The 57,671-nt window shown below is 52.9% G+C and carries 51 protein-coding genes and 2 riboswitches (1 of these 53 cut by a window edge); of the genes, 31 read left to right on the top strand and 20 right to left on the bottom strand.

Translation table 11 applies throughout. The features are described 5' to 3' along the window. The 14 genes from MKZ24_RS02690 to MKZ24_RS02625 form a co-directional block, all read left to right on the top strand. Positions 1-206 carry the end of a tellurite resistance TerB family protein gene (locus MKZ24_RS02690; RefSeq protein WP_042132981.1) on the top strand. It extends 241 nt beyond the left edge of the window, so only the last 206 of its 447 coding nucleotides appear in the window; the start codon falls outside the window, past its left edge; its stop codon occupies positions 204-206. Positions 207-329: 123 nt separating this feature from the next. Continuing rightward, a complete protein-coding gene (locus MKZ24_RS02685; RefSeq protein WP_042132983.1) occupies positions 330-926 on the top strand; it encodes a TerD family protein in 597 nt (198 codons plus the stop codon). A 29-nt stretch (positions 927-955) separates the two neighbouring features. Beyond that, on the top strand, positions 956-1,531 hold the full coding sequence (locus tag MKZ24_RS02680) for a TerD family protein (protein WP_042231962.1): 576 nt from the start codon (positions 956-958) through the stop codon (positions 1,529-1,531). 50 nt (positions 1,532-1,581) lie between these two features. After that, positions 1,582-2,163, top strand: a complete 582-nt coding sequence (locus MKZ24_RS02675; protein WP_042132987.1) for a TerD family protein — start codon at positions 1,582-1,584, stop codon at positions 2,161-2,163. A gap of 93 nt (positions 2,164-2,256) precedes the next feature. Further along, positions 2,257-3,579 carry a TerD family protein gene (locus MKZ24_RS02670; RefSeq protein ID WP_042231965.1) on the top strand — a complete coding sequence of 441 codons (1,323 nt, stop codon included), beginning with the start codon at positions 2,257-2,259 and terminating at the stop codon, positions 3,577-3,579. 27 nt (positions 3,580-3,606) lie between these two features. Then, positions 3,607-4,350, top strand: a complete 744-nt coding sequence (locus tag MKZ24_RS02665) for a TerC family protein (RefSeq protein WP_340781227.1) — start codon at positions 3,607-3,609, stop codon at positions 4,348-4,350. Positions 4,351-4,589: 239 nt separating this feature from the next. Continuing rightward, entirely contained in the window at positions 4,590-5,798 is a 1,209-nt protein-coding gene (locus tag MKZ24_RS02660) for an HpcH/HpaI aldolase/citrate lyase family protein (RefSeq protein ID WP_042231968.1), read from the top strand. Between the two features lie 76 nt (positions 5,799-5,874). After that, the gene (locus MKZ24_RS02655) at positions 5,875-7,167 is read left to right on the top strand and encodes a phosphoribosyltransferase family protein (RefSeq protein ID WP_340790032.1); all 1,293 of its coding nucleotides are present in this window, start codon (positions 5,875-5,877) and stop codon (positions 7,165-7,167) included. Beyond that, positions 7,164-8,318 (top strand): cysteine protease StiP family protein, encoded by a 1,155-nt coding sequence (locus MKZ24_RS02650; RefSeq protein ID WP_042231973.1) that lies wholly within the window; start codon positions 7,164-7,166, stop codon positions 8,316-8,318. Before MKZ24_RS02655 ends, MKZ24_RS02650 begins: the two co-directional genes overlap by 4 nt. Beyond that, a complete protein-coding gene (locus MKZ24_RS02645) occupies positions 8,315-9,148 on the top strand; it encodes an HAD family hydrolase (RefSeq protein ID WP_340781223.1) in 834 nt (277 codons plus the stop codon). Before MKZ24_RS02650 ends, MKZ24_RS02645 begins: the two co-directional genes overlap by 4 nt. After that, the gene (locus MKZ24_RS02640; RefSeq protein ID WP_042231976.1) at positions 9,145-10,200 is read left to right on the top strand and encodes an ATP-grasp domain-containing protein; all 1,056 of its coding nucleotides are present in this window, start codon (positions 9,145-9,147) and stop codon (positions 10,198-10,200) included. The genes MKZ24_RS02645 and MKZ24_RS02640 overlap by 4 nt, the downstream gene beginning before the upstream one ends. Positions 10,201-10,236: 36 nt before the next feature. Beyond that, complete coding sequence (locus tag MKZ24_RS02635; protein ID WP_340781221.1) at positions 10,237-10,959, top strand: hypothetical protein; 723 nt, start codon at positions 10,237-10,239, stop codon at positions 10,957-10,959. A gap of 13 nt (positions 10,960-10,972) precedes the next feature. Then, a complete protein-coding gene (locus MKZ24_RS02630; protein WP_039299403.1) occupies positions 10,973-12,067 on the top strand; it encodes a toxic anion resistance protein in 1,095 nt (364 codons plus the stop codon). A gap of 332 nt (positions 12,068-12,399) precedes the next feature. Next, positions 12,400-13,188 carry a formate/nitrite transporter family protein gene (locus MKZ24_RS02625; protein WP_039299406.1) on the top strand — a complete coding sequence of 263 codons (789 nt, stop codon included), beginning with the start codon at positions 12,400-12,402 and terminating at the stop codon, positions 13,186-13,188. A gap of 98 nt (positions 13,189-13,286) precedes the next feature. On the opposite strand, the gene MKZ24_RS02620 is transcribed toward MKZ24_RS02625, so the two are convergent. Then, complete coding sequence (locus tag MKZ24_RS02620; RefSeq protein WP_340781218.1) at positions 13,287-13,757, bottom strand: rhodanese-like domain-containing protein; 471 nt, start codon at positions 13,755-13,757, stop codon at positions 13,287-13,289. 118 nt (positions 13,758-13,875) lie between these two features. Between MKZ24_RS02620 and MKZ24_RS02615 the strand changes: the two genes are divergently transcribed. Then, complete coding sequence (locus tag MKZ24_RS02615) at positions 13,876-14,757, top strand: LysR family transcriptional regulator (RefSeq protein WP_340781217.1); 882 nt, start codon at positions 13,876-13,878, stop codon at positions 14,755-14,757. A gap of 128 nt (positions 14,758-14,885) precedes the next feature. Here the strand turns inward: MKZ24_RS02615 and MKZ24_RS02610 are convergent, their stop codons facing one another. Together MKZ24_RS02610 and MKZ24_RS02605 are read right to left on the bottom strand one after the other, a co-directional pair. Next, the gene (locus MKZ24_RS02610; RefSeq protein ID WP_340781215.1) at positions 14,886-17,210 is read right to left on the bottom strand and encodes a TPM domain-containing protein; all 2,325 of its coding nucleotides are present in this window, start codon (positions 17,208-17,210) and stop codon (positions 14,886-14,888) included. Between the two features lie 184 nt (positions 17,211-17,394). Next, positions 17,395-17,538, bottom strand: a complete 144-nt coding sequence (locus tag MKZ24_RS02605; protein ID WP_171720322.1) for a hypothetical protein — start codon at positions 17,536-17,538, stop codon at positions 17,395-17,397. 347 nt (positions 17,539-17,885) lie between these two features. On the opposite strand from MKZ24_RS02605, the gene MKZ24_RS02600 reads away from it, so the two are divergent. Continuing rightward, positions 17,886-21,026, top strand: coding sequence for an EAL domain-containing protein (locus MKZ24_RS02600; protein WP_340781214.1), 3,141 nt, complete (start codon positions 17,886-17,888; stop codon positions 21,024-21,026). A gap of 90 nt (positions 21,027-21,116) precedes the next feature. Here the strand turns inward: MKZ24_RS02600 and MKZ24_RS02595 are convergent, their stop codons facing one another. Further along, positions 21,117-22,211: a GGDEF domain-containing protein gene (locus MKZ24_RS02595; protein ID WP_340781213.1), complete on the bottom strand. Its 1,095-nt coding sequence runs from the start codon at positions 22,209-22,211 to the stop codon at positions 21,117-21,119. Positions 22,212-22,426: 215 nt separating this feature from the next. Then, positions 22,427-22,526: riboswitch (purine riboswitch) on the top strand. 122 nt (positions 22,527-22,648) lie between these two features. Here MKZ24_RS02595 and MKZ24_RS02590 point away from each other — a divergent pair. The 3 genes from MKZ24_RS02590 (at position 22,649) to MKZ24_RS02580 (ending at position 27,846) form a co-directional block, all read left to right on the top strand. Continuing rightward, entirely contained in the window at positions 22,649-24,112 is a 1,464-nt protein-coding gene (locus MKZ24_RS02590; RefSeq protein WP_042231994.1) for an NAD(P)/FAD-dependent oxidoreductase, read from the top strand. Positions 24,113-24,545: 433 nt separating this feature from the next. Further along, positions 24,546-25,661: an IS110 family transposase gene (locus MKZ24_RS02585; RefSeq protein ID WP_340781212.1), complete on the top strand. Its 1,116-nt coding sequence runs from the start codon at positions 24,546-24,548 to the stop codon at positions 25,659-25,661. 664 nt (positions 25,662-26,325) lie between these two features. Beyond that, positions 26,326-27,846, top strand: a complete 1,521-nt coding sequence (locus MKZ24_RS02580) for a methyl-accepting chemotaxis protein (protein ID WP_340781211.1) — start codon at positions 26,326-26,328, stop codon at positions 27,844-27,846. Positions 27,847-27,986: 140 nt separating this feature from the next. On the opposite strand, the gene MKZ24_RS02575 is transcribed toward MKZ24_RS02580, so the two are convergent. Beyond that, positions 27,987-28,565: a nucleotidyltransferase family protein gene (locus MKZ24_RS02575; protein ID WP_340781210.1), complete on the bottom strand. Its 579-nt coding sequence runs from the start codon at positions 28,563-28,565 to the stop codon at positions 27,987-27,989. A 320-nt stretch (positions 28,566-28,885) separates the two neighbouring features. On the opposite strand from MKZ24_RS02575, the gene MKZ24_RS02570 reads away from it, so the two are divergent. Then, positions 28,886-29,143 (top strand): RNA polymerase sigma factor, encoded by a 258-nt coding sequence (locus MKZ24_RS02570; RefSeq protein ID WP_042232002.1) that lies wholly within the window; start codon positions 28,886-28,888, stop codon positions 29,141-29,143. Positions 29,144-29,279: 136 nt separating this feature from the next. On the opposite strand, the gene odhB is transcribed toward MKZ24_RS02570, so the two are convergent. Together odhB and MKZ24_RS02560 are read right to left on the bottom strand one after the other, a co-directional pair. Beyond that, positions 29,280-30,602: a 2-oxoglutarate dehydrogenase complex dihydrolipoyllysine-residue succinyltransferase gene (gene odhB, locus MKZ24_RS02565; protein WP_340781207.1), complete on the bottom strand. Its 1,323-nt coding sequence runs from the start codon at positions 30,600-30,602 to the stop codon at positions 29,280-29,282. Between the two features lie 58 nt (positions 30,603-30,660). Beyond that, positions 30,661-33,528 (bottom strand): 2-oxoglutarate dehydrogenase E1 component, encoded by a 2,868-nt coding sequence (locus tag MKZ24_RS02560; RefSeq protein WP_042232007.1) that lies wholly within the window; start codon positions 33,526-33,528, stop codon positions 30,661-30,663. Positions 33,529-34,043: 515 nt separating this feature from the next. After that, positions 34,044-34,128: riboswitch (cyclic di-GMP riboswitch) on the top strand. A 28-nt stretch (positions 34,129-34,156) separates the two neighbouring features. Here MKZ24_RS02560 and MKZ24_RS02555 point away from each other — a divergent pair. After that, positions 34,157-34,306 carry an anti-repressor SinI family protein gene (locus MKZ24_RS02555; RefSeq protein ID WP_081956347.1) on the top strand — a complete coding sequence of 50 codons (150 nt, stop codon included), beginning with the start codon at positions 34,157-34,159 and terminating at the stop codon, positions 34,304-34,306. A gap of 149 nt (positions 34,307-34,455) precedes the next feature. Here the strand turns inward: MKZ24_RS02555 and MKZ24_RS02550 are convergent, their stop codons facing one another. The 9 genes from MKZ24_RS02550 to MKZ24_RS02510 form a co-directional block, all read right to left on the bottom strand. Further along, positions 34,456-34,788: a helix-turn-helix domain-containing protein gene (locus MKZ24_RS02550; RefSeq protein ID WP_042241375.1), complete on the bottom strand. Its 333-nt coding sequence runs from the start codon at positions 34,786-34,788 to the stop codon at positions 34,456-34,458. A 176-nt stretch (positions 34,789-34,964) separates the two neighbouring features. Further along, positions 34,965-35,555, bottom strand: coding sequence for a TasA family protein (locus MKZ24_RS02545; protein ID WP_042232010.1), 591 nt, complete (start codon positions 35,553-35,555; stop codon positions 34,965-34,967). A gap of 69 nt (positions 35,556-35,624) precedes the next feature. Further along, entirely contained in the window at positions 35,625-36,221 is a 597-nt protein-coding gene (locus tag MKZ24_RS02540) for a TasA family protein (RefSeq protein WP_042232011.1), read from the bottom strand. A 100-nt stretch (positions 36,222-36,321) separates the two neighbouring features. Continuing rightward, a complete protein-coding gene (sipW, locus tag MKZ24_RS02535; RefSeq protein ID WP_042232014.1) occupies positions 36,322-36,918 on the bottom strand; it encodes a signal peptidase I SipW in 597 nt (198 codons plus the stop codon). A 1-nt stretch (position 36,919) separates the two neighbouring features. Beyond that, entirely contained in the window at positions 36,920-38,206 is a 1,287-nt protein-coding gene (locus MKZ24_RS02530; protein ID WP_340781205.1) for a hypothetical protein, read from the bottom strand. 335 nt (positions 38,207-38,541) lie between these two features. Further along, complete coding sequence (locus MKZ24_RS02525) at positions 38,542-38,760, bottom strand: hypothetical protein (protein ID WP_039299476.1); 219 nt, start codon at positions 38,758-38,760, stop codon at positions 38,542-38,544. Positions 38,761-38,996: 236 nt separating this feature from the next. Continuing rightward, positions 38,997-39,557, bottom strand: coding sequence for a PadR family transcriptional regulator (locus MKZ24_RS02520; protein WP_042232020.1), 561 nt, complete (start codon positions 39,555-39,557; stop codon positions 38,997-38,999). A 5-nt stretch (positions 39,558-39,562) separates the two neighbouring features. Then, positions 39,563-41,089, bottom strand: coding sequence for an MDR family MFS transporter (locus MKZ24_RS02515; RefSeq protein WP_042232022.1), 1,527 nt, complete (start codon positions 41,087-41,089; stop codon positions 39,563-39,565). A 198-nt stretch (positions 41,090-41,287) separates the two neighbouring features. Further along, a complete protein-coding gene (locus tag MKZ24_RS02510) occupies positions 41,288-43,105 on the bottom strand; it encodes a bifunctional diguanylate cyclase/phosphohydrolase (RefSeq protein ID WP_340790030.1) in 1,818 nt (605 codons plus the stop codon). A 166-nt stretch (positions 43,106-43,271) separates the two neighbouring features. Between MKZ24_RS02510 and MKZ24_RS02505 the strand changes: the two genes are divergently transcribed. From MKZ24_RS02505 to MKZ24_RS02490, 4 genes are all read left to right on the top strand, one after another. Continuing rightward, on the top strand, positions 43,272-43,661 hold the full coding sequence (locus MKZ24_RS02505; RefSeq protein ID WP_445323640.1) for a metal-sensitive transcriptional regulator: 390 nt from the start codon (positions 43,272-43,274) through the stop codon (positions 43,659-43,661). A 355-nt stretch (positions 43,662-44,016) separates the two neighbouring features. Next, entirely contained in the window at positions 44,017-44,217 is a 201-nt protein-coding gene (locus MKZ24_RS02500; protein WP_039299488.1) for a copper ion binding protein, read from the top strand. A 120-nt stretch (positions 44,218-44,337) separates the two neighbouring features. Continuing rightward, entirely contained in the window at positions 44,338-46,791 is a 2,454-nt protein-coding gene (locus tag MKZ24_RS02495) for a heavy metal translocating P-type ATPase (protein ID WP_042232024.1), read from the top strand. Between the two features lie 138 nt (positions 46,792-46,929). Further along, positions 46,930-47,217, top strand: coding sequence for a hypothetical protein (locus MKZ24_RS02490; protein ID WP_340781202.1), 288 nt, complete (start codon positions 46,930-46,932; stop codon positions 47,215-47,217). Positions 47,218-47,363: 146 nt separating this feature from the next. On the opposite strand, the gene MKZ24_RS02485 is transcribed toward MKZ24_RS02490, so the two are convergent. The 3 genes from MKZ24_RS02485 to MKZ24_RS02475 form a co-directional block, all read right to left on the bottom strand. Then, the gene (locus tag MKZ24_RS02485) at positions 47,364-48,296 is read right to left on the bottom strand and encodes an IS3 family transposase (protein WP_081956614.1); all 933 of its coding nucleotides are present in this window, start codon (positions 48,294-48,296) and stop codon (positions 47,364-47,366) included. Between the two features lie 5 nt (positions 48,297-48,301). Continuing rightward, positions 48,302-48,616, bottom strand: a complete 315-nt coding sequence (locus MKZ24_RS02480) for a helix-turn-helix domain-containing protein (RefSeq protein ID WP_052415919.1) — start codon at positions 48,614-48,616, stop codon at positions 48,302-48,304. Between the two features lie 365 nt (positions 48,617-48,981). Next, the gene (locus tag MKZ24_RS02475; RefSeq protein ID WP_340781200.1) at positions 48,982-49,926 is read right to left on the bottom strand and encodes a DMT family transporter; all 945 of its coding nucleotides are present in this window, start codon (positions 49,924-49,926) and stop codon (positions 48,982-48,984) included. Between the two features lie 207 nt (positions 49,927-50,133). On the opposite strand from MKZ24_RS02475, the gene MKZ24_RS02470 reads away from it, so the two are divergent. After that, positions 50,134-51,477 (top strand): aminotransferase-like domain-containing protein, encoded by a 1,344-nt coding sequence (locus MKZ24_RS02470; protein WP_340781199.1) that lies wholly within the window; start codon positions 50,134-50,136, stop codon positions 51,475-51,477. Between the two features lie 88 nt (positions 51,478-51,565). After that, positions 51,566-52,309, top strand: a complete 744-nt coding sequence (gene nfsA, locus MKZ24_RS02465) for an oxygen-insensitive NADPH nitroreductase (protein ID WP_042241382.1) — start codon at positions 51,566-51,568, stop codon at positions 52,307-52,309. 102 nt (positions 52,310-52,411) lie between these two features. On the opposite strand, the gene MKZ24_RS02460 is transcribed toward nfsA, so the two are convergent. Further along, entirely contained in the window at positions 52,412-53,911 is a 1,500-nt protein-coding gene (locus tag MKZ24_RS02460; RefSeq protein WP_340781198.1) for a glycoside hydrolase family 30 protein, read from the bottom strand. 222 nt (positions 53,912-54,133) lie between these two features. Here MKZ24_RS02460 and MKZ24_RS02455 point away from each other — a divergent pair, with 222 nt between their 5' ends. Genes MKZ24_RS02455 through MKZ24_RS02440 form a run of 4 tightly spaced genes read left to right on the top strand, consistent with a single transcriptional unit; the run spans position 54,134 to position 57,566 of the window. Beyond that, complete coding sequence (locus MKZ24_RS02455; RefSeq protein WP_340781197.1) at positions 54,134-55,045, top strand: ABC transporter ATP-binding protein; 912 nt, start codon at positions 54,134-54,136, stop codon at positions 55,043-55,045. Further along, positions 55,045-55,782 (top strand): ABC transporter permease, encoded by a 738-nt coding sequence (locus MKZ24_RS02450; RefSeq protein ID WP_340790029.1) that lies wholly within the window; start codon positions 55,045-55,047, stop codon positions 55,780-55,782. The genes MKZ24_RS02455 and MKZ24_RS02450 overlap by 1 nt, the downstream gene beginning before the upstream one ends. A 6-nt stretch (positions 55,783-55,788) precedes the next feature. Beyond that, positions 55,789-56,967: a sensor histidine kinase gene (locus MKZ24_RS02445; RefSeq protein WP_340781196.1), complete on the top strand. Its 1,179-nt coding sequence runs from the start codon at positions 55,789-55,791 to the stop codon at positions 56,965-56,967. Continuing rightward, positions 56,964-57,566: a response regulator transcription factor gene (locus MKZ24_RS02440; RefSeq protein ID WP_042232040.1), complete on the top strand. Its 603-nt coding sequence runs from the start codon at positions 56,964-56,966 to the stop codon at positions 57,564-57,566. Before MKZ24_RS02445 ends, MKZ24_RS02440 begins: the two co-directional genes overlap by 4 nt. Positions 57,567-57,671 lie beyond the last annotated feature (105 nt).

Genomic DNA, 57,671 nt, shown 5'->3' with positions numbered 1-57,671 from the left:
ACTTCGAGTTCTCGCCGGAAATCGGCAAGCAGGAAGCGCTCAAGTCGATCGCGAAATTCAGCGGCAAACCGGAGATCGGACGTGTAATTGTGGGCGTATGCTCCGCGATTGGTGCGGCTGACGGCGACTTCGATGAGCATGAGAAAGCGGTTGTCCGGAATATCTGCAGTGTGCTGGGACTGAGCCCAAGCGAATTCAGCCTGTAATACAGGCCGGAGGGCATCCGCAATTGGATGAAACTTAGGCGTTACTCCATCGTATCACTGATATAACACCCGCAAGAAGGACTTACAGGCAGTGATTACTACTGGAAACGGAGGTACGTAAAGTTGGCTGGAATCAATCTGGTAAAAGGTCAGAAGATCGATTTAACTAAAGGGAATGCCGGACTGTCTAACGTTATCGTAGGATTGGGCTGGGACCCTGCCGAACCGGCAAGAGGCTTCTTTGGTGTCAAGAAACAGGCGAATGTGGACTGCGATGCTTCCGCTCTGCTGCTGAATGAGAATGGCAAGCTGACCAATAAGCTGAACCTCGTCTGCTTTCACAACAAACAGAATACGAACAACTCTGTAGTTCACTCGGGAGATAACCTGACGGGTGAAGGAGACGGGGACGACGAACAGATCATGGTGAATCTGAAGTCGATTCCTGCCGATGTCCATAAGGTTCTGGTTGTGGTCAACATCTACGATGCGGTGAACCGCAAACAGGATTTCGGGATGATCAAATCGGCGTATATCCGGATTATCAACGCGGCCGGGAACGGTGAACTGATCAAGTTTAATCTGACGGACAATTACACAGGCTTCACGGCACTGATCTGCGGCGAGCTATACCGCCATGGCGAAGAGTGGAAATTCGCAGCCATCGGTGAAGGCGCGCACGCAGCACATATTAATCAACTGGCTGAACGTTATATCTAATTCCAATTTGAGAAAAGAGGGTTCTATTCATGGCTATTAACTTATCCAAGGGACAAAAAATCGATTTGACCAAAACTAATCCGGGCTTGTCCAAAATTACAGTCGGCCTCGGATGGGATACGAATAAATACGATGGCGGGAAGGACTTCGACCTTGACGTGTCTGTATTCCTGACGAATGCTAACGGCAAAGTGGATAAAGAAACGAACTTTATCTTCTTCAACAACAAGCAGAACGAGAACGCTTCCGTTGTTCACACCGGCGACAACCGCACAGGTGAAGGCGACGGAGACGATGAGCAGATTCAAGTTGATTTGCTCAATGTTCCTGCGGATGTTGATAAAATTGCTTTCACCATTACCATCTATGAAGCAGAATCCAGAAGCCAGAACTTCGGACAAGTCTCCCGTTCCTATGTGCGTATCGTCAATGATGCGAACAGCGAAGAGCTGATCCGCTTTGACCTGGGTGAAGATTTCTCCGTTGAAACCGGCGTTGTAGTCGGCGAATTGTACCGAAATGGCGCAGAGTGGAAGTTCAATGCCATCGGCAGCGGCTACAAAGACGGCCTCTCCGGACTGACCCGTGATTACGGTCTGCAATAAGACCCGTGCGACTTCGGAATTAAATCTTTGAGGAAAGAAGGTTTTTGCCAGTGACGATCAGTCTTTCCAAAGGACAGCGGATTGATCTTACCAAGACCAATCCGGGCCTGACGAAGGTAGTTGTAGGACTTGGCTGGGATACAAACAAGTATAGCGGCGGCAAGGATTTCGACCTGGATGCTTCAGCATTTCTGCTGCATGAGGACGGCAAAGCCAAAGGCGAAGACGACTTTGTATTCTATAACAACCCAAGCGGCGGGACAGGCTCTGTAACCCATACAGGCGATAACCGTACAGGTGAAGGCGACGGGGACGATGAGCAGATTCTTGTGGATTTCAGCCTGGTGCCCGCGAATATTCAGCGCATTGGGATTACAGTGACGATCTATGATTATGAGACACGGGTGCAGAACTTCGGACAGGTATCGAACGCATTTGTTCGTGTTGTAGATGCTTCCAGCGACCGCGAGATTCTGCGGTTTGACCTGGGTGAGGATTTCTCCACCGAGACAGCTGTTGTCTTCTGTGAATTTTACCGCCATGGGGCGGATTGGAAGTTCCAGGCGATCGGCAGCGGGTTTGCCGGCGGGCTCAGCGCTCTATGCAAGAATTATGGACTGGATGCACAATAAAGCTTCAAAGGCGGGATCATCATCGATCCTGCCCTTTTTATAGACAAAAGTGTATAAGTTGCACTCTTATCCATTTATAAAGGTGGCGTAAGAATGAGTACTGAAGTAGTTAAAGGGCAGAAAGCAGACCTGACCAAAGGAAACCCGGGTACCCGCAATATCATTGTAGAGATCGGATGGAAAGCTCCATCTTCAATGGATATTGACGCCTCTGCATTCCTGCTCGGGGCGCAAGGCAAAGTAAATAGTGACGATGATCTGATCTTTTATAATAATCCGTCAACACCTTATATCAGATATAAGGATGTGCCGGGTGCAGCTTCAGGAGGACTTAAGCAGTTCGAGGTGGGATTGGACAAGATTCCTGCAGGTATCGCGAAGATTGCCTTTACCCTTACTCTGTATGATGGCGAGAACCGCAAGCAAATGTTCGGACAGATGAGCGAGGCCCAGTGCCGGATCCTGGATCAGGCGACAGGGGCGGAAATTCTGCGGTGTAACCTGGGAAATCATTTCTCTGTGGAAACAGCTGTTGTGGTAGGAGAATTATATAGATACGGCGAAGAATGGAAATTCAGTGCGATCGTTGCAGGCTTCTCCGGCGGACTCAAAGCCCTGTGCGGCAACTATGGAATAGAAGTGGAGGATGAGCCTGCTCCGGCGGCTGCACCGCAGCCGGTGAAGACGGAGGCACCGCCGGAGCGCACGAAGCTTCCGGTGCCGCCGCCGCGGGTAGAGCAAGCCAGACCTGCTATAGTAATTCCTCCTCCGCCTGCGCCAAAGCAGACGGAAGCTCCTGCTCCGCCGCTGAACCTCAATCTGAAGAAGATTGAGCTGAAGAAGAAGGGCGATTCCATCAACCTGAAGAAATCAGCCTCCGGTCTCGGGGAGCTCGTAATCAACCTGAACTGGAATCAGAAGCAGGGTGGTGGACTGTTCAGCCGTAACAAGGGCGGCGTGGACCTGGATCTTGCTTGCCTGTATGAACTCAAGAACGGCAGCAAGGGAGTTGTGCAGGCACTGGGCAATGCGTTCGGCAACCTGCAGCAGCCGCCTTACATCATGCTGGATGGGGATGACCGGACCGGCTCCGTAACATCCGGCGAGAATCTGCGTATAAACGGGAGTAAGGTTGCACAAATCGAAAGAATTTTAGTTTTTTCTTTTATTTACAAGGGAGTTACCAACTGGTCTGAGGCGGATGGGGTGGTTACCCTGAAGCAGGATGGAGGACCAGATATTGTCGTTAATCTGGACGAGCATAACAACCGTAAGGGCATGTGCGCCATCGCGCTGATCCGGAATGTAGGCAACGAGACCTTTAGTATTGAACGCCTCGTGCAATATTTCAGCGGTCATAAGGAGATGGATGAGGCTTATGGCTGGGGGCTTCGCTGGGTAGCGGGCAGCAAATAATTTTATTTTACCGGAGGCGCAAGTGGAATGGACTGGTTCAGTGATTTTTTTAGGAGTATCAGTGAGAATTATGGGCATTTCTTCTCCTGGAGTGATGTTGTAGCGACGCTCTCCGATCCTGTCAGCTGGGGGATTATCGGGAGTCTGGTTCTGCTGGAGGGCCTGCTCTCCGCAGATAATGCGCTCGTGCTGGCGGTAATGGTTAAGCATTTACCGAAAGAGCAGCAGCGTAAGGCACTATTTTACGGGATACTCGGCGCTTATTTATTCCGATTCTTGGCGATTGGTCTGGGTACCTTCCTGATTGGATTCTGGGAGGTTAAGGCTCTGGGTGCTCTGTACCTCTTCTACATTGCTTATAAAGGTCTGTTTAAGGGTGGCGGAGAAGAAGGGGAGACGAAGAACAAAGGCACCTCTTTCTGGAGGACGGTACTCCTGGTTGAATTAATGGATATTGCCTTCAGTATTGACAGTGTAGTTGCTGCATTCGGTCTTAGTAATCAAGTCTGGGTGCTCTTCCTGGGCGGGATCCTCGGCGTGCTGATGATGCGCGGAGTGGCCCAGGTATTCCTTAAGCTGATTGCCAGATTTCCTGAACTGGAACAGTCAGCCTTCCTGCTCATTGCACTTATTGCCGGTAAGATGCTTGCCGGTGCGTTCGGTTATGAAATGCCGCATGTGATCTTCTTCACCATTCTGATCGCAGTGTTTGTGGGTACAATCCTCTACAGCTCCGCTAAACGCAAAAAAGAAGAAAGCCGTAAAGCCTGATTTACCTGATGTATATGTTCATCTCTTCATAGCTTTACAGGAAGGCGGGGAGTTCACGGGAAGGGTGGACTTCGGCGCGCTTCCGGGTAATCGTTATATGTTATAGCATGGCCTTTGCTTGTATTTTGAGAAAGCCGGATGCCGTCCCCGAGAGGACGGCATAGCCGGTTCTGCTGCTCTCTATCTATAAGGAGAGGCTATTCGTTTTGTGCTTGGCACAACATTAAGGGGGAAGGGCCTTGAGATATTTCGATTACCTTACGCAAGAACAGGAAACTTCATTATTTCATGTTCCGCCGGTTTCATTTGATCATACTACCAGCAAGGATTTACTGGCTTATGCCGTCGGAGCTGCTCTTTATATGCCTGCTACCCGTTCCAGCGTTGCCGAAGATATTATTAAGCTGAGAGCCTCGGGGCTTGTTACGGTTATTATAGATTTGGAGGATGCCATCGGTGACGGAGAAGTTGACTATGCAGAGGAATCAGTCGTAAGACATTTGGCCTTCCTGTCGGCATATGCCGAGAATGAGCCGGAGCTGCGCAGCAGTCTTCCGCTGTTGTTCATCCGCGTACGCCATCCGGAGCAGCTGCGGGATCTGATTTTCCGGCTGGGCTCTTTAATTTCAATGCTGACCGGCTTTGTATTTCCTAAGTTCTCCACCCTGAACGGTGTGGAGTATTTTGAGGCTATTGCCGATTACAATAACACGCGCATCTATTCAGCCCCGGTACTGTACGGGATGCCGATACTGGAGAATGCTCCGATTATCTACCGGGAGAGCCGGATGGACAGCCTGCTGGCGATCCGGGATCTGCTCGGGCAATACCGTGAATATGTGCTTAATGTCAGAATCGGAGCAACGGATTTCTCCAGCCTGTTCGGACTGAGGCGCAGCCCGGATATCAGTATCTATGATCTGACGCCAATCCGCGACTGCATGTCAGATATTATCAATGTATTCGGCCGGGTGGAAGAAGGCTATGTCATCTCAGGCCCCGTATGGGAATACTTTTCCAATAAAGGGCACCGGGTACTTCGTCCGCAGCTTCGTGAGACGCCCTTTGAAGACACTTACGGCAAACATGGCCGCGAGATGCGCAACAATTTCATCTCCAGCTCGATGGACGGGCTGATCCGTGAAGTGATTTTGGACAAGGAAAACGGGATTGTGGGCAAAACGATCATTCATCCTTCTCATCTCAGACCCGTGCAGGCGATGTATACAGTAATGCATGAAGAATATGTGGACGCCTTGAGTATTGTGGACAGCAACGATGGCAGCCGCGGAGTGTTCAAGAGCGAATATTACAACAAGATGAATGAAATTAAGCCGCATTTGAACTGGGCTAGACGTATTTTACTACGATCTCAAATATACGGGGTGTTACATGAACAACAGCATTTTGTCGGATTACTACCCGAGAACGAATATACACACGTTTAATATCGTCGAGAATCTGCAGGTTACGGTAACGGAAACCTCCAACCCCTTTCATATGCCCGTGGAATCCTTATTCTCCATGGCCGCGCGCATCAACAAGAAACGCTCTTTTCTATTCGTCAGCAAAGTGCTTGGCAAACATATTCCTGTAGGTCCCTATACCCCTCTGCTTAGCGGAGCGGCACTTGCTCTCCTCCTGTACTTAGAGATGAGTGCGGATAGCGCTGAACGGGAGATTATGGACAAGCTGATGAGCGAGGCAGTTCATGGACTGATTTATCCTGAATTTGCGGAAAAGGCCTATCATGATCTGCTTGCTGCACGTCTGGTTCTGCCTCAACCTGCCCTATTTATCGGCTTTGCCGAAACCGCTACCGCCCTGGGCCACAGCATGTACAACATGTTTGCCGGCGGAGCCTCATATATTCATACGACCCGTGAGAATATTCCTGAATTGGAATCGGTAGTCACCTTCGAAGAGGAGCATTCCCATGCGGTAGATCATCTCTGTTATGCCTTGAATCCTAAGCTGTTATCGGGAACAGAGCCGATTGTGCTGGTGGATGATGAGATTACGACCGGCAATACGGCGATCAATACCATTCGTGATATCCAGTCCAAATTCCCGCGCCGGGAGTATGTAGTGGCTTCGCTTCTGGATTGGCGGAGCAACGCGAATATTCAGGCTTACCGTGATCTGGAGCAGGAGCTGGGGATTAGAATCACCGCCTTATCTTTGCTGCAAGGCAGCATTGAGGTGACTGGAACCCCTCTGCTGAAGCCGCAAGCCGGAAGCGGAGAACCATCCGCAGCAGTTGCAGAGCTAGTGACCACGTATATACAGGACGGGTTAGAGCGGCTGCAGGTGTCCTCTGCGGATGCGCAAGGTGTTGTGAATCTCTCCCCCTATTTGAAATACAGCGGCCGTTTTGGTCTGGATTCTGCAGATAACCGGCGGATTGATGAAGGCGTCAGCCGGGTAGCCGGGAAGCTCCGGGACTTGCGGGAAGGCACCCGCACTTTGGTGATGGGCGTAGGCGAGTTCATGTATCTGCCGATGCGGATCGCGGCGGAGATGGGGGAAGGCGTGTCTTATCAATCCTCCACCCGCAGTCCAATCCATCCGCAGCGGCGTGCAGACTATGGCGTGCACAGCGCAGCCGCGTATCCGTCCGCAGGTGACACGGAGATTACGAATTTCATCTATAATGTTGATCCCGGCCAGTACGACGACATCTTCGTACTGCTTGAGCGTGAGGTGCCCCGGGAGCGGATTGAACCAATGACGGATATTTTGCAGAGGCTGGCCGGTAATAAGGTGCATCTTATTATACTGGCTTCTGAACCAGAAACTGGAGGCTCACGGATATGAAGGGATTAGAAATTGAAGAGATTATGAACAGAAGAATATCCCCTCCGGTTCCGCTGGGCAGCTACCCTGCTTCCGATGTTACCTTTCTGCTTAAGGACCTCAGCAATGTATCCCTGGAGCGGGGAACAGCCGAGCGGGAGGAAGCGATCCAGTCCGGTGTACATTATTCAGAGATGCTTCCTGTAGAATATCAGCCGACAGAGCAGTATATCGAATTGTTCCATGAGACGCTGCAGCATACGGCGAAGAAGGTGGCGCTTGCTGTAGCTGTTGTATCTGAGATGATTGTGGCTCAGCGGGGAACGGCGAATACGGTGCTGGTCTCACTGGCTAGAGCAGGTACCCCGATAGGCGTGCTGATCAAACGGTATATTCTGGAGCGGTATGAAGCCGATCTGCCGCATTACAGTATTTCGATTATACGGGGCAAAGGTATCGATGAGAATGCTGTGCTATATATGCTGCAGCAGCATGGAACTGATGCGGAGCTGCAGTTCATCGATGGCTGGACTGGTAAAGGGGCTATCCGCCAGGTACTCATTGAGGCTTGCGAGGGTATGTACAAGAAATATGGGATTACCCTGAATGATGATCTGGCGGTGCTCGCCGATCCCGGATATTGTTCGGGAACCTTCGGCACAAGGGAAGATTATCTGATCCCAAGCGCTTGCCTGAACTCTACGGTATCCGGATTGATGAGCCGTACGGTGCTCCGCGACGATCTGATCGGACCGGAGGAGTTCCACGGGGCAAAATTCTACAAGGAATGGCTGGATAGTGATCTGTCTAATGTATTCGTGGAAGCTGTGACTCCTTATTTCCGGGAGGTGGCTGCGGAGGGGCTGAAGCTTGCTGAAGAGATGCAGGAGGATCCTCCGGAGATTACCTGGCAGGGGCTGGCTGATATCCGCAGTATTCAGGAGACCTTCGGCATTGATAATATCAATCTGGTGAAGCCGGGGGTTGGCGAGACTACCCGTGTGCTGCTGCGCAGGGTACCCTGGAGAATCCTCGTTGATCGGCTGGACAATCCCAACCTTCGGCATATTCTGCTGTTGGCTGAAGACCGCGGTGTACCTGTAGAGGTATTCCCCGGACTCACGTATTCCTGCTGCGGGATCATTAAGCCGCTGAAAGGGGAGAGTGAATGATCTACGCCAGTGATCTGGACCGTACACTGATCTACTCTTTGAATGCCATAGGAGTTCCCGGGGATGCCCCCGGTCTGGTGCCGGCCGAAGTGATTGACGGCAGAACGGTCTCGTATATTTCGCAGCAGGCTCTGGATATGCTGAAAGAGCTTGCGGCGAAGATCGTCTTCATGCCGGTGACTACGCGCACCATCGCACAGTACCGGCGGATCAACCTGTTCCAGGAGACCGTTATTCCGGATTATGCCGTTACCAGTAATGGAGGCAATATTCTCGTGAACGGTGTGGTGGACCTGGAATGGCGGGCGGCTGTCGGGCGGCTGGTGGAACGCGGTTCCGTGCCGGCTGAGGAGGCCGGAAGGATTGTCCGCTCTGTAGTGCGGGCAGAATGGATTACCAGCGAGCGGTATTGCGACGAGCTGTTCTATACCTTCGTAGTGCATCGTGATTCTCTGCCGCTGGATGAGATTACCCGCATGGCTGAGCGGCTGGATGGACTGGGCTGGAAGGTATCGCTGCAGGGGCGCAAGCTCTACATTGTGCCGGAGGCTGTGAACAAAAGTGACGCGATCCTTCATGTCCGCCGTACCGTCCGGTCGGAGCCGATGGTCGCTTCAGGCGATTCCCTGCTGGACAAGAGCCTGCTGGCGGCTGCGGACTATGCCATTGCCCCCTGTCACGGAGAAATATTTGCCGAGCAGCAGGCGGGTCTAGTAAACTTAGAGTATCCTTTCACGAAGCAATCGGGTGTATTTGCCGGGGATGAGATTATGCAGTATGTTCAAACGATTTATAATAATTTGACAGCATTGGGAGTTGGGCCACAATGAAAAAGGTAAATATATATTTCAATCGCTGGTTTTCCGTGGCTTTTCATTACATGAACCTCATCCGGAACAATGAAGACGGCATCCCGGTTCAAATATTCGCCACCCACCCGGATATCCGCCATATGTCGCTGCAGGGCGCTGATGTTGCGGGGGCCGAGCCTGAGCTTACGGGAATCGAATATGTGCAGTTCTGCGTTGATTTCTGCCGCCGCAATGAGATTGATATTTTCATTCCGCGGCTGCATATGCTGGATATCTCCCAGCATGTGTCCTTGTTCGAGGCCATCGGGACGAAGGTGCTGGTCTGCCGCGATCAGGACCTGCTGGAAATGATTATGGATAAAGGCAAGTTCTACGAGAGTGTGAAGTCTAACGGAATTATGACGATTCCAGATTACCATGTCGTAAGTAATGCAGAGCAGTTCAAGGAAGCCTACGAAGAACTCGTATCCAAGGGACATAAGGTCTGCTTCAAACCGACCGAAACAGAGGGTGGTCTCGGATTCCGGATTATAGATAATAACCGCAGCCCGCTTGAAGAGCTGTTTGGACATGTAACACCGTTGATTTCATTCCAGGATGCTTATCGTATTCTTTCCGGAGCGGAGAGTTTTCCTAATCTGATGGTTATGGAGCTGCTAGAGGGATATGAATATAGTATTGATTGTCTGGCAGATGCGCATGGGAATCTGCTTGCCGCTGTCCCGCGCCGTAAGGCGGGCGGACGGCTACGGCTGATGGAGCATATTCCGGAGCTGGAAGAGGTTGCCCGCAGGGTGGCTGAAACCTACCGGATTCCTTATAATTTCAATGTCCAGATGAAATACAGCGGCGATGTACCCAAGCTGCTTGAGATTAATCCGCGGATGTCCGGGGGCCTGCATATCTCATGTCTGTCCGGGATTAACTTCCCTTATCTGGCGGTCAAAAGCGCTCTGGGCGGCGAAGTTCAGCCTGTGGAATTCGCGCACAATGTCTTGGCAAGCCATGTTGAACAGCCGCTGATCATGAAAATAAACGGAGAATCCGTGGTTACGGATTCCGTGAATTGAGTGTGGAGCATTCACGCTCATAAGAGGTGAGAAGGAATGCAAGCTAAATTCAAAGTACTGGTATACGCCGGAGCCGGCTATGTTGTGGCTGTATTGACCGGCGGGTTCCTGCCCGAGCTGATCTCGCTGCTGCTTCCGGTTGCCGGGGCCGCCCTTGCGGTGCCGGGCTTCAGGCGCACAAGAGTGAATCTCCCGGTGGAGGTTATTCCCGCCGGGCAAGAGCCGGCAGCGGCACCTGGGCCTTCAGCCGGGGCGCTTCAGTCCTCTGGCAGCGCCGCAGCCGCAGGCCAACTCCCGGCGCCGGGACAGGCTCCTGCGGTCAAAGCGGGGGCTGAGACCCGAGGGGAGATTACCATCGGAGCGGAATTCGCTCCGGTAGTGGAGTATCTTAGCATTCTGGAGGATATGATTATATCTGAAGGGCAGAAGGATACGCTGGACAATGAGATCGTCGAGAAGTCACTGGCGCTGTTCGCCAGACTGCAGCGTGTGATTCCTCTGCTGCAGGAACTCGGCAACGGGGAGATCAACCACACCGTCCGCAGACTGGTGCTGAAGGATCTCAACGGTGTGATCAATCCGTTCCTGAGGCTGGGCGGCGAAGCCAAGACGAGAAACCGGAGAATGCTGTTGAACGGTCTGCGTGATGTCGATACCAAAATATCCGATATTGCGTCTACGATCGAACATAAAGACCTGATGGAACTTCAGACCAAGGCGGAACTGATTCATCAGCGTTACAGCAGTTCCGAACTATAGGAGGAGGAAAACCATGTCCACGCAGTTGATCGAGCTGAGAAAAGAAGATGAACAGAAGGTAGTGGAGGAAGCTTCCCAGTTAATTGAGAAGGTGTCCAAGACCGATACTGTAGCCCTGGATTCCCTGATGGATGATATCGGCAAGCTTGGCGTGAAAACGCAGGAGAAGGCAGGACAAACCCTGAAGCTGCTGGATCGTCCGGTCAATGACCTGATGAGCGGCAAGCGGGTGGAAGTGCCGAATATGATTATGAAGCTGCGCAATGAGTGCGAGACGCTGCAGCAGAGCAAAAATGTCAGCTTTTTCGGCAAAATGCTGCGCAAGAGTCCGCTCAAAAATTATGTCTACAAATATCAGTCTGTCCGCACCAATATTGATGCCATCATTACCGGTCTGCGCGACGGCCGCGATACGCTGGAAGAGAGCATCGTCAACATGCGCCAGCTGAAGCGCACCTCGATGGAGGAGATCTATAACCTGCAGACCAAAATTGCCTTCGGCAACAAGCTGAAGGAGCTGTTCGAGGTAGAAATCGCCAAGCCGGAGAACGAATTCCGCAAGGCGTATCTGGAACGGGGACTGCGCAAGGTAATGGTACGGATTCAGTCCATGACCGAAATGATTCTGCTCTACAATCAGGCAATTGCGGCAACGGATATCATCAATGACAACAATGATAAGCTGATTGATTCCGTAAACAACGCGATTGATAAGACTTCTAATCTGATCACCGTGTCGGCGATGATTGCCATGTCCCTGGCTGATCAGGAGAATGTCATTAACGCTGTGGAAGCCACCAATAAGACGATCGAGGATCAGTTCAAGGAGAATGCACGGTTGCTGCGTACAACTACCGAGAAGACAACAGAACTGCTCTCCAAGCCGTCCATGTCACTCGAAGCTGTGAATCAGGCGATAGGCGATCTGCTCAGTGCCCTGGATACCTCGGAGCAGTCCAACCGGCGGATTATCGAGAGCTGCCAGGATTATACATCCAAAATGACGACCATCAACACCCAGCTGAACAACCGGCTTGGGCTTAATGAGGGCTCGCAGCCGCAGGCATTGAAGCAGGCGGAGAATGGGCTGAGCAGCTTTTTGAACTGATGATTTGATCCGTGGCATTCATAATGCCCCTCTCTCCCACATAAGTTGTCACTAAGGCGACCTGTGGAGAAAGAGGGGATAAGCGGATGATTCTGGGATGCTTGATAGTTGTGCTTATCGTCGTAGCCAGCAGTGAGAAAGCGGAGGCAATTGCCAGGCTGAATGACCCGAATGATGGAGGCCTGTAAAGCAGGCTCGGATGGTGTGCGGCTCCATAAATATTGACGCTCTGTGGTTCAAGCAATTTCCAGCGGTTTATTGGGTATAATAACCCGGAGGCTGTACAGCAGCCTCTACAATCACTGAAAATACGAAGCTAATACGGAGGTCAAATGGAGAACGAGGCACTGCTGCAGGTTGAGAAGCTGGCACTGAAGAAACAGAAGATCTTCCGGCAAAGCATATTGCGGTATATTGCCAGAGCCATGCTCGCCAGCATGTTTATCGGGTTCGGCGTTATCGTAGCGTTTAAGACCGGCAACTTCTTCTATATGGAACAATCGCCGATGACCTATCCGATGGCTGCGATTACGTTCGGCGCAGCCATCATCCTCATTTCCTATGGCGGGGGAGATTTATTTACCGGAGATACCTTCTATTACACCTACGCGGCCTTGAGACGCAAGATGGCATGGACTGAGGTAGTGCGGATGTGGGTAGTGAGCTACATCGGTAATATCCTTGGGGCTACGGCGTTCGCCCTGCTGATTTTTTTGACCGGATTATTCTATGATTCCTCTGTGAACGGGTTTCTGCTGAATGTGGTGGCTCACAAGATGGAAGCCCCGGCGCTGCAGCTGTTCTTCCGGGCTATTCTCTGTAACTGGCTCGTCTGTCTGGCCTTCTTCGTCCCTATGTCGATGAAAAGCGACGGAGCCAAAATGTTCGCCATGGTTCTATTCGTGTTCTGTTTCTTCATCTCCGGGTATGAGCACAGTATTGCCAACATGTGTACCTTCGCGATTGCCCTTGTTCTGGATCACCCCGGCACCATATCATGGGGGGGCGTTGTGCATAATCTCGTACCGGTCACTCTGGGCAATCTCATTGGCGGCGGTGTGCTGATGGGCGTGATGTATTACTATGTGAATAAGCCGTTCCTGGATGAGGAGTCTCATTAAAGCGGCTATATTAATTCAAACCAGCCCCGTTCTTCTGATGAAGGCGGGGCTGGTTTGTTATTGCTCCGGCATGGAGCAGGGATGGCTTAAATTAATGATCAGCCGGAGGACTCACTCTGAGAAGTGGAGTGGAGCATGCTATAGTACAGCGGAGCTTCCTCTTGCAGGGTGCCCTCCAGTCTGCCCCCTTCCTTGCGCCAATACTCGATACCGCCGAGCATCTCCTTGACGAGGTAGCCCTGGGCAGCCAGTCTGGCTGCAGCTTTACTGGCTCCATTGCAGGCGGGGCCCCAGCAATACAGAATTAGAACATCTTCTTTGGGCAGCTCCGGAGAAGTATGGTTTATCCGCCCGGAGGGCAGGGAGAGGGCTCCCGGCAGGTGGGCCTCTTCATATGAACGGGCATCGCGGACATCGACCAGCTGAAAGCCGGTGATCCCTTCACGCAGATCGTAAGCCACATCGGCCACATCGGTCTCGAATGCTGCTTTGGCCGTGAAATAGTGTACCGCATCTGCGGAGGCTGCTGCCGGAGCAGCCAGTACTTGAGATTTCGCCTGAAGTTTCATTGCAGAGTCCTCCTTGGTTAAATGGGTTGGTTTTATTATATAAGAGAACTATAATTGGAGTTATCTATAGTCTGTGATACTAAATATCGAAAATATTGATAATTCAGGAGAACTGTGTATGGAATTAACCTATTTGCGGACCTTTTGTACAGTGGCGGACCACGGAAGTTATACCCGGGCGGCAGAAGTGCTGGGTTACGCACAATCGAGTGTGACGGCGCAGATTGCCAAGCTGGAGGAGCTGTACGGAGCCATTCTGCTGGAGCGTTCGGGCAGGGGGATGATTCCAACCTTCGCCGGCAGCAATCTGCTCCCGTATGCCCGGCAAATGCTGGCGCTGAGTGCAGAAGCTAAAGGGATAATCTCCGGCGGTGATCAGGGAGTGCTGAATATTGGAGCCATTGAGACGTTAGCCGCTTATTATCTGCCTCACCGGCTGCACCGGTACCGGGAGCAGCATCCCGGAATGCAGCTGCGGGTACAGCCCGGTTCTGAAGAAGATATCATCGCCGCAGTCAAAGATAAAACGGCCCATTTCGGTCTGATCTTTGATGTTCCGTATGCGTCGGGGGAACTGGTTACTCTGCCGCTGCGGGAGGAGCAGCTGTATGTGATCACCCATCCGGAGCATCCCATGGCAGCGGAAAGGGCGGTTACCCCGGAGCGTCTGGAGGGGGAACCGCTGGTGCTGACAGAGAGTACCTGCACTTATCGGAAGCAGCTGCTGCATGTGCTCAGGGAATCCGGTATAACTGCGCGTGTAGATATGGAGTTTGGGAATCTCGAGGGGATCAAGCAGGCGGTGAAGCACAGCTGGGGGACGGCCTTTCTGCCGCGGTATGCGGTGGAAGAGGAGCTGCGCACCGGCGCATTAACCGGAATTCCCCTGGCCGGGCAGCTGGATCCGTTCTATATTCAGCTTATCTACCGCAAGGAGCAGCGGCTATCCCCTGTGTTCATGGAGTTCATTGCCCATATGCAGCTGCAGCAGCCTGTATAACACATCTTACATTCTAAGCATCAGCCACCCCCGAGACATATACAGGTTCTTCAGAAAAAGACGGCTTCAGCCAAACCCTGGCTGAAGCCGTCTTAAATATGTCTATACCGCTTCCGGCAATCCGCCGTCTACCACTTGGAGCCGCCGGAAGAATTCCTGCCGGACTTGCCGCCGCCCCAGGAAGAGCCGCCCGACGACCGGCCTCCGCCGCCCCAGGAGGAGCCGCCGGAGGAACGTCCGCCGCCGAATCCGCCCGAGGATGGCGGCCCGGAGGACATCCGCTTGCGGGCCTGTTCTCTGCGCTGCTGTTCCCGCATCATTGCCAGGCGGGCCGCCCGCTCTGCCTCTTCCTTCTGGCGGACAAGCCGGTTCGCTTCTTCCACGAAGATGGAAATCTGCGATGCGTAAGAATGACCTGTACTCTCCAGTTCATCCAGATTGTATGGACGGGCAGACAGGCGCTGCTCCAGCTCGGCATACTCCGGCAGCAGGGACAGCTGGAAGCGGCTCTGTGCAGCAATACCTCTGCTATGCAGCAGACTCTGTGCCGCATCGACCCGGCTCTGTCCTTCCGTGAACAGCCTTCTCAGGCTGTCCAGACGTTCGTACAGAGAGCTCAGACTGCTGTCGATACTGCTGAATTTGCCTTCAGTCTCGTCCTGCAGCGTTAGCAGCCGGTCAAGTCCGCTGCGCGCATTCTCATAATCACCGCGTGCATCGCTGGTCCAGGTCTCAATCTGCGGCACTTCGCCTGCGCCTTGCCGCAGGGCGGCACCAGTCTCCTCAAGCATCTTCTCCAGACTGTCCAGATGCTGGCGGGCGAACTGGTTCCTCGCCTCAGTGAGCTTGCCCTGCAGCTCATTGCGCCGCTGGGTCAAGCTGCCCCATTTGCTGCGCACCGTCTCCAGATCTGCGCGGTTGCTCTGCCGGATCATGGCCTGGCGCTCCGTCATGGCGACGGCTTCAGCCAGCAGCGCGTCAAGCGCGGCGCCGATCCGCCGCACCTCATCCATGTCGCCGCTGCGCAGCGGCGCCTCCAGGGACCCGGCGGCAGCCGAAGCCTGCTCCAGGCTGTCATAGGGCTTAACCTTCATATTGTGCAGGGAGTTCTGCTCAATCAGCCCGGAAATGCGGCTGCGGGAAGCGGCCAGAACCCCGGGGAATGCCTTCAGCTTATCGTCAAAAGCATCTACATCCTGCAGGTCCCGCTCAATTTGCTCCTGGCGCTCCTGCGCCTCTTCAGTAATATCCTGTGCGGCAATCGGGTCAAACAGCTCCAGCTGGTCAGCTTTGGCGGTTTGTGCGGCCAGCGCCTCCAGGTCCTCGGCGATTTCCTGCAGCGGATAGCCGGTCGCTTGGGCCGCTTGCTGCAATTGTCCGTCAAGCTCTGGCGCATCCTGCTTCAATTCAGTGATCTGCTGCTTGACGTTCCGGTCGGCATCGCTGATGACAGCAATATTCTTCTCTTCCTCTTCAAGCGAGGTGCGGAAATTACTTTCCGTCTGCTGAAGCTGTTCTGTTGCAGCTTTGAGGGCGGACAGGCGGTAGAAGGGCGGCAGGGCGCCTTGCCCGCTTGTCTGCTGCAGCGCTGAGATCTCGACCAGCTGCGAGGTCAGGCGCTTCGATATGCCCTCGACCAGTTCTCCGGTCTTGCCCTGCACGATTCCCTGGAAGGGCTGAAGGGATTCGAGGGCGCGATTCGCCCGTACCAGCAGGTCAGACAATAGTTCCTGCTGATTGGCAAGCCCGCTGCGGCGGCGCATTCCTATAATCAGCACGTACAGCAGGAACACCAGTAATGCGGCCCCGGCTACAATAGCGGCGAGTGATATGAAGGATAGTCCGCCCCTGGCGGTTTCGGCCGTGCCCGATCCGCTGCTTCCGGCTGTCCCGCCGCTGCCGCCTGATCCGCCACCCGCAGTACCACCTGTACCACCTCCAGCAGTTCCTCCGGCAGCACTGCCCTGCCCGCTGTCCACAGCCTGAAGCTCCTTAATAACAGCGCTGATTCCTCCGGCGAAATCGCCGTCTCTGGCATAAGGATTGAAGTAAGTCTCCAGCAGCTTAGTGATTGCCGCGCTGCCTGAAGCGCCGCCGAGGTTCTGTGACCAGGCATTGAGTGAGTTCTGCAGCTGCGGATTATCGAAGTTAATCTCCGTTTGCTGGTCTCCGTAAGCGATCAGAAGCAGGATATCCCGGGTCTTCAGCTTCCAGGTATCGTATACCTTATCTGCATAACTGGCTGGGTCCGCGCCGTCTAATGAGTCTATAGTCAGGATATAGAGAGTATAGCGGTCCGTTGCGGCCATCCGGGTGATAGCTTCTGCTTCCTGCGCAGTAAGTAAGCCGGCTTCATCAGTAACAACTCCCTGCTGTACAGGAATATCCGCAGCATAGACGCCGGGGATCCGGAGCAAGGATAATAGTATGACCAAAGCGAAAATTTTTCTCAATTCTGCACACTCCGATCTATGGGCTGTTGTTCGTTATATTATGCTAATCATTATATCATTAAACATTCCGGAGACCTCAGATGCAGCCGTCCCGGAATTAGCCCCCGTGTACCGCAAAAAAAGCCGCATTCCCGTAACGGAAATGCGGCCATATATATTCTTCTATAGTTGTGTGTGGAATTATCTACCGGGTTTGCAGACAGAGGATATACTGCAATCTGGACTTGATCTCTTTTTGCCATTTCATATCTCCGACTTTTACAGCAAGATTGAGCAGATCCAGGTAATCGTCAACCTGTAATGCGGTCCGGGTGGTGGCTGCGTTCATGGGTGTTCAGTCTCCTTTTAACTCAGATATAGTCAAGTAATGAATAATAGATATTCAATAATGATAATCATTATCAACCGTTATTGTTATTATCCACATTTTGCTCCCAAAAAGCAATACAAATATAAAGTTTCTTATTTTAAAATTCCCGTTGAAACAATACCGTCCTTAAAAGGGGCGACAAAGCCGCTTCCGCGAGCTTCTTCGACAATAAATCAACGTTTCTGCAGAATTTGCACATTTTATCAGAACTGAAGCATAACTAGCAGGAACCTTACCATTTTTTGTCGAATACAGCTTCATATAAATGCGTTTAGCCGATTTTTATGGGACAAAGGAGAATTGCGATGAAGCGGTGTAAACTCTTGCTTCTAATTGGCATCGTGCTCATGATTACACCCCCCGCTGCCGCTCACGCCAAAAGACAGGATATTAAGTACCAGGCAGAACTGGAATACCCCCCCTACAAGTACATACAGAACGGATATCTGACAGGTTTTGATATTGATCTGACGAGTATGATTTTTGAGAAAAAGGATTACCTTCTTCTATACAGCACCGGGGAATGGGAAAGTACATACAGCCTGCTGACCGAGGGCATGATCGACACGACCGGACTCATGGCCATAACCGAGGCGAGAAAGCAGGATACCTTGTTCTCCAGACCTGTGCTAAGGAGCTACATTTCCGTCTATTCCCGCCAGGAGCTTAGTGAAGAAGTGAAGCTGAGCACGTTGAAAAATTACAGAATCGGTGTAGGCAAGGAACAGTATTCGGAAACTGTTCTGCAGAATAGTGTGGGAATCCCATCCTCACAATACATAGAATATGCGACCGTACCTGAAGCAGTGGAGGCTCTGCGCAAAGGCGAGATTGATCTGCTGTTCGAGAATCAGGGGGTGGTGGATTATCTGATTGTTGAACAGGGGCTGACGGGAACGATTATCCGCAAAATGAACAATCTTTATCCTCAGGATGTCGCTTATGGCATCAGCAAGACCAAGCCGGAGCTGGTGTCTTATGTGAATGCCAGACTGGAGCGCCTGGAACGCTCCGGGGCATTCGAGGAGCTGTATCAGCAATATTTCTTCGCTCACTCGGATTATCATCAGTCCATGATCCGTAATAGAATCATATCAGGAGTGGCCATAGGGGTTGTCCTGCTGGTATTTGGTTCTGTGCTACTCCGGATCTATATCCGGCGTCTGCGCCGGACGATCCACTCCGAACAGGAATTCTTCGAGGATGTGATCGAGAATACTGGGATGATCATATGGGCGGTTCATGGGGACAAGCGGAGCGTGCGCTTCAATCAATATGCTGAGAAAATGACCGGGCTTTCAGAGAAGGATGTGCTCGGTGTGAGTATCGATGACCTGCCTGGTCTTGAGGGTGGAGCGGCAGTGCTGAGGGATCTCCTTACCAAAGCGGTCTATCTCGATTATGTGACTAATGTGGAGGTGAAGCTTCCGGAGCATTCTCCGGTTGCGCATTATTTCTCCATCCGCACTACCCTGATCAAGGGGATGGATGATCAGGCGGAGGATATATTTGTCCTGGTCGGGCTTGATATCGATGAACGCAAACAGAACGAGCTTAAGCTGCAGCTCAGTTACGAGGAACTGGAATCTACCTATGAGGAGCTTGCGGCAACGGAGGTTGAGCTGCAGGACCAGTTCAACCGGCTGGGAGTCAGTGAACGGCGTTTCCGTCTGGCCTCCGAAGGCTCAGGTGCCTATATGTGGGAGCTCGACTGGGATAGCGGCTTCTACAAGCTCTCGGACCGCTGGTATGAGGTCATGGGCTACTCTGAGGAAGAGATCAACGCCTTCGAAGGCGGCGTGCTCAGCATCATTCATCCGGATGATCAGGAATCTGCACGCAAAGCCAGACAGGAGCATCTTACCGGGCTGACTCCGATCTACGAAACCGAGTACCGGATGAAGACCAAAGATGACGTTTATGTCTGGTTTGAGGTTAGGGGGAAGGCGATTGTGGACCCCAGAGACCAAATCGTACTGTTCCTGGGCTCGCTGATTGATATCAGCAAGCGGAAGCAGGCGGAGTTCAGTCTGAATAACAGCTATCAGGAGCTTGAAGCGACCTATGAGCAGCTTACGGCTACGCAGCAGGAGCTTGTAGGGCAATATGAGATGCTGCTGGAGAATCAGAAGAATATGCATCGCCTGGCTTATGTGGATTCGCTCAGCAATCTGCCGAACCGGATCTGTCTGCTGGAGACGATGGAGAATTATTTCCGCCGGCCGGGGGGGAGAGCGGCGCTGCTGTTCGTAGACACGGACAACTTCAAGTATATTAACGATACGCTAGGACATAAATCCGGCGATGTTCTGATCCGCAAGGCCAGCGAGCGCCTGCAGTCGGTAGTCCGGGAAGGGGACATGCTCTCCCGGCTCGGCGGCGACGAATTTGTAGTGTTTCTCAAAGACATAGAGAGCCGCGTGGATGTGCTGAATTTGGCTGAGGACATTATGCGCTCCTTCCGAAAATCCTTCCTCATCGGCGAGAGCAACCTGTACGTCTCCTGTAGCATCGGGATCTCCTTCTACCCGGAAGACGGGGAGACGACAGAGGAGATTCTGAAGAATGCTGACGTAGCGATGTACCGGGCCAAAGAAGAAGGGAAAAGCACCTATGTGGTTTATGATAAATCGATGCATACGGCATTTAATGAACGGATGAACATTGAGAAGCATCTGCGGAGTGCCATGAACAATAATGAATTTGAGCTGCATTATCAGCCGCAGGTGCAGATTGAGACGGGACTGATCTCGGGATTCGAGGCTTTGATCCGCTGGAACAGTCCGGTGCTCGGTTTTGTCTCCCCGCTCTCCTTCATCAAGATTGCCGAGGATTCCAGACTGATTATTTATATCGGGGAATGGGTGCTGCGGGAAGCCTGCAAATTCATGAACAGCATCCACCAGCTTACCGGAATCTCTTATAAAATATCAGTGAATATCTCCATTATTCAGCTGCTGCAGGATGATTTCGTGGAGATTGTGCTGGATAGTCTGGAAGAGAGCGGTGTTGAGCCGAGCAGTCTGGAGCTGGAGATTACGGAATCCATATTCATGGAATCGTTCGAGAGCACCGTCAGCAAGCTGGAATTCCTGAAGTCGCGCGGCATCCGGATTGCGTTGGATGATTTCGGAACGGGGTATTCCTCCTTAAGCTATCTTCAGCAGCTGCCGATCTCGACACTCAAAATGGACAAAATTTTCATTGATTCCCTTGCGGATAAAGCCTATAGCCAGTCCTTCGTTCAGACGATCATCATTCTTGGCCATAAAATGGGCCTGGATGTTGTGGCCGAGGGCGTGGAGGATGCCAGCCAGCTGGCCTTCCTCAAGGAAGCGAACTGCGACAAGGTTCAGGGCTACCTGATCAGCCGGCCGGTGCCGCAGCGCGAAGTAATTGAACTGCTCGTGCCGCAGAAGCGTTATGAAGTAGATCATCTGAATTAGGGCTATAGATTACATAGTAAAAGCGGGTCCCGGGCATGGATAATATGCCTGTGGACCCGCTTTTTTGAACTAGTAAATGTTTATTCGCAGCTAGAAGATGACGATTTTGTTCTTGCCTGTTTTTTTGGCTTCATACAGGGCATCGTCTGCCTGCTGAAAAGTGGAGCTCTTCGAATCGGTTCCATTATAATCATGCATGCCGATGCTGACAGTAACCGATCTATTCTCCATTTCATTGATTAGCAGGCCGGCAATTCCGGTTAGGATCTTGTCCATAATCCGCACGGAATCCTCCAGCGGCTTGGCGGTCAGAATGATAACGAACTCTTCACCGCCGTACCGGGCTGCGAAGTCATCCGATCCGATATGCTGCAGCATGACTGCAGCTACCTGCTTCAGTACAACATCGCCAACCCAGTGGCCATACTGGTCATTTACTTTTTTGAAGTTGTCGATATCCAGGACCGCCAGCTGCAGGGGAAAAGGGTTGCTCTGCTGATGCTCAATCAGCCAGCCCAGATATTCATGAAAGGTCTTGTGATTGTACAAGTCGGTCAAGGGGTCAATCTTGGACAGCCTGTCCATAATAATATTCTGAATGCGCAGCTCCTGCTCCGATTTCACCGAATTCTCCAGTGACTGCATAAGATCCCGTCCCCGTGCAATGACGCCGAATCCGGCCAGTGAAGTTCCTGCGAAGATAAGGGTGATAATAATGTTCTGGATACGCAGGGTATAGTCATAGGTAGCTGTGTTGAGGAACAGCATAATGATATAGATCAGGCAAATAACCGAGGAAGCCTTCAGATAATTGTCCTTCAGATAGATCATGGATACCAGAAGCGGAAGCAGCATAATGAGCGGCTTCACATGAAACTCCGTGCTCAGATTCATGATTATCAGAATGCCGTACAGATGACTTGTGACAATAATTGAGAACTCGGACATCAGCGGTTTCCATTTATGTACAACCTCGAGAATCAGAAGCAAGACGAGCAGTATGGAGTCGGGGATCACTATGTGGTTAATGAAATATTGCCCGCCGGAGAGCTCAGGCCGGTGGCCCCACATGGATAAGGCAACAAATAGCTGGCTTGCCAGATAAACAAACAGGACCATCCAAAAGGTGTTGAGGAGGACGCGGTTCCAGTACATTTGGCGAGGAGTTGGCGGTGGGATGTGCATAAGATGTTCCTCTTTTCCAGTGGCAATATACTTATATATTCGACAATTATCCCGATTTTCCTCCCTAATCCGATTCTGCGATCATTGTTCGTGTTTTGGTGATTAATACTAGGTATTTATAGCTATTCATGCTGATATAATGATACAAACACGAATTATTAATACGATATATCCTTGACACATTCGCATAATTTCTGTAGAATTCCAATTGGCTCACAATAATGAGCTAAGCTGTTCGTATATCCTCAATGATAAGGTTTGGGGGTTTCTACAGGGAACCGTAAATTCCTGGCTACGAATAGGGTGCATTTTGCATACCTATGAAGAGGTCGGGATTTTTGTGCTGTTTGCGTAAGTGAATTTATATTTATCGCAGAAACAGAGCAGCCCTTATCCACTGAGGGCAGCCGTTTCATCCTGGGAGGAACAGAGAACCTATGAGTAAATATGATGTGATTGTTGTTGGAGCCGGTCCGGCCGGAATATTCGCCTGCTATGAATTGACACTTAAAGCACCGGAGCTGAAGATCCTGCTGGTGGACAAGGGCCATGATATCTACCGCCGGAATTGCCCGATTCTGGAGGAGAAAATCAAGCTCTGCCCTCCGGCTTCGGGCCGTAAGGAATTCGCCGGATGTCTGCCGGCCTGTTCGATTACTGCAGGCTTTGGCGGTGCAGGTGCGTACAGTGACGGCAAATTCAACATCACGACCGAGTTCGGCGGCTGGATGACCGATTATCTGCCTCCTTCCAGGGTGATGGAGCTGATTGAGTATGTTGACGGCATCAACCTGGAGCACGGGGCCACGCCGGTTATTACCGATCCGACTACCGAGAGCATCCGCGGGATTGAGCAGCGGGGGTATGCGGCAGGGCTTAAGCTGCTGCGTGCGCAGGTCCGCCATCTGGGAACAGAACAGAATCTGGAAATCCTGAAATCCATATACGAATATTTGAAGACGCGCATTGATATGCTGTATAAGACTGAGGTAGAAGATATTGTTACCGTCAAGGAGAACGGTGTACATCGCATTACGGGCATTACCTTGAAGAATGGTGAGAGCCATGAAGCAGATCAGGTAATGATTGCTCCGGGACGTGACGGATCTGCCTGGCTGACCGCGGTGCTGAAGAAACGCCGGCTCAAAATGTATAATAATCAGGTGGATGTAGGGGTGCGCGTGGAAACCTCTGATGTGGTGATGCGAGAGATTAACGAACATCTCTATGAGGGGAAATTCATCTTCAATACATCTGTGGGGACACGGGTCCGCACCTTCTGCAGCAATCCTTCAGGACATGTTGTCGTGGAGAATCACAGCGGAGTGATGGCAGCGAACGGACACTCCTACAAGGACCCCGCGTTAGGTTCCAAGAACACCAACTTTGCTCTCCTGGTCTCTCATACCTTCACCGAGCCGTTTGATAAACCGAATGAATATGCCCGGGAAATCTGTAAGCGGGCCAATGATCTGTCCAGCGGCGGTGTGATCGTGCAGAAGTATGGCGATATCCTGCGCGGCCGCCGTTCTACGGAGACACGGATCAAGGAAGGGTTCCTTGAGCCCACGCTGAAGGAAGCGGTGCCTGGTGATCTGGGTCTGGTCCTGCCGTACATCACGATGAAGAGCCTGATTGAGATGGTCGAGGCGCTGGAGAAGGTTACACCGGGTATTGCCTCCGAGCATACGCTGTTCTACGGAGTTGAGGCGAAGTTCTATTCTGCCCGGCCTAAGCTGACAGAGCAATTCGAGACCGAGATCTCCGGGCTCTACTGCGGAGGCGACGGTGCAGGCATTACCCGCGGCCTTGCACAGGCCGGAGCGGCCGGAGTATGGATCGCCCGGGGAATGATGGCTAAGATTAAACAAGAGGGAAACGTACAACCGGCAGTTCTGTAGAACCGCCCAGGTGGATGCCCGAAGGACAGCCTTACACGCAGAAGCTGCGGTGTACACGGCTGTCCTTTTTTTGGGAGGTTATATGTTAGATTCTGAACCTTCCCTGGCTTCCCTAGCCGCCCCACCCACCCACCCACCCACCCACCCACCCACCCACCCACCCACCCACCCGTAGCCAATGCTCCTCGTTTTCAATTGTTTTATCGGTTTGTCGAGTCTGGAGGATATGCGGGAGTGGAAAAAGTTGGAGCTAGTCCGCCTGAAAGATAGGGGGAGCAGAAATAGATGGATTTCCTCCACTTGCTGATGAGCGAAAAGGTGCTGTAAAACCAATAGTTATGATGAACGAAAGGCAGCCCCTGTTCGCACACCTTAGGTTAAAATGGGAGTAAGGACAACCATTTCAGAGCTAAATGCGAAAGGAGCTGTTACTATGAAGAATACCATAAAATACGTAGGTTTGGACGTGTCAAAAGAAAAAATTGCAGTGGCGATTGCAGACGAGGGACGGGACCCCGCACGGTATCACGGAGCGATTGCCCATACGCCAGATGCTGTAGGACGACTCATTCGGAAACTGAAAAGCCCGGAGGTTACTCTTGAAGTCTGCTATGAGGCAGGACCCACCGGGTATGATTTGTATCGCTGGCTGACCAAGATGGGAATTTCCTGCACGGTCATCGCCCCCTCACGTATTCCTCAGCGTTCAGGCGATGCCATTAAAACCGACCGACGGGATGCAGAGCGGCTCGCTCAGCTCCACCGTGCGGGAGAATTGACGGGCATTCATGTACCCACTCCGGAACTCGAGGCTCTTCGGGATCTCATCCGAGCCCGGGAGAATGCTCGGGAAGAACTGCACCGGGCCCGGCAGCACCTCGTTCATTTTCTGTTACGGCACCAGATCCACACCCCGGAAGGGATGAAAAAACGCTGGACGAAACGATACCGGCTGTGGCTCTCTACCTTGACGTTTGAGCATACCGCGCAAGAACGGGTATTCACCGAGATGCAACAACAGTTGCGGGAGGTGGAGGAGCGCATTAAACGGCTAGAGGAGGCCATGCGGAAAGAAGCCGAAATCTGCCCGTACGCCTCTGTGATTCAAGCGCTCCAGGGTCTTCGGGGGATTGCCCTGCTCACGGCCATGACGCTCGTCGTTGAAATCGGGAATTTTGAGCGGTTCCGTTCGCCTGCGCAGCTGATGAGTTACCTGGGACTGGTTCCGCGGGAATCTTCTACAGGACCCAAGACAAGACGGGGCCGCCTGACTAAAACAGGAAATGCCTCCGTAAGGCGTGCTTTGGTGGAATCGGCCTGGAGTTACCGTTACCTTCCGGCGGTCAAAGGCGATTTAGAAAAGCGGTTAGAAGGGCAAAGGGCTCATGTCCAGGAAACGTCATGGAAGGCGCAGGAGAGATTGCACAAAAAATATGTGCAGATGGTCAAACGGGGAAAACACCGAAACTTGGTGATCGCAGCGGTGGGACGGGAATTGGTCGGATTCATTTGGTGTGTTGCGGTAAAGGCAGAAGCAGGAATCGCATAATATAGAACAAGAAAAAGCCTGTCCCCAAAGGATGAATCCTTGGGGCATGGAGACAACGAGAAAGGTTCGAGGAGAATCCACGAAATCCAACTGCACAAAACCCGGATGGGTTTGACGTGCGACAATAGTTTAGGGAAGCTCCTTCGACGTAGGCCTAACATGTGGAACCAACCCACGGATAGCAGTGTGCCAGCCGACGACTCGCATGTTGTCTCCATGCCCAAGGGATTGAAAAAACCTTTGTTAAAAAGGGAAGAAACAGGGGGATTGACAAATTCGTTCATAGCAGTTGGATAAAGAACACTTAAATTATCCGAATTCAGCCAAAGTAGCGAAAACTAACATAAATAGGTGCTGTTAATCCACTTGCTTTCGTTCATTCGTAAGAAACGGGCAAATTAAGATACGTTTATCCACTTGTTGTGGCAGGTGCGGGCGGAGTGGAGTGGAACGGATACCTACTGCGGAATTCCATGCGGCGTCCACGCCACGTGTTCAACGCCCTGGCGTCCATGCCACGTGTTCAACGCCCTGGCCCACGCCGCATCCCGTTTGTTCTTTATACACGCCGTTACTGGGTGATGGGTATAGAAGTGGTTTCCTTAATTTGACTCTGCTGATATAATGTTAGAATACATAACATGATGGAGTGGAGTGAGCGTTGATGATGGGGATTCGCCGGTGGAAGGCCGTTCTAGCCGTTGTTTTGCTGCTGCTTATAGGAATGTACTGCTTGTGGGTTGATATGTACTGGATACATAAGGTTATCTATCTGCTGCTAATGGCGGCACTCGGCGGACTTGCGCTGGACAGCTATCACGGCGGAGTCCTAAAGGACCGGCAGCTGGCGGAATCCCGGGGTAAGGTGGAGCTGCTCGGCAATGAGATTGTTGTCACCTCAGACCGGCTGCATGGGGCTCTGGAGGAAATTAGCCGCCATACGGAAGGGCTGCAGCAGACGGCAGACTATTCACATGCATACGAAGTGGATTTGCAGACGCGCAGTAACGAGGCTAAGGCCAATATTGAGGGTGCTTTTGCCACCATGGGCGGAGTAGCGGCGGTTACGGAGCATATAGAGGAGCTGACCGTGAAGCTGGGGGCGACCATGCAGGCGACCCGCTCAGGAATGGCTGAAATGGTGGATTCGCTGAAGAATACAGATGAGGTCATGGAGGAGCTGCAGGAGCAAAGCGGGGACATGCTGAATAAATTCACGACTCTTAGCGGCCATATTGCTATGGTGGAGGAGATAAACTCGCTGATTGTCAGCATTGTTAATGAAACCTCGCTGCTTGCGCTCAATGCTTCTATTGAAGCTGCGCGGGCGGGTGAACAGGGGCGGGGCTTCGCGGTAGTGGCCAGCCGGATCAGGCAGTTAGCCGACCAGAGCCGGAGTTCGGTAGACCGCTCCACGGAGGTGCTGCTCGATATCAATAACGGAGTGCAGCAGGTGCTGGAGTCGGTTACGAAAGAGCAGTCTGCAGTTGAGCACGGTGTGCATGAAGTAGCAACCGTGAAGCGGCGTCTCGGCGATATCTCGGACAGAATAGAAGAGGTGGGAACGGCGGTAGCTGAATCAGTCGCTGCGGCTGCGCGGCAGAGCAGGCTGATTGATGAGGTGACAGCCGAACTCAGCGGTGCGGTGGGTATTGTCAACGAGACCATCGCAGGTGTGGACCTGACGCTGGAGCAGGTCACCCGGCAGCGGTCCCAGATTGGACAGCTGAATAATATCAGCGCCAGCCTGCTCATAGAGTCGCAATCCCTGCAGCAATCAGTGAATGCAATTGCGGTGCGCGGGGTGATTGAGATGAACGGATACGAGGGACGGCTGCAGGAAATGCAGGTATTGCTGGAGGAGCTCTCAGCTAAGCGGGAGCTGTATTCACCGGATGCGGATAGCCATAGCAGCATCCTTGCTTCCTGTATCCGTAAGGCTCCGGATGTGCAGGCGATCTGGTCCAACCGGACGGACGGCACGTTCATTTACTCCGAGCCTGCGGCAGGACTTCTGAATGCTAAACGCCGTGACTGGTGGAACGGGGCCATGAATGAAGGCCAGTACGTCTCGCAGCCGTATGTTTCGGCGATTACCAAACGTTCCTGCATTACGCTCTCCAGAGCGATTAAGGATGGCCGCGGAGAGATTGTAGGCGTGGTGGGGATAGATCTGGCGGTGTAAACTAGAGTATTTCAGCTGGATAGCAGAGGAAGAATAATTATATGAAGCAGATAACATTGTCTTATAACAAAGAGCAGCAGGCTGCCCTGGTCAGGGAGCACCTGTTGCTCTTTGCTGGTTGTACGAGGTCTCGGCCCGGACTAGGTACCGTCAGCCGGGAGGCTGCGCAGCCCGCTCCAGATGCCCTGCCAGTTCTTGCTTGCAATCCGCTTCTCATAAATAGGCAGCAGATGCGGATGGGCGGCGAAGTAAGGCGAGGGCCGCAATACCAGCTGAATGACATCCGAAATTCCATGAGGTGCGGCCAGAATGACTTCCCCGTTCCCGTCCAGGGAGAGTCCAAGCGCCGTTGACGTCTCGGGGAATTTGGACATGCCGTCTGTGGACGAGTGATAGGGCGGCAGGTTATTGACGGTATGCATCCTGGCCTGATTCTTGACTGACCAGGGAATTCCGGGATAACGGCTCTTCAGCTGGGTTTCCCAGGATTTCTCGACTTCCTCCCGCTGGTCGCCGGGGTCATAATAGATCACATCAATATCGGCGAGGGGCGTTCTCTCCGTAAAACCATGCTGCACATCCCAGATCTTGGACCGCACAAATCCGGCGCAGACCCACCAGTCCGGCAATTGCAAAGTTCCGGCAGCCTTCAGAATATCCATCATCCAGGCATCTTCCATCACCCGCTGGAGAATGTCTGCTTCACTGGTTATTATCATTGTATAATCTCTTCTTTCTCTGCTGAAATGAAGACAATAATCCATTATAGCCCGGACGGAGTGGGAAGTGTATTTGATTTTGCTTGAGGTGGGCTAGCCGGGTTAGGTGGGGTAAAGTGAGGTCGGGTGCAATAAATCAGCCTTCGGTAAATCTGCTAAAGTTATATTATATTGGATTGTAAGACTACATAGGATGAAGCCCGCAAAACCATTTTTACTCGAATAAAATTGTGCCGGCAGGCACTTTTTGCAGAAGTCAGGTGTTATAGAGATATACAATCTAGGAGGTGAGGGCAACGTCACAGGAGAATGTGCCGGATATGCGGCAGGTAGAGGCGGTCATTATCCGGGTTCAACATGGGGAGCAGGAATCCTTTGCGTTCATTGTTGATGCTTTTCAGCAGCCGGTTTACCGGTATTGCTGCCGGATGCTGGGGAACAGGCAGGATGCCGAGGATGAGGTGCAGTGCAGGATTTTAATAAGCACTCCATGTGCAAAGGATGAATCGGGCAACTCTTGCTTGAACAGCAGCCGGAAGTCCAAATATTCATCGTTGAGCAGGCAGCAGCTTAAGTGAATAGCTTGAATTCAATTTAGGTATTAAAGGGCAGTCAAAATGAAATCCAAAAAGGCATCCGGAGAGCGAATACGCTCTCCGGATGCCTTTGGTGTTCACACGTATGAGGAATGAAGGATGCCGCCGCAGGTAGGGCTTAGCCCTCCAGCAGCAGCGCTTCTGGATCTTCCAGTAAACCCTTGACCTTGACAAGGAAGCCTACCGCCTCTGAACCGTCTACAATCCGGTGATCGTACGATAAGGCGACATACATCATCGGACGGTTGGCTGTGCGCTCTTCATCCAAGGCGATCGGACGAAGCTGGATCTTATGCATGCCGAGGATGCCGACCTGCGGCGTATTGAGGATCGGCGTAGACAGCAGAGAACCGAATACACCACCGTTGGTGATTGTGAAGGTACCGCCCTGCAGCTCCGGCAGACTGAGCGTGTTGGCGCGCGCTTTGGAGGCGAGCTCGCCAATCTTGCGCTCGATTTCCGGGAAGCTAAGCCGGTCGGCATCGCGGACGACCGGCACGACCAGACCTTCTTTGGCAGCTACGGCGATGCCGATGTCATAGTATTTCTTCAGCAGGAGATCCTCACCGTCGATCTCGGCATTCAGCAGCGGATAAGCCTTGAGTGCGCCGATCACGGCTTTGGTGAAGAAGGACATGAAGCCGAGTCCAACCTCATGCTTCTCTTTGAAGGCATCCTTGCGGCGTTTGCGGATGTCGAGAATAGCGGTCATGTCCACCTCGTTGAAGGTGGTCAGCATCGCTGCCGTCTGCTGCGCTTCGACCAGGCGGCTGGCAATCGTCAGCCGTCTGCGCGACATGCGCTTGCGCTCGGTCGCTTTGCCGTCCTCCGCGCGGGGCGCCTTGCCCGCCGGCGCGGGCGGCTTCACCGGCTCCGGCCGTGCCGCCGCCGGAGCTGCAGGCGCAGCGGCCTCCGGCACAGCTGCGCCATGGCCGTTCACATCGGCCTGGCCTATCCGGCCGATGGGGTCGCGGGCACTGACCTCGCCGAGGTCGATGCCCCGCTCCCGGGCCAGCTTGCGCGCCCCCGGCGAAGCCAGGGCCGCAGAGCCCGCCGCTGCGCTTGCCGCTTCCGGCTTACCGCCGTCAGAGGCGCTGCTGCCCGCCGCTGCGTTTGCCGCTTCCGGCTTGCCGCCGTCAGAGACGCTGCTGCCCATGGCTACGCTTGCCGCTTCCGGCTTGCCGCCGCCGGCTACTGCCGCACCGTCGGCGCTGCCGATAATGCCGATAGCTTCGCCAACGGCAACGTTCTCGCCCGCCTGGCGCAGGATGGAGGAGATGACACCATCCTCCTCCGCACTGATCTCCAGGTTGACCTTGTCGGTCTCAAGCTCCGCGAGCACATCGCCCTGGCCGACAGTGTCGCCCTCTTTAACCAGCCATTTGTAGATCGTTCCTTCGGAAATGGATTCGCCCAAATCGGGTACTTTAATTTCGGACACAGGCCGTTACCTCCCCAAATATAGTAGTTTACGTTATTGAGAGACCGCCTTGCTGCTGTCAGGAAGACGGTACAGGTGCTTGTACTTGAGCGTTAAGTTTCAGGGCTTCTCTAACAATGCGCCGCTGCTCGAAGCTGTGCACATCCGCATAACCGCTGGCCGGGCTGGAGCGCTCCGGACGGCCGATATACTGGACGGTAACATTCTGCGGGGCAATGGCGCGCAGCCGGGATTCAGCGTAGCTCCAGCCGCCCATATTCTTCGGCTCCTCCTGCACCCAGACGATTTCCTGCAGGGAACGGAACGAACTGAGATGTGCGCCAAGCTCACGTTCAGGGAACGGATACAGCTGCTCCAGGCGGAGAATATGCAGCCAGGAGAAGTCCTGTCCGCGGGCGGCTTCCAGCTCAGTCTGCAGGTCGATGGCGACCTTGCCGCTGCATACCACCAGGCGCTTGACCTCTTCAGGCTTGCTGCCGAGCAGCGGTTCCGGAAGCACGGGCTGGAAGCTGCCAGAGGCGAGATCAGCACCGGCCGAGGTGCTGCGCGGATTGCGGATCAGGCTCTTCGGTGCCATGATTACCAGCGGCCGGGCATCGGGCTGTCCGCAGAGTGCAGCCTGACGGCGCAGCAGATGGAAATACTGGGCCGCGCAGGTCAGGTTCGCTACGGTCCAGTTCTCTTCAGCGGAGAGCTGCAGATAACGTTCCAGCCTGCCGCTGGAATGTTCCGGTCCCTGGCCTTCATATCCATGCGGCAGCAGAATCGCAAGATTGCTGCGCTGTGTCCACTTGGCGCGTCCGGCGGAGATGAACTGGTCAATAATGACTTGGGCGGCATTGGCGAAATCACCGTATTGCGCTTCCCAGAGCACGAAGGTCTCCGGCGCGAACACATTATAGCCGTATTCATAGCCGAGTACAGAGGCTTCTGACAGCGGGCTGTTGTAGACGCCGAAGGAGGCGCGGGAATCCTTAAGCTGGTGAAGAGGGGAGAAGAGCTCCCCGCTCTCACTGTCATGCAGGACAAGGTGGCGGTGAGCGAAGGTGCCGCGCTGTGAATCCTGTCCGCTGAGGCGGATCGGCGTGCCATCCTTCAGAATGGTAGCGAAGGCCAGGGTTTCAGCCAGCGCCCAGTCTACCCGCTCGCCGTCATTCAACGCATCCTTGCGCCGCTGCAGAATCCGCTCCAGCTTCGGATAGACCGTGAAGCCGGCCGGTACGCTCAGCAGCTCACGGTTAATCTCCTGGAGACTGGCCAGCGGAACCGCTGTAGGGCGGTGCACCGGTGTTCCCGTATCCAGGACGACCGAAGTCTTGGACTCGGCGTTCTTCTGTTTCCCTTCCTTCATCTGCTCGAAGGCCTGCTGCAGCACATTCTCGGCCTCGGCAATCATGCTCTTCACCTCATCGGCTGTAACGACCTTCTCGCGCTGCAGGCGTTCCGCATAAACGCGGTAGACGGTAGGGTGGTTGCGAACCTTGCCATATACCATCGGCTGGGTGGTTTCCGGATCATCCATCTCATTATGGCCGTGGCGGCGGTACCCGATCAGATCAATCAGGAAATCCTTCTTGAACAAATGGCGGTAAGCGCTGGCCATACGGACCGCAGCAATACAGGCTTCGGGGTCATCGGCATTGACATGCACTACCGGGATCTCATAGCCCTTCGCCAGATCACTGGCGTAATGCGTGGAGCGGGAATCTTCACTTTCGGTGGTGAAGCCGATCCGGTTATTGACGATAATATGCACAGTGCCGCCATTCTGATAACCTTGCAATTTGCCGATATTAAGTGTTTCCGCAACAATACCTTCACCAGGGAAGGCGGCATCGCCATGCATAAGCACGGCCATGGCTTTGTCCGTATTCAGCTTAGGCAGGCCGGGGGTCCCCCGTTCCTCCTGGGCTGCACGCGTGAAGCCTTCAACGACCGGATTCACGAACTCGAGATGGCTCGGGTTGTTGGCAAGCGTGATGCGGGTACGCACGGTTTCGCCTTCACGGACGGCGCGGTCGGCGCCTAGATGGTATTTCACATCACCGCTCCAGCCATAGGTGACACCCATAGAGCCTTCGGACGGGAAGAGCTCCTTGTTCGGCGAATGATGGAATTCCGAGAAAATAATATCATAAGGTTTGCCCAGAATGTGGGCCAGCACATTAAGTCTTCCGCGGTGGGCCATACCCATCAGGATATGCTCAGCGCCGTCATGTGCGGCAGCGCGGACAATTTCATCCAGCATAGGTACGAGCGCATCATTGCCTTCCAGGCTGAAGCGCTTCTGGCCGACGAAGGTCTTGTGCAGGAAGGTCTCGAACTGTTCTACCTGAATCAGGCGTTTCAGCAGCTCTTTGCGTTCCGCATGGTTCAGTGGAGCAGGCGACGTCGTGGATTCCGCCTGGCTGTTGAGCCAGCGCAGCTCACGCTCGTCATGCACATGCCCGAATTCATAGGCGATGGTCTGTGTGTAGGCCTGGCGCATTCTGTGAACGGCATCCATAGCGGTATGCACGCCCTCAGGGGCATTCTCCCAGATCAGCGAAGCCGGCAGGGCATTCAGATCTTCGCGCGTCAGCTCATAGGTCTCGATCTCCAGCCATTTCGCCATCGGGTTGGTGCTCCGCTCCAGCGGATCGATATCGGCAGCCATATGGCCGTATATTCGAATGTTAGCCATTAGCTTGGAAGCTTTAACAGCTTTCTTGAGCCACTCCGTATCTCCCGAGATGGCGGGTGGAGGCGTCTTGACGGCATCCGGAGCCAGGGGAGGCGGGCCGGATACTGTGAACAGATCGCGGTAATGATGCTCTACGGAAGAAGGGTCCTTGACAAACTGCTCGTATTTCTCCTGAATGTAGCCCAGATTGGGACCGTAATACTTGCTCCAGACAGATTCGTTATAGGGCTCTTTGATGGCCATGAGTAGGTCCTCCTAACGGATAAACTCCACATGCGGTATATAGGAACACCGCTTAGCGGAGCTGCGATGTTTGCGGTTTCATTCTCATCTTATTGTGCTACTTTCCGGCAGGGTAATCAATTCATACTTTCGTGCAATCCGTTCGCAAAACGGTATGATTCAGCAGGGAATTCATACAGAACAATCATAAATTATCCGGGTGAGGCCGGAGGAACAAAATATCTTTGGAGTTAATAAAAAAATTAAGGATTTAGGTGGTTGTATATCATAGAAATGGGTAATTACTTCTATATTGTGTTATAGGATTAAATCTATTTAGTATATTTAAACTAATTTGGACCGATTGAAGATGAATTGGAATTATTTATACAAGCCATTGGCAATTTTAGCTAAGGGTCCTCACGATTTAACATAAAAAAATCCCAGAAAACGACACACTTTTCATGTAAGATCTTGTATAATGTTATTGCGGAGAACGGTTTCATCGATTCTTTCAGATCCTTTCATGTAAAGGGTCCAGTAAAGGGTAAACCTGCCGAAAGACAGGGGCACAAAGTCTCGGATCTAAAGTAGAAATACTATGATGGCCGGACTGCCTGGGGACGCGAAAATTCTAGGAGGAGATTTCTTGGATAAGTCCAACCAGGGGAATGACGAACTGCAGGCAGTTGATCTGGATTTAGAATGGGTGCATTTGCTAATGTCTGCTAAGCAGGCTGGCATCCAGGCGGACGAGATTCGGCGTTTTTTTAGTGAAAAAGCACTCCAGGCGATGTAGGGCATTCAGCATTGTACGGATACATACAGAAGAGGGCACAGCGGTGTACGCGCTGTGCCCTCTTCTGTTGGAATTTACATGTTGTTTCGGGGTCCCCGCAAAGTACCTGAGTAATCATCGAAGCTGCTGCCTCACTTTGTGGGGGTATTTCAGTTATCCTTCTGCTCCAGCCGCCATTTCTGATAATCAAGAAACTCCTTGAATTCACGTTTGCTTATACCAGAGGCCATCGCATCCTGTACCAGCCTGAACCATTCTCCATCAAGAACCGGTTCTGCAGTTTCTGCAACTCCGCCATACAGTAATACGTGAATGGATACTTGAAGTGCATCGGCGATTTTTTCGATAAATTGAATGGAGGGGTTGGATTGGATATTCCGCTCAACATTACTTAAGTATGATTTCGCCACGTCAGCCTTATCCGCAAGCTCGGATAAAGAATAACCCTTCTCCAGACGGAGCCTATGGATGCGGCTTCCCATGTTATCTGACACGATTACAACGCCCTCCGTACTTTTTGTTATCAGTATAACAAAAATTCGCAAAACCGACAAAAATCATTGTTCCTGACGGAAGCTGGCGGCAGTGGAGAGACAAAACGGCATATCCAGCCCGGATGAGGGAGGATATGCCGTTTTGTGTATATAGTTTAATAGCCTTATTTGGCTTCTCCCAAACCTTGCGTAGCATTGAATGTCCAGTTCAGCGCCAAGCCGTCACCCTGGAAGATATTCTGATCCTGTGTATTGTCAACGAATTCGAAAGCAATCTTGAAGGTTTTGGTTTGGGTAGCGGCGATGCCTCCCGGCAGTACACCCGCCGTTACGAGATCATAGCTGGATGTGTTCTTCAGATCCTTCAAGGAGATTTCGGACAGCACATGGCCGGTAAGCGGCCCGCTGGTGTAAGAACTGTCGAGAAGTTTGATTTTGAAGTGATCTCCAAGATCCTGGCCGGCATTATCTCCCTTCGCATCAGTTACGGTGTAGCTGGTAGCCAGCGTGAGGAGCTTGATATCCAGAGTGCCGTCATTGGACAAGGTGAACGTGCGTACGGTGTAATCACCCGGTTTCAGATTGGTCAGGGCAACAGGTGTATTGAAGGAAGAGCCGAGCTTCAGCGTACCTGCCGCGAAGGTTGCCGTGCTGGTTGCTGTGGAGCTGAAGTAAGCGAAGGTGCCCCCTCCGATTAAAGACAATCCCAGTGCTGCCGATGCTACGCCAAGACCCAATGTTTTTTTGATACCCATAATTAATTTCCTCCTCGAGTATATTATGTTTTTTAAAGATCAGAGAACAGGAATGCGTGACAGGGCAGATTATTTGAGGGCGCCTTTTTCCTGATTGGCATCGAAGTTCAGGGTAAGGGCCAGCGTATCGCCTTGATAGTAGTTTTGCGGCTGGAAGGTTTCCTTGAAGGCAAACTGTACGCTCAGCTTATCTGAGGTGCCTGCCTTGATGCCCCCATTCTCTACACCAAAGATTCCGCCGAGAATTCCCTTAGCTACAAGATCCGGACTTTGCTGCTCAAGGTCGGCCAGTGAAATAACCAGGACAGGCGAAGTTACTTTATCCTTGTTAATAAGGAAGGTTACAATAATATCGTCTTTGAGATTATGGGAGCTGTTATCCCCCAGGGCATCTGTAATGACAGATGAGGTGCGCAGAACAACTTTGGGAATATTGAGGGTCCCGTCATTTTTCAATTTAAAGTCTCTTTTGATTGTATCTCCCGGCTTAAGATTGGTGAGATTGACAATAACGGAGGGGTCCGAATTCAGTAATAAAGTTCCGTTGTTAAAAGAAGCTGCAGTGGTGGAAGTGCTGCTGAAGTAAGCGAAGGTTCCTCCGCCGACCAGGGTTAATCCGAGTGCTGCCGATACAACGCCGAGACCTAATGTTTTTTTAACGTTCATTTGTTCATCCCTTTCTCATCGTTCTTTTATTGTCTTTGCCTGTCTTCCGGGAAAATTTATTGTTGCTCCGCGTTTCGTAAACGGGAGAGGACAATCAAGTTTATTGCACAATGTCTGGAAGGGTATCCGTTCCGCCGGTCACCGCTGTCCCTGCATTCTTCTTCTCCAGTGCCGCAACGGCTTTCCAGGAGGAATACAGTGCGTAGAGCAGCAGGAGCAGCCCGGGGATAATCATCAGCATTACACTTCCGGCTTTGGAGACTGCGAAATTCATGGCATATCCTACATAAGGGACGGTGACGCCGGTATATTGGCCTACCACATTTGTCGAGCTGACCGCTGAGGTATCGGCTGCATCGTTATTGTCCCCTTTGGTGGTATAGCTGGCCTCGCCTATGGCACTGTTTATTGAAGCATCGACCACACGGTGTGTAATCAGGAGGTTATCGGGATTCATGAATGTAATCACATCGCCTTTTTGAAAACGGGTCATATCCCCGCCCGGCTTAATCGCTACAATAGATCCGGTCTGGATGCCCGGCTCCATGGAACCGGATAACACCGTCTTGATCTGATAGCCAAAGAAGGAAGGTTCGCCTCCGGAAGCTTTAGAGATGACTACTGCTGTTACCAGCACCAGGAAAATCATAAATATCAGTGTGGACAATGTGGTGCTGATTATCTTTTTGATGCGCATATTATTCCCCGCCTTTGCTGATATCAGATTGTGGAGCAGGTGTAGCTGTAGGTATAGCTGTAGCTGTAGCTGTAGCTGTTGGCTGCGCGGTATCTGTACCGCTATCCGGGAGCTCCGCAGTTGGTTCTGCCGCTGGAGTCGCCTCCGGAAGAGGGGATTCCGGTGCCGGTGTGGCAGGCGGAGCAGTAACCTCTGCATCCGGTGAGGGTGCAGGAGCCGGCTTTTCACCCTCAGGAGCTTCTATAGCAGGTTCTTCGATGGTCTTATCTTCTCCAGGAATGCTGGTTGCGGGCGGATTATTCTTAGTGTCTTCCTGCTCCAGTTTCAGAGCTTCGGCTTCTTCCTGCTTTTGCTTCTCCAGCGCGAGCCGTTCCGCTTCTTCAGCCTTGGCTTTCTCCTCCAGCGCCGCCTTCGCTTCAGCAATGTGTACCTGCTGTTCCTGCAGCGTGGTGATTGTGGACGATAGGTTGTCTCTGGAGGCTGTTAATTCTGCACTTAACTGATCGTAGCTTGACTGTAAGGCGGATGATACATTGGGGTCTGCATTGTAGGCTCTGGCCATGAATGAGAAAATCGGTTCCTCGGCAGGGAAGCCGAAGCTTTCTTGCCGGAGAAGTACCCGGTCAGGATTACCGGTCGGCAGCGAGCCGCCTAAATCATGAATCGTATTCAGATAATGCACAATGCCCGTTAATGTATCCGTCAGAAATTCCGACAGCACCCCGCTTTGATGGAGACCTTCCTGTAGCTGTTCGAAGAACTGGGCGTCACGGATTTCCAGGCAATTAGGTTCGAGATTTACCATATATCCTCCGAGTTGATGCAGAATGGCTGCTGCACTGCCAATTTCCTGCAGAATTTGCTGCCAGATACCTGCATTGAAGCTCAGCTGTGTATCCAGTGCGTTAACTGTATCGCTTGCCAGCCGGATTTGTTCTGAGATCTCACTGGAGACCTGATCCAGTTCCTCCGCTGACAGTTCTTCAGAGATCGGGGGAGTGGTATAGTTTCCGCTCGGAATGTGGCTGCCAAGAGAGGATTTCAGTTCGATAATTGTTCGGACATGTCCGCTGAACTCTGACAGCAGCTGTTCAATCTGACCCGGGAATACGGAGCAGAGCCCGATAGAGGTGATCTGTTCCTGCGAAGTGTTGTACTCTCCGTAAGTACCGCCAATCTGATTGGATGTATACATTATAAGGACAGATACAGCCATACCGGATTGCAGGATCCGAAGACCGAGTTTCGTGTATTTCCGTTTACGCCGTTTGGCGGATCTGGGGTACAAAGGTAGGCCCCCCTCTCATGGCTTACTGATTAATATTCGTTATATTCGTTCTTTATTAAGAACGTTTTTGTAATGAAATCATACACTGCGGACCCATGAAAAGAAAAATGTCAATTTCAGCGAATTGTTCGCAATAAAGCACGAATACATCTAATTATCTTTAGTTTACTTGACTTATCGCTGTTTTTCACGAATGTTCTTTATTGAGAACGAAAAAAGGTTATGCTATCCGCATAACAAATACGGATGGCATAACCTTTCCATTTGTAGTGAAGTCCGCTCCTTAAGGAAGCTTCTCTCCGCGTGAGCTGACGTACAGCTATAAGCTATAACTTTTAGAATCCGGTATGGTATTTTTTGTCACTGGAGGAGCGGTGTTTCGTGCCTTCCTTATCCTTCTCCTCCTGCTTCTCGAGGGTCAGATCCTCAACCGGAATCGGATCTACATTCTGTTCGCTTTCGTCAAGGTCGAATAAGCTTGGCTTGTCCGTGGGGTATTGCTCGGGATGGTCACGTTCGTCTCTTATCGGCTTCTTGTCGTCACTATGGCTCATCTTAAGTTCACTTCCCTTTCGGAATATTTGCAGGGCAAGGATGGGGAATGTGCTAGAGAATCCTCCTGAGCCTTGCCGGCAGTTTGCTCCCTAATAAACACAATACGGGCTTATTAAACACAGGGACTTGTAATAAACCGCAGGTTCCGGTGTGAACAGGCTTTGGAAATGAAAAGGAGGACTGCCCCGGCTGCCTGTAACGGCGGCGGAACAATCCTCCTGAAATTCTATATTTATTACGGAATGATCGGGCTGCCTTTGTCACTCAGCCTGCGGGCGGCCACATCCTCATAGAGCCGCTTCAGCCATTTCAGCTCTGTCAGGCTATGCTCATACCGGCCGTACATCAGATGCAGCGCCGAGCGGGGCACAACGGAGATATGCTCCTCGTATACCTGGTAGGCGAAGTTAACCTGGTGCTCCGCTTCGCGGATGCGTTCCTCCAGCAGCTTCTCTACCTTCTCCTGGTCAATATAGCGCGAGAGTGCCAAGGCCATGTACAGCGGATGATACAGGGGATCGTTCTTCTTGATCTGCTGCAGAATGAGCTGTTCCATTAATTCCTTGCCTTTATCCGTAATCCGGTAGATCGTTTTATCCGGCCGGTCTGCGCTGTGGATGACCTCTACAGCTTCAATATGCCCGCCCTCTGCCAGCTTGTCGACAGCATAATACAAGGAGCCCATCTGCAGCTTAATGATCTGGTCCATCGTGCGTTCCTTCATGACGAGTGTAATTTCATAAGGATGCATATCCCGTTCCAGCAGCAGCCCCAGAATCAGCAGCTTCATGGACATGATGCTTACCTCTGCCCGGAAGCTGGAGCAGGTTGGGATTCCTTAGGCTGAATGCTCAGGCGGTCTCTAGGCATCAGCAGAACAAAGACAACGGCAAGCACCGCTGGCACGATAGCCCACATGAAGGTATGTGCGATCGAGGTAGACAGTGAATTTGTGATCTTCTCCAGCACCGGTGCCGGAATCTGTGCACGGGCCTCAGGGGTCAGCGCAGAACGCGGATCTCCGAAGGAAGAGGCCTGGCCGCCGTCTCCGAAGGCCGTACTAAGCTCCGAAGTGAAGCTGTTGCGCTGGATAATACCGAAGATGGTAATCCCCAGCGTCATCCCGAGCGAGCGCAGGAAGGTGCTGGTGGAGGTAGCTGAGCCGCGCTGGCGCATATCGAAATGGTGAATGGATGACATGCTGAGTACGGAGAAGGAGAACCCTACCCCGAAGCCGGTCAGCGCCATGAACGCATTCAGCAGCAGACGGGAAGTATCCGGTGTCAATGTGCTGAGTGAGAAGATCCCGGCAACGAAACACACTGCGGACAGCAGCATGATGTTGCGGAAGCTCGTCTTGGTGGTGAGCAGACCGCCGGACTGGCTGCCGATTACCGTACCAATCATCATCGGCATCAGGATCAGTCCGGAGTTGGTGGCGGAGCCGCCGTATACCCCCTGGACATAGATCGGAATGTATACCGTAGCTACGATAAACGCCGAGCCGTAGAACAAGCCGAGCAGACTGCTGGTGGCAAACAGGCGCCCCCGGAACATGTTGAACGAGATGACCGGCTCTGCCGCATTCTGCTCAATGAAGATGAAGGCAATCAGGAATACGGTGAAGCCGGCGAACAGTCCGAGAATCGTTGCTGAATCCCAGGCATACTGGTTGCCGCCAAGCTCAAGCGCGAACATCAGGCAGATAATTCCTGCCACCAATGTGAAGGCGCCGCCCCAGTCAATCCGCTGTTTCGCATGGGAGACGGATTCCTTGTAGGACGTCATAATCAGGAAGAAGGAGACGATACCAATCGGCACATTAATATAGAAAATCCAGTTCCAGCCGACGTAATCAGTGATATAAGCGCCCAGCAGAGGGCCGATTACGCTCGAGATCCCGAAGACAGCACCGAATAATCCGGTGAGCTTGCCTCTTTTTTGCGGCGGGAAAATATCAAATACAATCGTGAAGGCGATCGGCATCAGCGCACCGCCGCCAATCCCTTGGATCGCCCGGTAGATACTGAGCTGTGTGATGCTGGCCGCCGTTCCGCACAGGGCGGAGCCGATCAGGAACACGATGAGTCCGAAGATGAAGAAGCGCTTGCGCCCGTACATATCGGACAATTTGCCGAAGATGGGGGTTCCGGCCATAACCATGACCATATAAGCAGAGGTTACCCAGACGATTTTATCAAGTCCCCCGAGATCGGAGACGATGGTGCCCATAGCTGAGGCCACAATCGTATTATCCATGGCAGACATCAGGATACCGAGCAGCAGGCCGGCAACGACGAGCTTAAGATTGCTTTCTTTAGTATGCATTTACAGACTCCTTTACGTTCATTATTCAATGGCAAATCTCATTATATTCAAATTTGAATAGGGTGGCAATCCTTTTTTCAAAATTTAGTAATGCTGTGGACGCAAATAAGCCGCCCTTGTACAACAAGAACGGCAGGACTTCTATGTATGATATTCCCTCACAGGCGGACCTTTATCCGCAAGGGTGCAGGCTTCTTCCTACATGGCCGCATCGCTTGAACGCAGCTCCCGGGCCTCAATATATCCGATGAACAGCTCAGTCAGCTCCGGGTCAAACTGGCTTCCCGCGCAGGCCCGCAGCTCCACAATAGCTTCCGCGAACGATTTGGTCGGCTGGTACGGACGCTCCGTGGTCATGGCATCGAACGAGTCGATAATGGTCAGCATCCGGCATAGCTGGGGAATCTCTTCTCCTTTGAAGCCGTACGGATACCCTTTGCCGTCATACCGTTCGTGATGCAACTCGATATAAGGGGCGAGATCCTTGTATTTATCGTTGGTAAGCGCCATCTCTTTGCCCCAGGTGACATGCCATTTGACCATCTCCCATTCCTCCGGAGCGAGCTTATCCTTCTTGTTAAGTATGCCCCAGGGAATCTCCAGCTTGCCGATATCGTGGATCAGTGCGCCGAGCGTGAACTGCCGTTTGGTAAGATTGTCCAGTTCCAGCAGCTCACTGATGTCCATGGCATAGCGGAATACGCGTTTGGAATGCTTGAAGGTCTCCAGATCCTTGTACATAAAAAGATTAAGCTGCTGTTCAATATCGCGCACATCCTGGCTGAAATCTATGTCACGCTCCAAGAGAGACTGGTTGCCGTAGACATGGACCATGTTCTTGCCTTGTTTTTTGGCATAGTACAGCGCCTGATCGGCATGATCGACCAGCTCTGACTTGAAGTGGACATCGGGCCTGTATCCGGCTACGCCTGCGGAGAAAGCTAGACAGCCTTGCGGGAAGATCTCGCTGCCTTCAAAGATAGAATTGTTGAGCGTTTTGCGCAGCTTTTCGATGAATTGCTTGGCCGTCACGGTATCGTAGCCCGGCATAAGCAGGGTGAATTCTTCACCGCCATATCTGGAGACAATAATATCGGTGGACCCGGTTTCCTTCTTCAGCAGTTCAGCCAGAAAAACAATCAGCCCGTCCCCCTTAAGATGGCCAAAGTGATCGTTGTATTTCTTGAAATCATCAATATCAATCATGGCCAGGGAGAGTGCGCTGCCGCCCGTCTGCGATCTGCGCATTTCTTCTTCAAGCGCCGCTTCAAAATAGCTGTGGTTAAACAGACCGGTACGCTGATCGCGGTTGGCCCGTTCTTCAATGTCACGGTACATGCTGAACAGCCGTTTGAAGGAATAGGAGATCAATACACTGAGGCCCAGGAATAAGGCCAGGCCGGTAATTCCGTTGTAAAAAAGCAGAACGGTCAGCACCAGGGAGAGCACCAGCGTGCACAGATAGGCCAGTATGGCGTCTGTCAGCATTGCTTTGAGTGTATTGTAGAGATTCTCATGGAAAATTATGTAGTAGAAGAAACCGACAAGCAGCAGGTTCAGGATGAAATAAACAGCCATGGCGCCGATGTATGCTGCCAGATGGCTGCTGAGAAGCGGCCCCTGCCGGCCCCCGAACCACGAGAAGATAAAGGCTGCGGAAGTGATCATGATACAGTACACGGCGAAATTATTGAGATGCTTCCAGAGTGGAGTGCTTCCCCATTCGATGAATAGCAGTACGATGGAGCTGAGCAGGAGAACCAGAAGGGCCGACGGGACGCCGAAGATAAAGATACAGGCCAGATAGATGGAAGAATCCAGTGACAGCCCGTTCCCCTGCGGAGGCAACTGGAAGGTGAAGACGGTAAGGAGGACGGCCGCGCCTGACATGGCGGTAACCCAGCCCCAATCGGATGTGGAGAGTTGAAGAATTTGCGGTCCCGTTTGAAAAATAAACAAGCCCAGCCCTGCGAGGCATATGATAAAGGAGTACAAATAGCTCCTGCGGCGATGCATCTGGCTGATGATTGATTTGAGCACTGCTCCTCCTCCATTCGCGTAGTTGTAAATGTTTTATTCTAGGAGATTCGCGTTTCTACCAAGAATCTCCTGCTAAATCATGACAAATCGGCATGGGTTACAGGACAAATGGGGAAAGCTGCGATGAAGCCTTGACATACCCATGGGGGGTATATTATATTGGTACTTGAGGAGGCTGATTCCTGTGTCAACAAATGAGAAGGAGCATGCCGGGCATGACTGCGGCGAGGATTGCCATTCTTCTGCATCCGGTGTCCGCAAGAGCCATCATTCCCCGGAATTCAAGAGTGGACTGACCACCCGGCTTAACCGGATTGAGGGACAGATCCGCGGCGTCAAAGGTATGATTGAACGGGATACCTACTGTGATGATGTGCTTAATCAGCTGGCGGCGGTGCAGGCGGCACTGAACAGTGTCGGCAAGCTGCTGCTTGAAGGCCATATGAAGAGCTGCATTATCGAGCGGATCGAAGCCGGCGAGCATGAGGTTATCGATGAGCTGCTGATTACGGTGAATAAGCTGATGAAATAGAGATTGGGCCTGGGGAGTTTGAATGGAGAAGGCCTAATTATTGATGGAGGTCGTAACTGCGGTGAATGTTTGAACTTTCGGCCGCTGTTGTCCCCGGATTTCTTTGATTTAAACCGCTATTTGCGGTAGAAATCCGTGGACAAAGGCGGTCGCTGGCGCTCCTACAGTTTCAAAATTCCCCTCCGTTACTTTCATCTGGGATTATTTTTTCTCAAGATCAAACTCTGCAGGCAATGCGGGGAGCCGTCAAACCAAGCATTCGCTGGCAATTAAGCGGATGCTAACCAAATTAAGCATATGCTTTCGAGGCTGATCAGGAGGCGTATGCTATTCAAACCAATAGGAGGGTAATCAAATGTCGAACGTAACATTGAATGTAGAAGGAATGTCTTGTGGTCATTGTGTAAGTGCTGTAGAGAAAGCTGTGAGCGGCGTTGGGGCTGCGGCGAAGGTAGATCTTCCGGCAAAGACGGTAGCGGTTGAATTTGACGAGAACACAGTAAGCCTGGATGCAATCAAGGCAGCTATCGAGGATCAGGGCTACGACGTAGTTTAAGTGAAGGATTGTAATGTAAGGGCTTGGAGCCGGGAACCCTAGAGCAATAGGGCCGGGCGCCAATGCCTTTTCTTTTAAAGATAAATATACCCCTTGGGGGTATGAGGAGGTGCGTGAATCATGGAAAAGAGTGCAGAACCGGTGCAGCAGCAGGCTACGCTGCAGATTACCGGGATGACCTGCTCCGCTTGTGCGGCGCGGATCGAGAAGGGATTGTCCCGCATGGAGGGGGTATCCCGGGCGAATGTCAATCTGGCGCTGGAGCAGGCAACGGTGGGATTTGATCCTAAGGTCGCAGGCGTGCCGCAGATTGAGGAGAAGATCCGTTCGCTTGGCTATGATACGCTGAAGGAATCGGCGGATTTCGATATTACGGGCATGACCTGTGCGGCATGCTCGGCCAGAATTGAGAAGGTGCTGGGACGGATGCCCGGGATTGCCGCAGTGAATGTGAATCTGGCGCTGGAGACAGCACATGTGGAATATTCGCCGGGGAATATCAGTACAGCTGAGATTATGGACAAGGTGAGCAGCATCGGCTACAAGGCAGCGCTGAAGCAGGACCGCAAGGATATCGCCAGCCAGCGCGGAGAAGAAATCACGCACAAACGGAACAAGTGGATAATCTCTGCTATATTGTCACTGCCGCTGCTCTGGGCCATGGCGGGCCATTTCTCTTTCACTTCCTGGATCTGGACACCGGAGCTGCTGATGAATCCCTGGTTCCAGCTCGTGCTGGCGACTCCCGTGCAGTTCCTGATCGGCTGGCAGTTCTATGTCAGTGCCTACAAAGCGCTGAAGAACGGCAGTGCCAATATGGATGTGCTGGTGGTGCTGGGCACTTCGGCAGCCTATTTCTACAGCTTGTATCTGACGATTGATTCTCTGAAGATGAGCGGGATGAACCATACCGTGGATATGTATTACGAGACGAGCGCAATTCTGATTACGCTGATTCTTGTAGGCAAATGGTTCGAGGCATTGGCCAAGGGGCGTTCTTCAGACGCGATACGCAGCCTGATGGGGCTGCAGGCCAAGACCGCGCTGGTGCTGCGTGACGGGGTTGAGTTGAGCATTCCTGTGGAGGATGTCGTTATCGGAGATCTCGTGCTGGTGAAGCCGGGAACCAAGGTGCCTGTAGACGGTGAAGTGGTCGAGGGGCTGTCCTCCGTCGATGAATCCATGCTGACTGGCGAGAGTATGCCGGTGGAGAAGAAGCCGGGTGACTCGGTTATAGGAGCCACTCTGAACAAAAACGGCATGCTGCGGATCAAAGCCCGCAAGGTCGGCCGGGATACGGCGCTGGCGCAGATTATTCGAGTGGTAGAAGAGGCGCAGGGCTCGAAGGCACCGATTCAGCGGATCGCCGATGTGATTTCCGGGATCTTTGTACCGATTGTCGTCGGGATTGCTGCTGTAACCTTTGTAATCTGGTATATCTGGGGCGCACCCGGGCAGTTCGCCGATGCGCTGGAGAAAGCCATCGCGGTGCTCGTGATCGCCTGCCCGTGTGCACTGGGACTGGCGACACCGACTTCCATAATGGCGGGGTCCGGCCGGGCAGCCGAGTTCGGCATCCTGTTCAAGGGCGGGGAGCATCTGGAAGCTGCACAGGGCATTAAGGTTGTTGTAGTGGATAAGACCGGAACCGTGACCAACGGCAAGCCGGTGCTGACCGACATTGTAACCAGTACCGGCATTGTTGCACAGGGCAAGGTGCTTGCCGAGAACCGGCTGCTGTCGATTACAGCGGCAGCGGAGAAGCTCTCAGAGCATCCGCTGGCGGATGCCATTGTAGCGGGCGCGCAGAGCAGAAGCATTGAGCTTCCGCCTGCCGGGCAGTTCGAGGCTGTGCCGGGCCGCGGCGTATCTGCCGTAGTGGCCGGCCAGAAGGTAAGCGTGGGCACACGGCGGATGATGGAGGAGAGCGGCCTTGATATCGGGCCGTGGACAGCAATCATGACCCGGCTTGAGCATGAAGGCAAAACAGCGATGCTGGTAGCTGTTGACGGGGAGATTGCCGGTGTCGTAGCGGTGGCGGATACAATTAAGGAAACCTCGCGCGCGGCGGTATCCAGACTGCACGAGATGGGCATCGAGGTTGTTATGATCACAGGGGATAACAAGATTACGGCCCAGGCCATTGCTGAGCAGGCCGGTATTCGCACGGTGCTGGCAGAGGTGCTGCCGGAGGGCAAGGCAGCTGAGATCCGCAGGCTGCAGAGCGGCGGAGTCAAGGTTGCCATGGTTGGCGACGGCATCAACGATGCGCCGGCACTGGCAACGGCAGACACCGGTATGGCCATCGGCACCGGCACGGATGTGGCGATGGAGGCGGCGGATATTACGCTCATGCGCGGCGATCTGATGAGCATTCCCGATGCCATTCTGATGAGCCGCAAGACGATGCGCAATATCAAGCAGAATTTGTTCTGGGCGCTTGCCTACAATACGATCGGCATACCGATTGCCGCCCTGGGCTTCCTGGCTCCGTGGCTGGCCGGTGCAGCAATGGCCTTCAGCTCTGTATCCGTTGTGCTGAACGCGCTGCGGCTGCAGCGGGTCAAGCTGTAATGTTCACTGCTTCTGCTGCAGACGGAGCGATCCGGACTTGAGTGCCGATAACCGGCTGAGCGCCGATAACCAAAGAACCGCCGGAGCATTATGCCGGCGGTTCTTTGTGTCGCCGCCGAAAGCGGAACAAGGGAGGAAATGAGGGGCATTAGTGCCCTTGATTCCGCCGCAAATGTGCCGAAGGAGGAAATGAGGGGCATTAGTGCCCTTAATTCCGCCGAAAATGTTCCAAAGGAGGAAATGAGGGGCATTAGTGCCCTTGATTCCACCGAAAATGTTCCAAAGGAGGAAATGAGGGGCATTAGTGCCCTTGATTCCACCAAAAATGTTCCAAAGGAGGAAATGAGGGGCATTAGTGCCCTTGATTCCGCCGCAAATGTTCCAAAGGAGGAAATGAGGGGCATTAGTGCCCTTGATTCTACCTAAAATGTGCCAAAGGAGGAAATGAGGGGCATTAGTGCCCTTAATTCCGCCGGAAATGTGCCAAAGGAGGAAATGAGGGGCATTAGCGGTGCGACCCCCTTATCCCGGAGTCCTCCGTATAAAATCGGTACTTGTCGTAGCCTTGCTCTTTATTTCGCTTTTTCTCTCGGCCAGAAGAAGCAGGACTGGTCTTCTAGGGTCAGCACCCACTCCGCAAAGGTAGCTGGCGGCATGTTGCGAAGACTCGTATGCATTCTGCGGTTATTGTAAAAGTCCATGTACCGGTCCACGGCTTCATAGGCCTCTTCGAACGTGTCGAAGGCCTCTTTGCGGAACAAATCCCGATCGATATTGCTGTGGAACGATTCAATAAAAGCATTTAAATCCGGCGTTCGAGGCGGAATGCGTTCATGGGTCATCTCCCAGCTTTCACACATGTCGCCAAACAGATGGCTGATGAACTGGGGGCCGTTGTCGGTGCGGATCACCGGGCGCGCGCTGCCAGGGGCGCAGTGTTGCTCCATGGCGCGTCCCAGCGTCTGGCAGGCGTGCTTGGCCTCACACGACGATCCTCGGTGATACCCGACGATAACCCGGGTAAACACATCGATAATGCTCAGGACGAAGAAATGCCGGTCCCGGCCCGCCACATACCCGTATTTAATGTCCATCTGCCAGAGCTGGCCCGCTCCGGTAATGACTCGGTTCTCCGGCAGCTTCCGGGGATGCTTAAAGCGCTTCTGACGCTGGGGCTGCAGGATCTCCAGCGCCTGACACAGCCGGTAGCTTTTCTTGTGGTTGAGCCTCAGCCCGTGCTGGTTCCACAAGCACTTGGCCAGCAGTTTGTACCCGTACACGTGCTCTTCTCCAGCGACCAGTTCCAGGAGCATTTCCTGGATCTGCTCGTCGCTAATCTTCTCTCCCGACTCGGTCAGGGAGTAGCCGGGTAGGGGTCTTCCACGCCCCTGGGGGACGGCCTGCGCCTCCTGCTTCTTGCGTTTCTTACGGTCGTAGTACGTAGACTCTGCTAGCCCCACGAGACGGAGCACCAAGGCTGCGGTATTCCCCTGCTTAATGAACATATCGGCTACCTCGATTTTTTCGGATAAGCAGGGGTTGGCTTTTTTAGCAGTTCACGCAGAATCTCAATCTCTAACTCCTTTTCACCGAGCATCTTGACGGCCTTCTCATATTTCTGCTCGACGTCCAGCAGGCGCTTCCGTTCCTCCACCTGGTCCTGGGGATACGGATGATCTTGCTCCCCATGGGCTTCCCGGTAATCCCTCACCCACTGATTCACCGTTGATGGAGTCACCCCATACTTTCGGGCAACCACCGCCGCCTTAATGCCAGACAACACCTCTTGCGCTGCCTTCTCTCTTGTTCCTGTTAAGTGTCCCATTCCGTTCATCCTCCTCCTGTATCTAGTCTACATTTTTGTGGGGGAGGACTCCAACTTCTTTAGGGGGCTGTGGAGTTAGTGCCCTTGATTCTACCTAAAATGTGCCAAAGTAGGAAATGAGGGGCATTAGTGCCCTTGATTCCGCCGAAAATGTGCCAAGGGAGGAAATGAGGGGCATTAGTGCCCTTGATTCCGCCGAAAGTAAGCTTAAGGGTAATTGGACCCAATGTATGCGGAAAAGCGAATACAATATGCCTCTTCGAAGGTAACCGGGCCCAATGTATGCGAAAAATCGAACACAATCGAGCAATGTGCCTCCCCAGAAGTAGTCAGAATAGAGCAATGTGGAACAGCACACCACATGCTTACACAGACTCGCTCCGGCCGGCAACCTGCACGCCAGGCTTGCTCCGGCCCAGCCGGTTGGTGCCGATTACCCCAGCTATGATCAGAAGCGATCCGATCCAGTGGTACACTGTAATCTCTTCCCCCAGGAAGAACGCTCCGGCTGCAATGGAGACGATGGTGGAGAGATTGGTGAACACGCTCATGAGTGAAGCTTCGATTTTGGACAAGATATAAGTTGAAGTCAGGGTAGTCACCAGCGAGGCTATGACTCCCAGATATACAGCAGACAGGATAAAGGTGCCGCTCCCCAGCGGACTTAGGAATTCGTTGAAGGTTCCGTTGGCTGCATGTCCGGTGAGTGAAATGATCAGGAAGGTTGCGAAGCCGATCCCCATCATGAGGTAGCTGAGTTCAGCGGGGCTGAAGTGCCTGGAGAGTGACCGGGCCAGCACGCTGTATCCGGCAAACGCGAGACAAGTCAGGAACAACAGCGCAATCCCGGTCATATTGGACAGCTGAATACTGCTTCCCTTCATGACGAAGATAAACACAACGCCAAATACGGACAGGAAAACACATAGTTTTTGCAGCAGAGTGGTCTTCTCCTTCAAGAAAATAGAGGCGATGATCATCGTCACGACCGGAGTGAACGAATAGAGAATTCCACCCTCGGCAGAGGTGGCATGCTGAAGTCCGAATACCTGAAGGGTGAAGAATCCCAGCGGATACATCGCAGCCAGCAGCAGTGCCCGGCCAACCGGCTTGCCGTGGTAGGAGATTTTGACCCAGCCGAAGGCGACCGGGACCGACATCACAACAAACGAAGCGGCGAAACGGTAGGTTAGTGTATCGAGCGGTCCGGCATGGCCGAGAGCCACCTTGGTGAACAGGAATGAGAATCCGATAATGACCGCATTGAGTACGGCAAAGCTATAGGCCAGCTTGAGTCCTTGCTGCTGCATAGGTACATCTCCTTTGTGTGAGTAAGACTGGATGCTGTAAACATCGTAAGTGTTACTTTAAAATTAAAGGGAATTCCGCAGCAGAACAATACCGGCTTTCGGCCACTGTACCGGTACAGTGCATTGTTTCCTGTATAAGGAGTGAAGGATAATAGAGGTATCATGAATAGCAGGCTGTGGAATGAAGGCGATGGGAGGCGGGGCAGCGTGAAAAAGTATCATTCGGTTGTATCGGAGATAGAGAAGCGGATGAAGGAAGGACAGTACCGTCCTGGGGAAAAGCTGCCTTCCGTGCGCAGTGCCGCAGCTTTCTACGGCTGCAGTGTCAGCACCATTCTGCGGGCCTACGGGGAGCTGGAGAGAACACATGCCATATATTCGATTCCGCAGAGCGGCTATTATATGGTGGAGAAGACGGAAGAACCCGGACCTGCCGGGGGCAGCGGAACAATCGACTTCGCTTCGGCATCGCCCGATCTGAACGTATTTCCGTATCTGGATTTCCAGCATTGCCTTAACAAGGCGATTGACCAGTACAAATATAACCTGTTTACTTACGGGGATGCGCAGGGACTGGATTCGCTGCGCCGCACGCTCGTGTCTCATCTAGCGGAGTATCAGGTTTTTGCCAAGGCAGAGCGGATTATCATTACTTCGGGAATCCAGCAGGCACTGGAGATTCTGGCCAGAATGCCGTTCCCCGGCGGCAGGATGGAGATCCTCGTTGAACAGCCGGGATATGATATTTATCTGCGGTATTTGGAGGCGGAGGGACTGCCTGTAAGCGGGATTGGCCGCTCCGCAGCCGGCATTAACCTGCGGGAGCTGGAGGAGCGGTTCGCAAGCGGCAGGTATAAATTATTCTATACCATGCCCAGGTATCATAATCCGCTCGGAACATCATACAGCACAGCGGAGCGGCAGGCGATTGCCAGACTGGCCGGCAAATACGATGTGTATATTGTTGAGGATGATTACATGGCAGATCTGGGTGCCGGACGGCAATTTGATCCTGTATACGCGTATGACCAGACTTCACATGTGATTTATTTGAAAAGCTTCTCCAAAATCATCTTCCCCGGCCTCAGGCTGGGGGCGGTTGTGCTGCCGGAGCCGCTTCTGGAGACGTTCCGCGCCTATAAAGGATACACGGATACCTCCCTGTTATCCCAGGCAGCACTTGAGGTATACATCAAGAACGGCATGTATGAGCACCACAGGCACAAAATAAAAGCGATGTACGCCAAAAGAATCCAGGCGGTGTATGAGGCGCTCCGGGAGCACAATACGGAAGGTCTGATTGAGGCCTCTGCGGACAGCTCCGGCATCTATATGCAATTCAAATTGCCGGTAACCGTGAATCTGGAACGGCTGGTCAAACGGCTGGGAGAGCGGAAGATCAGCGTCGTTCCCGGTAATGGATTCTATTTACCTTATTACCGGGACCGGGACAAGTTCATACGCATCAGTATTTCCCGCGCCGGGTTGGACCAGATTGATGAGGGAATCAAGGCCATAGTCCAGGAGGTGAAGCGGGGGAGCGGATGGTAGCGCGAAGGCCCTCATGTTGTCTGGATGCTAAATTGTGTTCATAATATTCCTATATAACTGTGAAGAGAGGCGGCCTACTATGAAATCTGTGAATGAAACTCTTGAGCTGTTGAACCGTCATACCTCCGTCCGCCAGTTTCAGGACAAGCCGGTCAGTGACGAGCTGCTCGCTGCCATTATCGGGGCGGGCCAGATGGCCTCGACCTCCAGCAATGTGCAGGCTTATAGCGTAATTGCCGTAACGGAGCCTGCACTTAAAGCGCAGCTGTCCGCCTTATCCGGCAATCAGGCGTATATCGAGCAGTGCCCGGTCTTCCTGGTCTGGTGCGCCGACCTGTACCGGCTGCGTGAGGCGGCGGCTCCCCATCTACAGGGGGCGCCATCCTATGAGGACAGTACCGAGAATCTGATCGTTGCCACCGTTGATGTTGCGCTCGCCGCGCAGAATGCTGCGGTTGCCGCAGAATCGCTCGGTCTGGGCATCGTGTATATCGGCGGCGTCCGTAATAATATTGCCGCGCTGTCGGAGCTGCTGGGCTTGCCGGAGCTGGTCTATCCGGTATTCGGCATGTGCCTAGGTTATCCCGCTGCTGTGAATGGAGTGCGGCCGCGTCTACCGCTGCAGGCTGTGCTGCATCATAATAGTTATGATGCCGAAGCCGCATTGCAGCAGGCCGGGGTGTATGACGGGATCTCACGCGATTATATGCGCGAGCGGACCGGCGGCCAGAGTGAGGCCTCGTGGTCGGAGATCATGGCGAAGCGCCAGGCCCAGCCGTCAAGAATGCATATGAAGGAATTCCTGCTGGGCAAAGGGTTCATGCAGAGATAACACGTTAAAGTGTGTAACTGAAGCTATATGGATAACAGCAAGAAGCCTTTCCCCTTAAAGAAAGGGCGAAGGCTTCTTGCTGTTTACAGGATTCAGCCCGCTCTAAGACGGATTGCCGTACCACTTATATGTCATCACTGACTTGGCGGGCACATTTATGATAAACGACTGGCTGCCCCATTGTATCTTGACGTTCTTGGCCGAGGTCTGCGGATTATAAGCGACAACTACCTTGGAGCCGTCAGGATTCTTGAACGCCACATTCTTCAGGTCATTGCTGGTATTGGTCTGGATGCGGTAAGCACCCGGAACGACAAATTTGCTGAAGTGGCCCAGCAGATAATATTGCTTGGTATAAGTGACATTGTTCTCCGGATTGCTGTTTGAATTGTCGGAGTTCTGAATGGTGACCATGCCCCGGTTGGTGTTGTAGGCGGACAGCAGAGCAGGACCGTCCTTCTGATCAAGTGCGGCGTTCCAGAGAATAACCGATTTGGACCAGTTACGTGTAATATTGATGAATTCAGTAATCATGTTGTCGAAGCCCTGGCTTGTGCCGTTCTGCGGATCATTCCAGGTGCCGAACCCGCCTTCTGTGAACCAGATGTCTTTATCGGGATGGGCAGTATGCATGGAGGTCATCTGCGAACCGTCGCCGCTGTCGTAGTGATGGAAGGCGCTGCCGGCGATATAGCTTGCTTTGCCGGAGTTTTTCAAGTTCTGAACGACCGTATTGGGGAAGCCCCAGTTCAGATAATTATGGTCAAAAGCAATGATCTTGGTATTGATCCCGGCATTCTGCAAGGTTGGGCCCAGATAGTCTCCGATGAAGCCGGTCTCATCCTGTTCGTTCATGCCCATCGAGGGGTAAGCCCCGGTTTCATACATAGGCTCGTTCTGTACGGTGACAGCATAAATGGGAATCCCCTGGGCCTGGTAGGCCTGAATGTATTTTTTGAAATAATCGGCGTAGGTCTGATAGTACTCAGCTTTGAGCTTGCCGCCGTTCAGGGTGCCGGAATACTTCATCCAGGCCGGGGCGCTCCACGGTGAAGCAAATACCTTGATGCCGGGATTCTTGGCAATTGCCGCTTTGACCATTGGAACGATATAAGGCAGATCACGGCTAATCGTGAACTGGCCGAGTGAGGTGTCCCCAGCCGTGTCATCATACGTGTAAGCCGACCAGGTGAAGTCGGAGCTGCCCATCGGCTGCCGCAGCACGCTTAAGCCAATCCCTGTGTTACCAAACAGCTTCTCCATCACCTCCGCACGCTTAGCAGCATTCAGTTTGTAATTGAGCAGCCAGGCGGAGGAGTCGGTCAGGGAAACGCCGAATCCGTCCATTTGCTGATAGGTGGCGCCTTCGTTAACGGTAATTGTATAATCGCTGCTTCCGGTGCCTGAACTGAAGCTCTTATCCCCGATGCGGGTCAAGCGGGCACCAGTGCTTAATCCGACAGCCGGCTCCGTATTCGGATCTGAGGTCGATATCCATACCTCTGCCGTTTCCCCTGCAGCCGAAACCGGTTGCGGCGCAATGCCTCCGCTGCCCGCTAGCAGCGTGGCGATCAGCGCTGCCAGTCCAATTCTTTTGAACATACCTTAAACTCCTCTCAATTATGCAGAATTGTAATCGCTTACTTTTATGGCAGAATTATCTTAATCCAATCGTCCATAAAAATCAATAATTTCCTCAAAAAGTTATTTATCCAGGTGACAGTTGTCACCTTGAACGAATGACAGTCCATACTGATGTTCATTTTCGGCCTACTGTACTATAGAAATATAGCCAGAGGGCATATGGATACGGAGGGATACAGAATGGATCATGTGATCGAAATGAAGAATGTCAGCAGAAGCTTCCAGGATAAAAAAGCGGTAGACAGCGTCAGCTTCACCATTAACAGAGGTTCTATTACAGCAGTGCTCGGGCCCAACGGAGCAGGCAAAACAACTACACTATCTATACTTCTAGGGCTGCTTGAGCCCGCGGAAGGAAGTGTGAAGGTATTCGGTCTTCCGCCCAAAGACGCCAGGGTCCGGGAGCGGACGGGAGCGATGCTGCAGGAGGTGAGTGTGATGGACCGGCTGAAGGTCCGGGAGATTCTGTCCCTGATCCGCAGCTATTATCCGCGGCCGATGGAGATGCAGGTGCTGCTTCAGGCCACGGGGCTTGCCCCGGCCGATCTGAACCGCTACGCCGAGAAGCTCTCCGGCGGGCAGAAGCGCAGTCTCAGCTTCGCGCTGGCGCTGGCGGGTAACCCTGATCTGCTGTTTTTTGACGAACCGACGGTAGGGCTCGATACTACCGCGCGGCGCCATTTCTGGGAGAAGGTCCGGGGACTGGCTGAGCAAGGCAAGACGATTCTGTTCACCACCCACTATCTGCAGGAGGCGGAGGACACCGCAGACCGGATTCTGCTGTTCAGCCGCGGCGCCCTTGTGGCAGACGGCAGCCCGGAGGAGATTAAGGCCAGGATCGTGAGTAAGTCAGTATCCTTCCTGCCGCTCAGCGATCCGGCGGTGCTGCGCGGACAGCTGCTGGAGCTGCCTGAGGTTGAAGCCTGCTACGAGAAGAACGGACGGCTGCATGTAACGACGGAGAATACGGATGAGGCGCTGCGGGCTATTTTTACAGGCGGACTGGCGGTGAAGGATGTTGTGATTGATCAAGGGAAGCTGGATGAAGCGTTCGAGCAGTTGACTATGAGCCAGGAGGCGGCGGTATGCTGATGAAACAAATGATGGCCCAGTGCAAAGCGGAGCTGCTGCGGATTATCCGCAATCCCTATTACGTGTTCTGGTCGCTGCTAATGCCGATTATGTTCTATTTCATCTTCACAAGAGTGGTCAATACAGGGACAGACGATACGCAGGAGTGGCAGGCGCATTACCTGATGTCGATGGCCGCCTTCAGCGTGATGGGCTCGGCGATCATGACCCTCGGCATCCGGCTGGTGCAGGAGCGGACCCAGGGCTGGAATACGTTCATCCGCATTACCCCGCTGCCGGGTACTGTTTATTTTCTGGGTAAAATGTTTGGCCAGATGGTGATGCATCTGTTCTCGGTGCTGTGTATTTTCGCTGCGGGATATCTGATCAACGGGGTGTCGCTGACTGCAGGACAATGGCTGCTTAGCGGCCTGTGGCTGCTCGCAGGCTCGCTGCCTTTTCTGGCGCTGGGGACAATTATTGGCTCAATGAAGCGGGTGGATACGGCGAGCGGGGTGAGCAATGTGCTCTATATGGCGCTGGCGGTGGCCGGAGGGATGTGGATGCCTCTGGATATTATGCCGGATGCAATGCAGCGGATCGGCCGCTGGCTGCCTTCCTATAATTACGGAGACGGTGCCTGGGAGATTGTGGGCGGAGGGGTTCCGCAGTGGAATTCCGTGCTGCTATTGCTCGGATACCTGGCAGTTTTTATGCTATTATCGGTCTATATCCGAAAAAAACAGGAAGCGGTGTAATGTACAATGGCTCTTAAGCAGTTTCGGTTATTTCCGCGCAGGTTTGGTTACTACCCTTTTATCTGGCTGATCTATCTGGTATTCCCGATCTTAAATCTTCAGGGCTATAGCGGATACAAATTACTGGGGGGATATGCGCTGGTGGTGATTTTCACGGTCACCTACCGTCAACTCTACTGGACAGAGGGCAAGACCTACTCGGCCTGGCTGGGACTGCAAATGCTGCTGATCGCAGTGTTATGTATAGTGTACAGCCCTTTCAATTTCTATATGGGCTTCTTCACAAGCAATTTTGTCGGCTGGTATACCGATCTGCGCAGGTTCAAACGGGCCTTTGCTGTGTTCACGATGATGGTTGTCGGTCTGGCACTGCTGTCTTTTAGCAAGTTGTACGGTACAGAATGGCTATTCCTGTTTCCCTTTGTCATGATGATGCTGATTACTCCTTTTGGCATCCGCTCCATGAACCGCCGGCGGATGCTGGAGAAGGAGCTGGACCAGGCGAATGAGGTCATCAGGGAGATGGTCAAACGCGAGGAGCGGATGCGTATCGCCCGTGATCTGCACGACACGATGGGGCATACGTTGTCGCTGATTACGCTGAAAAGCCAGCTGGTCGAGAAGCTGGCCGTCAAGAATCCCGAACGGGCGCAGGCGGAAGCGCGGGAGATCCAGCGCACTTCACGTGCTGCGCTGCGGCAGGTGCGGGAGCTGGTCTCGGAGATGCGCGCGGTCTCTGTGGCCGAAGAACTGGCGGAGGCCGGGGAGATGCTGCGCAGCGCGGAGATTGGGCTTGAAGTGGACGGAGATGCAGCGCTCCCGGGCGTATCAGACCTGACGCAGAATATTCTCAGCCTCTGCATCAAGGAAGCCGTCACCAATATTGTGAAGCATAGCGGTGCAGACCTGTGCCGGATTGGCATTGAGATGACGGCTGGAGAGGTACGGATTACGGTGGAGGATAACGGAGTTGGAGTCGGGCTGCAGGACGGGCGAGCTGAGGGAGCAGCGCACCGCCGGGACGGCAACGGAATGAAAGGGATGGCCGAGCGGTTGGCCCTGATTGACGGTTCTCTGACCTTGGGCCCGGGAACGGGCAGTGGCATAGGAACAGGAACAGGAACATTGTTAGCTGTGGTGACGCCAAGAATAGTTAAGGATAGAAAGGACGGGGAAACGGCATGATCAGCATCGTAATTGCCGAGGATCAGCGGCTACTGCGCGGAGCGATGGCTTCACTGCTCGATTTGGAGGATGATATCGAGGTTGCCGGGGAAGCCGGAGACGGGGCAGAGGCACTGGCCCTGATTGAACGCCTTCAGCCGGATGTATGTCTGATGGATATTGAGATGCCGCTGATGAGCGGTCTGGAGGTTGCGGAGATCCTGAAATCGCGGGGCTGTGCCACCAAAATCATCATCCTGACGACCTTCGCCCGCCCCGGTTATTTCGAGCGGGGCGTGAAGGCCGGGATTCAGGGCTACCTGCTGAAGGATGAGCCGGTGGACAAGCTGGCGGAGGCAATCCGCCGGGTGATGGGCGGGCACCGGGAGGTGTCCCCCGAGCTGGTCTTCGGCAGCCTGCGGGAAGAGAACCCGCTGTCGGACCGGGAGCGGGAGATTCTGAAGCTGGCCGGCGCGGGCCGGAGTGCCGGGGAGATCGCCTCGGCGCTGCATCTATCCTACGGTACCGTCCGCAATTACATCTCGGAGATTCTCGGCAAGCTGGAAGTGAAGAGCCGGATTGAGGCGGTGCGGTTGGCTGAGGAGAAGGGCTGGATGTAGGGCGGGTACTTGATGAATTGAGCTTCTTAAGCTCACATGGAATAGGCATTATGTTGTACGAAGTGCAATTCTGTTCACCGTTAATAGGGTGTTTGAGAGAATTGT

This window comes from Paenibacillus sp. FSL R7-0297, from assembly GCF_038009025.1.
Taxonomy (GTDB): domain Bacteria; phylum Bacillota; class Bacilli; order Paenibacillales; family Paenibacillaceae; genus Paenibacillus_AQ.
The sequence above is the reverse complement of the archived record's forward strand: the minus strand, read 5'-3'. Positions and strand labels throughout refer to the sequence as shown.

What these genes read in the sequence shown, in the direction of transcription:
- MKZ24_RS02490 (WP_340781202.1), top strand. Translation starts at nt 46,930, where the DNA reads ATGAGGGGCATTAGTGCCCTTGATTCCGCCGCAAATGTGCCGAAGGAG.
- MKZ24_RS02620 (WP_340781218.1), bottom strand. Translation starts at nt 13,757, where the DNA reads ATGAAACTTCAGGCGAAATCTCAAGTACTGGCTGCTCCGGCAGCAGCC.
- MKZ24_RS02625 (WP_039299406.1), top strand. Translation starts at nt 12,400, where the DNA reads ATGGAGAACGAGGCACTGCTGCAGGTTGAGAAGCTGGCACTGAAGAAA.
- MKZ24_RS02580 (WP_340781211.1), top strand. Translation starts at nt 26,326, where the DNA reads ATGATGGGGATTCGCCGGTGGAAGGCCGTTCTAGCCGTTGTTTTGCTG.
- MKZ24_RS02600 (WP_340781214.1), top strand. Translation starts at nt 17,886, where the DNA reads ATGAAGCGGTGTAAACTCTTGCTTCTAATTGGCATCGTGCTCATGATT.
- MKZ24_RS02480 (WP_052415919.1), bottom strand. Translation starts at nt 48,616, where the DNA reads ATGGGACACTTAACAGGAACAAGAGAGAAGGCAGCGCAAGAGGTGTTG.
- MKZ24_RS02440 (WP_042232040.1), top strand. Translation starts at nt 56,964, where the DNA reads ATGATCAGCATCGTAATTGCCGAGGATCAGCGGCTACTGCGCGGAGCG.
- MKZ24_RS02655 (WP_340790032.1), top strand. Translation starts at nt 5,875, where the DNA reads ATGGCCGCGCGCATCAACAAGAAACGCTCTTTTCTATTCGTCAGCAAA.
- MKZ24_RS02540 (WP_042232011.1), bottom strand. Translation starts at nt 36,221, where the DNA reads ATGAACGTTAAAAAAACATTAGGTCTCGGCGTTGTATCGGCAGCACTC.
- MKZ24_RS02515 (WP_042232022.1), bottom strand. Translation starts at nt 41,089, where the DNA reads ATGCATACTAAAGAAAGCAATCTTAAGCTCGTCGTTGCCGGCCTGCTG.
- MKZ24_RS02595 (WP_340781213.1), bottom strand. Translation starts at nt 22,211, where the DNA reads ATGCACATCCCACCGCCAACTCCTCGCCAAATGTACTGGAACCGCGTC.
- MKZ24_RS02570 (WP_042232002.1), top strand. Translation starts at nt 28,886, where the DNA reads ATGCGGCAGGTAGAGGCGGTCATTATCCGGGTTCAACATGGGGAGCAG.
- MKZ24_RS02460 (WP_340781198.1), bottom strand. Translation starts at nt 53,911, where the DNA reads ATGTTCAAAAGAATTGGACTGGCAGCGCTGATCGCCACGCTGCTAGCG.
- MKZ24_RS02650 (WP_042231973.1), top strand. Translation starts at nt 7,164, where the DNA reads ATGAAGGGATTAGAAATTGAAGAGATTATGAACAGAAGAATATCCCCT.
- MKZ24_RS02615 (WP_340781217.1), top strand. Translation starts at nt 13,876, where the DNA reads ATGGAATTAACCTATTTGCGGACCTTTTGTACAGTGGCGGACCACGGA.
- MKZ24_RS02550 (WP_042241375.1), bottom strand. Translation starts at nt 34,788, where the DNA reads ATGGGAAGCCGCATCCATAGGCTCCGTCTGGAGAAGGGTTATTCTTTA.
- MKZ24_RS02500 (WP_039299488.1), top strand. Translation starts at nt 44,017, where the DNA reads ATGTCGAACGTAACATTGAATGTAGAAGGAATGTCTTGTGGTCATTGT.
- MKZ24_RS02575 (WP_340781210.1), bottom strand. Translation starts at nt 28,565, where the DNA reads ATGATAATAACCAGTGAAGCAGACATTCTCCAGCGGGTGATGGAAGAT.
- MKZ24_RS02630 (WP_039299403.1), top strand. Translation starts at nt 10,973, where the DNA reads ATGTCCACGCAGTTGATCGAGCTGAGAAAAGAAGATGAACAGAAGGTA.
- MKZ24_RS02585 (WP_340781212.1), top strand. Translation starts at nt 24,546, where the DNA reads ATGAAGAATACCATAAAATACGTAGGTTTGGACGTGTCAAAAGAAAAA.
- MKZ24_RS02605 (WP_171720322.1), bottom strand. Translation starts at nt 17,538, where the DNA reads ATGAACGCAGCCACCACCCGGACCGCATTACAGGTTGACGATTACCTG.
- MKZ24_RS02545 (WP_042232010.1), bottom strand. Translation starts at nt 35,555, where the DNA reads ATGGGTATCAAAAAAACATTGGGTCTTGGCGTAGCATCGGCAGCACTG.
- MKZ24_RS02645 (WP_340781223.1), top strand. Translation starts at nt 8,315, where the DNA reads ATGATCTACGCCAGTGATCTGGACCGTACACTGATCTACTCTTTGAAT.
- MKZ24_RS02590 (WP_042231994.1), top strand. Translation starts at nt 22,649, where the DNA reads ATGAGTAAATATGATGTGATTGTTGTTGGAGCCGGTCCGGCCGGAATA.
- MKZ24_RS02665 (WP_340781227.1), top strand. Translation starts at nt 3,607, where the DNA reads ATGGACTGGTTCAGTGATTTTTTTAGGAGTATCAGTGAGAATTATGGG.
- MKZ24_RS02525 (WP_039299476.1), bottom strand. Translation starts at nt 38,760, where the DNA reads ATGAGCCATAGTGACGACAAGAAGCCGATAAGAGACGAACGTGACCAT.
- MKZ24_RS02445 (WP_340781196.1), top strand. Translation starts at nt 55,789, where the DNA reads ATGGCTCTTAAGCAGTTTCGGTTATTTCCGCGCAGGTTTGGTTACTAC.
- MKZ24_RS02680 (WP_042231962.1), top strand. Translation starts at nt 956, where the DNA reads ATGGCTATTAACTTATCCAAGGGACAAAAAATCGATTTGACCAAAACT.
- MKZ24_RS02455 (WP_340781197.1), top strand. Translation starts at nt 54,134, where the DNA reads ATGGATCATGTGATCGAAATGAAGAATGTCAGCAGAAGCTTCCAGGAT.
- MKZ24_RS02560 (WP_042232007.1), bottom strand. Translation starts at nt 33,528, where the DNA reads ATGGCCATCAAAGAGCCCTATAACGAATCTGTCTGGAGCAAGTATTAC.
- MKZ24_RS02520 (WP_042232020.1), bottom strand. Translation starts at nt 39,557, where the DNA reads ATGTCCATGAAGCTGCTGATTCTGGGGCTGCTGCTGGAACGGGATATG.
- sipW (WP_042232014.1), bottom strand. Translation starts at nt 36,918, where the DNA reads ATGCGCATCAAAAAGATAATCAGCACCACATTGTCCACACTGATATTT.
- MKZ24_RS02475 (WP_340781200.1), bottom strand. Translation starts at nt 49,926, where the DNA reads ATGCAGCAGCAAGGACTCAAGCTGGCCTATAGCTTTGCCGTACTCAAT.
- MKZ24_RS02505 (WP_445323640.1), top strand. Translation starts at nt 43,272, where the DNA reads ATGGGGGGTATATTATATTGGTACTTGAGGAGGCTGATTCCTGTGTCA.
- MKZ24_RS02495 (WP_042232024.1), top strand. Translation starts at nt 44,338, where the DNA reads ATGGAAAAGAGTGCAGAACCGGTGCAGCAGCAGGCTACGCTGCAGATT.
- MKZ24_RS02640 (WP_042231976.1), top strand. Translation starts at nt 9,145, where the DNA reads ATGAAAAAGGTAAATATATATTTCAATCGCTGGTTTTCCGTGGCTTTT.
- MKZ24_RS02510 (WP_340790030.1), bottom strand. Translation starts at nt 43,105, where the DNA reads ATGCATCGCCGCAGGAGCTATTTGTACTCCTTTATCATATGCCTCGCA.
- MKZ24_RS02450 (WP_340790029.1), top strand. Translation starts at nt 55,045, where the DNA reads ATGAAACAAATGATGGCCCAGTGCAAAGCGGAGCTGCTGCGGATTATC.
- MKZ24_RS02635 (WP_340781221.1), top strand. Translation starts at nt 10,237, where the DNA reads ATGCAAGCTAAATTCAAAGTACTGGTATACGCCGGAGCCGGCTATGTT.
- MKZ24_RS02485 (WP_081956614.1), bottom strand. Translation starts at nt 48,296, where the DNA reads ATGTTCATTAAGCAGGGGAATACCGCAGCCTTGGTGCTCCGTCTCGTG.
- MKZ24_RS02670 (WP_042231965.1), top strand. Translation starts at nt 2,257, where the DNA reads ATGAGTACTGAAGTAGTTAAAGGGCAGAAAGCAGACCTGACCAAAGGA.